A 47,790-nucleotide genomic window follows, 5' to 3' on the forward strand; every position below is an offset into this window, starting at 1 on the left:
GTCAGAACCACTGTGCAGAGCTAGCTGAATGCGCGCCACTTCGTGGTGCGTCATGCATTCTGCCGGCCGAACCACCACCACCTCACCCTGAGGAGCATCGCGAAGCGATGCGTCTCGAAGGGTGGGATACAGTCGTAATGTTGCCCCCCTTCGAGACGCGCACGGAGTTTACCCCGAGGTACTCGAGGGGGGCGCTCCTCAGGGTGAGGCTAGTGTGTTGCTCGGTCGGTCATGAGCGCCGCAGAGTGGCGCGCTCCCGGCAAAGCTCAGCGCAGGCTCGCGTTGATCTTGTCGAGCGCCGCCGGGCCCGGGCAGAGGTCGGGCGTGTTCAGCGTGTTGAGCGGCGCCTCGACCGTGTTCAGGTGGTGGTGCAGGTCCTTCGGCGTCGGATCGACATAGAGAAGGCCGGTCACGACCTCGCCGGCGGCCATGCCCTCCTGGACGCGCTTCATGGCGGCGACCTTGTCGGAGGGATCGTACTCCTCGCCGAGCTTGCGCAGGCGCAGCCACGAGCCGTCATGCTGCTGCACCGTCGTCATGGTGCCGGGGGCGTACTGGGTGGTGATCTCCTCGCGGCCCTCGATGAAGTCGATGCGGTTCAGCGCCTCGTTGTGCTCGCGCACATAGTCGTAGCTCTTGGTCGAGCCGGCGTGGTTGTTGAAGGCCACGCACGGGCTGATGACGTCGAGGAAGGCCGCGCCCTTGTGGGCCATCGCTGCCTTGATCAGCGGCACCAACTGGTGCTTGTCGCCCGAGAAGGAGCGGCCGACGAAGGTCGCGCCCATCAGGATGGCGAGCGACACCATGTCGATCGATTCGTCTGAGTTGGCGACGCCCTTCTTGCTGACCGAGCCCTTGTCGGCGGTGGCCGAGAACTGGCCCTTGGTCAGGCCGTACACGCCGTTGTTCATGACGATGTAGGTCATGTTCACGCCGCGCCGCATGATGTGGGCGAACTGGCCGAGGCCGATCGAGGCCGAGTCGCCGTCGCCCGACACGCCCATGTAGATGAGGTCGCGGTTGGCGAGGTTGGCGCCGGTCATCACCGACGGCATGCGGCCGTGCACGGTGTTGAAGCCATGGCTGGCGCCCACGAAGTAGGTCGGCGCCTTGGACGAGCAGCCGATGCCCGAGAGCTTGGCCACCTGGTGCGGCAGGATATCGAGCTCGTAGCAGGCCTGGATGATGGCGGCGCTGATCGAATCGTGGCCGCAGCCGGCACAGAGCGTGGAGACCGCGCCTTCATAGTCGCGGCGGGTGTAGCCGGCCTTGTTCTTGACCAGCGAGGGATGGTGCAGCTTGGGCTTGGCGATATACGTCATGACGCCGCCTTCTCGAACGGAACGACCTTGAACTGAGCGAGCTTCTTGGCGATGTCGGCCGCGATGAAGCGCGCGGTGATGGGGGTGCCGTCATAGTGCAGCACGGGAACGAGCTTGCGCGCGTCGAGCGTGAACTCGTTCATGATCATCGAACGCAGCTGGCCGTCACGGTTCTGCTCGACCACGAACACCTTGTCGTGCTCGTGGATGAAGTCCTCGACCGGCTGGGAGAACGGGAAGGCCCGCACGCGCAGCGCATTGACGTGGTTGCCGGCCTCCTCGAGATGATCCAGCGCCTCGGCCATGGCCGGGCTGGTCGAGCCGAAGTAGATCACGCCGAAGCGCGTCGCCTTGGGCGAGGAGTAGCGCAGCGGCTGCGGCGCGATCCTGGCGGCCGTGTGGAACTTCTTCTGCAGCCGCTCCATGTTGCGCACATAGACGGCGCCTTCCTCGGAGTAGCGCGCGAACTCGTCCTTGGTCGTGCCGCGGGTGAAGTACGAACCCTTGGTCGGATGCGTGCCGGGATAGGTGCGGAAGGGGATGCCGTCGCCGTCGACGTCGAGATAGCGGCCGAAGGTCTTGCCGGCGTCGAGGTCGGCCGCCGTCATCACCTTGCCGCGGTCGTAGACGCGCTTCTCGTCCCACACGAAGGGCTCGCACAGGCGGTGGTTCATGCCGATGTCGAGATCGGTCATGACGAACACCGGCGTCTGCAGGCGGTCGGCGAGATCGAGCGCGTCGGCCGTGAAGTCGAAGCACTCCTTGGGATCCTCGGGGAACAGCATCACGTGCTTGGTGTCGCCGTTGGAGGCGTAGGCGCAGGAGAGCAGGTCGGACTGCTGGGTGCGCGTCGGCATGCCTGTCGACGGGCCGCCGCGCTGCACGTTCACCAGCACCGCCGGCACCTCGGCGAAGGAGGCGAGGCCGATGAACTCGGTCATCAGCGAGATGCCCGGGCCCGAGGTGCTGGTGAAGGCGCGCGAGCCGTTCCAGCCGGCGCCGATCACGATGCCGATCGAGGCGAGCTCGTCCTCGGCCTGGACGATGGCGTACTTGGCCTTGCCGGTCTCCTTGTCGTGGCGCAGCCGCTTGCAGTGCGACTGGAAGGCCTCGGCCAAGGAGGAGGAGGGCGTGATGGGATACCAGGCGCACACCGTGGCGCCGCCATAGACGGCGCCGAGCGCGGCGGCATTGTTGCCTTCGACGAAGATGCGGTTGCCGACGTTGTTGGCGCGCCGGACTTTCAGCTTCACCATGCCCGGCTCGAGATGCTGGGTGGCCCAGTCGCGGCCGAGGTTCAGCGCCTTGACGTTCGAATCGAGCAGCTTCTCCTTGCCCTTGAACTGTTCGCCGAACAGCTTCTTGATCTCCTCGGGATCGATATCGAGCAGGATCGACAGCGCGCCGACATAGATGATGTTCTTGAACAGCTGGCGCTGGCGGGCGTCGGTGTAGGTGGCGTTGGTGATCGCCGTCAGCGGCACGCCGACGATGTTGATGTCTTCGCGAAACATCGAAGAGGGCATCGGCTTGGTGCTGTCGTAGAACAGGTAGCCGCCCGGCTCGATCTCCTTGACGTCCTCGGCCCAGGTCTGCGGGTTCATGGCGACCATCATGTCGACGCCGCCGCGCCGGCCGAGATAGCCCTTCTCGGTGACGCGCACCTCGTACCAAGTCGGCAGGCCCTGGATGTTCGACGGGAAGATGTTGCGCGGGCTGACCGGCACGCCCATGCGCAGGATGGAACGGGCGAAGAGCTCGTTGGCGGAGGCCGACCCGGAACCGTTGACGTTCGCGAACTTGACGACGAAGTCGTTAACGGCGGCTAGTGCTTGCGGCATGCGTGCTCCGCTTGAGTCATTTCCATGTAGTACTTGCGCATGTCCCACGCGCCGGTCGGGCAGCGCTCGGCGCACAGCCCGCAATGCAGGCAGACATCCTCGTCCTTGACCATGACGCGGCCGGTCTTGAGGTCGTTGCCGATATAGAGGTCCTGGGTCGGATTGACCGCCGGCGCCATCAGGCGGGTGCGCAGGTCCTTCTCCTCGCCGTTCTCGGTGAAGGTGATGCAGTCCATCGGGCAGATGTCGACGCAGGCGTCGCACTCGATGCAGAGCGTGCCGGTGAATACCGTCTGCACGTCGCAGTTCAGGCAGCGCTGGGCCTCTTCGAAGGCGAGCTTGGGATCGAAGCCCAGCTCGACCTCGGCCATGATGTCCTTCAGCGCCTCGGCCTTGGCGCGGTGCGGGACCTTGAAGCGGTGGTCGATGGTGGGAGCGTTGTCGTAGCTCCACTCGTGGATGCCCATCTTCTGGCTGACGATGTTGACGCCCGGCGCGGGCCGCTCGTCGGGGTCCTCGCCGATCAGCATCTTGTGGATGGAGATCGCCGCATCATGGCCGTGTGCGGCCGCCCAGATGATGTTCTTGGGCCCGAAGGCTGCGTCGCCGCCGAAGAACACCTTGGCCTGCGTGCTCTGCAGCGTGGCCTCGTTGAGCTTGGGCAGGCCCCAGCGGTCGAATTCGATGCCGGCGTCGTTCTCGATCCAGGGGAAGGCGTTCTCCTGGCCGATCGCCACCAGCACGTCGTCGCATTCGTAATGCTCGTCGGGCTCGCCCGACGGGATCAGCGAGCGGCGGCCCTTGGCGTCGTACTCGGCCTTCACCTTCTCGAACAGCACGCCAGTGATCTTGCCGTCCTTGTGCGTGACTTCCTTGGGCACGAGCATGTTGAGGATGGGGATGTCCTCGCCCATCGCGTCTTCCTTTTCCCAGGGAGACGCCTTCATCTCGTCGAAGCCGGAGCGGACGATCACCTTGACGTCCTCGCCGCCAAGACGACGCGCGGTACGGCAGCAATCCATCGCCGTGTTGCCGCCGCCCAGCACGATCACGCGCTTGCCGACCTTGCTGATGTGGCCGAACGAGACCGACGACAGCCAGTCGAGGCCGATATGGATGTTGGCGGCGGCTTCCCTGCGGCCGGGCACGTCGAGGTCGCGGCCGCGCGGCGCGCCCGAGCCGACGAACACCGCGTCGTAGCCCTCGGCCAGGATCTTCTTCATCGAGTCCACCTTCTGGTGGCGGAACTCGATGTTGCCGATGCCGGTGATGTAGCCGACTTCCTCGTCAATCACCGACTCAGGCAGGCGGAAGTGCGGGATCTGGGTGCGGATGAAACCGCCGAGCTTGGGATCCTGGTCGTAGATCACGATCTCGTAGCCCAGCACCGCGAGGTCGCGGGCCACGGTGAGCGAGGCGGGGCCGCCGCCGATGCAGGCGATGCGCTTGCCGTTCTTCGCCGGCGCCTTGGGCATCGCAGCCTTGATGCCCTCGTCGTCCTTGTAGTCGGCGGCGACGCGCTTCAGCCGGCAGATCGCGACCGGCTCCTTCTTGCCCTTTACGAGATGCTCGTCCTCGACGCGGCTGCGCCGGCATGCCGGCTCGCACGGCCTGTCGCACGTCCGTCCCAGGATTCCGGGGAAGACGTTGGACTTCCAATTGATCATGTACGCGTCGGAGTACCGCCCGTGAGCGATCAGACGAATGTACTCGGGGACCGGGGTGTGGGCGGGACAGGCCCACTGACAGTCGACGACCTTGTGAAAGTAGTCGGGATTCTTGATGTCGGTCGGCTTCAACAGAAACTCCAGGCGGCCATCACCGATGACTTGGCGGGTGCCGGGTAAATGACAGTTCAGAGCATAGCCCAAAAGGGTCGCGCATTGGGTATATTCGCAATGGTTACGTCAAGAACCTTGTGCGTTAACCGCTTGGGGCGAAACAACAAATCCACAGGCATTGCATGGCCTTTCAAGGGCGATGGCGATACGCGCTTGGGGAGGTGCCTGCTGCACGCCGGAACATCGCACTGAAAGCACTAACGCTGTCGTAGCCCAAATCGAGAGCCACCTGCGTCACTGGGGCGCCACTTCCCAGCCGTCCCATCGCTTCGAGGACGCGCGCCTGCTGGCGCCAGGCGCCGAAGGAAAGGCCGGTTTCGCTCTGGAAGTGCCGCGCCAGGGTGCGCGCGCTGGCATTGAGCGTCGCCGCCCATTCACCCAGCGTGCGTGAATCGCCCGGCGCGGCGAGCAGCGCCTGGCAGAGCGCGCGCAGCTTGGGGTCGCTCGGCATGGGCAATTGAAGGGGCAGGGATTGCAGGCCGCGCAGCTCGGCGATGATCAGCGCCACGACATGGCCGGCGGGCCCTTTCTCGTCATAGTCCAAGGGCAGTTCGGTGGCGCGCACGATCAGCTCGCGCAGCAACGCCGATACCGGCAGCACGCGGCAGACCTCAGGCATGAACGCGGCGGCGTCCTCGCGCAGATAGAGCGTCCGCATGGTGAGATCGCTCAGCATGATGATGCTGTGGCGCACACCGGCCGGCATCCACAAGGCGCGCTGCGGCGGCACCATCCACATGCCGTCATCGGTCGAGACGCGCATGGTGCCGGCGGTGGCGTAGATCAGCTGGGCGCGCTCGTGGACATGCGGCAGCACCTCGAAGCCCGAGGCGAAGTCCTTGGGCATGGCCGCAACCGCCCGCGGCACGCGCTGGTAGTCGAGCGGGTCGGTCGACCGGTTGGGGACGGATTGTCTATTTCGCGACATAAGTTGGCAGTCTAGCGCAAGACAGACAAAGCCGCCACGCCTAGTCTGGCGGTAGGAGGAAACGCGTAATGAGTCACAGCAGCCCGACGGCGATCCTGCTCAACATCGGCCACGCCATGGATCACTGGCTGATCGTGGTCTTCGCCTACACCTGGGGCGTGATCGCGGGTGTCTGGGGCGTCGAATGGACCGAGCTCACGCCGTTCAACTACGGCGCGCTGTTCATGTTCGGCATGGGCTCGATCGTGAGCGGACGCCTCGGCGACCACTGGGGCCGCTGGATCATGATGGTGATCTTCTTCGCCGGCATGGGTGTGTCCTCGCTGATCATCGCGCTGTGCAGCAACAAGTGGCAGATCGGCATCGCGCTGACCCTGATGGGCGCCTTCGCCTCGATCTACCATCCGGTCGGCATCCCGATGCTGGTGCAGAAGGCCAAGAACTACGGCTTCACCATCGGCGTGAACGGGCTGGCCGGCAACATGGGCATCGCCATCGCCGCCGGCGTCTCGGTCTACATCGCCCAGCGCTTCGGCTGGCAGATGGCCTTCGTTATCCCAGGCGTGATCTGCCTGATCTGCGCCGTGGCCTTCGTCGCCCTGGTGCCGCGCGAGCAGGAGGCGCCGGCCAAGCGGAAACAGAAGATGATCGACCTGCCGCCGGCCGTGATGGCGCGCGTGTTCGCCATCATGACCTTCACCGCGGTGACCGGCAGCATCGTCTTCAACTTCACGACCAACGGTAACGGCGAGCTCCTGCGCGAGCGCGTCAAGGGCGCGGTCCAGGACCCGGCCGAGCTCGCCATGATGCTGTTCGTGATCTTCTCGCTCGCCTCGCTGGCCCAGCTCGTGGTCGGCAAGCTGATCGACCGTTATCCGCTGAAGAACGTCTACGTGCCGATCGTGCTCCTGCAGGTGCCGCTGTTCCTGATCGCCTCGCAGGTCCAGGACTGGGCGCTGTTCATCACGGCGATCGGCTTCATGCTGCTGGTGTTCGGCGCCATCCCGTTCACCGACGCCATGATCGTGAAGTACATCGACGACCGCATGCGCAGCCGCGTCACCGGTGCCAGGCTCGCGATCGGCTTCGGTGTCAGCTCGGTCGTGGTCGCCCTGATCGGCCCGCTGGTCAAGGCCGCCGGCTTCCCGGTCGTGCTGATGGTGCTGGCGGGCTGCGCGTTCCTGGGCTTCTGCGCCATCTCGATGCTGCCCGGCGAGCGCGACATGAGCCAGGCGACGCTGAAGCCCGCGGAGTAACCGGACCACTGCGACTTCGAAGCTGCGACAAACGGAAGACCGCGCGGTCAACGATTGTGGCGTCGTGGCAGTGATTTTGCTTGCTGCTCTCAGCGGGCACTGGCGCGCGGGCTCCTGCCTGGACACGGCTGAGCGGGCGCGAGACCAGCGGTCGGCACAAAGTCGTGAAGCGTGATAGTGAATCCCAGTCTCTCGGGAGAACCGCGCTTTGCAGCTGAACACAAGGCAGATTGAAGCGTTCCGGGCCGTGATGCTGACGGGGAGCATGACAAATGCTGCAGAATTCCTGCGAGTCACTCAGCCTGCAGTCAGCCGGCTGGTAAAGGATCTCGAAACGCATCTGAAGTTCCGGCTGTTCCGGCGCGCGGGCAATCGCCTCATTCCGACGCACGAAGGCACGATTCTCTTTGCCGAAGTCGACAGGTTCTACGTTGGAATCGATCGGATCGCGAAGATCGCCAGCGATCTTCAGCACACGAAGGCGGGCTCCCTGCGAATCGCATCGATCAGCGCGCTTTCACTGAGCTGCATCACCGAGGCGATCAAGCTGTTCCACGCAGACAGGCCGGCGGTCAGTGTGATGCATGAAAGCATGAACACGCGCTCGATTTTGGAGCTCGTCGCGGGACGTCATTTCGATGTCGGCTTTGCCGACGCCAGCGGGGAGTTCCCTGGCGTGGATTTGACTCCTTTGCCGCTTGTCGAGGCTGTCTGTGTCGTCCCGCCAAATTATCCCGTCGCACGGAAGCAATCCATCGGTCCGGACGATCTCCGGGACTTGCCGTTTATCTCTCTCGGCAAGAGTAGCTCCTTTCGTCTCAAGGTCGATCAGCTGTTCGACGAGGCTCGGGTTCCACGGCATGAAATCCTCGAAACCACCCTGGCCGGGAGCGCCGTTGCGCTCGTGGCATCCGGCCTGGGGGTTTCCATCGTCGATCCCTTCTCGGTATCCACGCTCCGCAACAAGCGATTTGTCGTTCGGCCCTTCAAGCCCCGTCTGACCTTCGATTGTGTGGTCGTGACGCCAAGCCATCATCAGAACTCGAGATTGTGCAGCGAGTTCTCCAGCATCATGAAGCGTCTGTTCAAATCGATGCGAGCGACGCATGGCGTCGATGGCGTGCCACTCTAGGCGCGTGGCCGCGCCGCGACGATCAGCGGCCAGCGGTGCTTCATAATGTTTTGTTATTGAGGCAACACACCGCCTGCAGTTGAACCCTGCGGATATTTGCCGCCTATGGTGGGCTTCCTGCTTGGCGGCCGCCAGCGGTTCCCGCAAGGGGTCTCGGCCTTGTCTTACATTCTTTAGAGCTCAAACATGAAAAGTGCCTCGCCTCGCCGCATGAAGCTTGGGTTCAACATCGTTGCCAATGGCGCTCACGTCGCGGGATGGCGGATGCCGGGAGCCGAGGCGAACGCTGCGATGGATATCCGGCTCTGGAAAGAAATGGCCCGCGCCGTCGAGCGCGCCCGCATCCATTTCATGTTCTGGGCCGACGGCATCGCCGTGCGCCACTCCGCCAAGGACGACGACGAGCTGTCGTTCAATCCCCGCATCGACGTGTTCGAGCCGCTCACCGTGATCGGAGCCCTCGCCGCGGTAACCGAGCGCCTGGGCTTCGTCGCCAGCGCCTCCACGACCTACAACGAGCCCTATCACGTCGCCCGCAAGTTCGCCTCGCTGGACTACGTCAGCGAAGGTCGGGTGGGCTGGAACGTGGTGACGTCGTGGAGCGAGCAGGAGGCCTTCAACTTCGGTCTGGATGCCCATGTCGAGCACGGCAAGCGCTATCGTCGGGCGGAAGAGTTCGTCGATGTCGTCTTCGGCCTTTGGGACAGCTGGGAGGACGATGCGTTCATCCGCGACAAGCAGAACGGACGCTACTTCGACCCGGCCAAGCTGCACACGCTGAACCACAAGGGCGAGATCCTGAAGGTGAAGGGGCCATTGAACGTCGCTCGGCCTATCCAGGGCTATCCCGTGATCGCGCAAGCCGGCTCCTCGGGCCCGGGGCAGGATCTGGGCGCCCGCATTGCCGACCTGATCTACGCACAACATAAAACGAAGGACCAGGCGACCGCGTTCTATCGCAGCGTGAAGGAGCACGGCGCCAAGGCGGGCCGCGACCCGGACTCCATGCTCGTGATGCCAGGCATCCTCCCCGTGCTCGGCCGTACCAAGGCCGAAGCCGAGGACAAGTTCGCACAGATGCAGGATATGGTGCATCCCCGCGTCGGACTGCCCATGCTGGCGGAGGTGTTCGGTGACTTATCGGGTCATGACCTCGACGGGCCGCTGCCGCCGCCGCTCTCGGGCAGCAACTCGGTCAAGAGCGCCTATGACAAGCTGGTCGAGCTCGGCCGGCAGCCCGGCATGACCATCCGCAAGCTGTACCAGACCCAGGCCGGCGCCTCCGGACACTGCGTTTTCGTAGGGACCGCCAGCGAGGCCGCGAACCTGATGCAGGACTGGTTCGAGAGCCGGGGATGCGATGGCTGGAACCTGATTCCGCCCTTCATGCCGGGACCCGCGATGGAGTGCCTGGAGTGGTTGGTGCCGGAATTGCAACGGCGAGGCCTGGCCCAAACGGAGTACGAGGGCGATGGCACCTTGCGTGGCAGCCTCGGCCTGCCGCGCCCGACCTTCCACAGCCGGGGCGCCCATGCCCGGGAAAATGGCACGTTTATTGGAAAGCCTCGCTCATGAAGACCGTCACCCGCCTGCTGCTCTTCCTCGCCATGCTCGCCGGTGTCGCGCTGCCTGCCCATGCGCAGCAACCCGCGCTCCAACCCGGTGCGGATCCCGCCTTGGCCCAGCAGGCCGATCCGGCGCTGGTGAAGATGGTTCCGGCTGATGTGGCCGGCAAGCCCTTCACGGTCGCCATTGCGCTGGGCTCTCCGCCGGATGATTTCCGCAACGAGAAGGGCGAGATCGTCGGCTGGGAGATCGACATCCTGCGTGCCGCGACCCAGTCGCTCGGGCTCGGCCTCGAGCTCCGTCCCACCACCTTCGATACGCTGATCCCGGGCCTGCAGGCCAAGCGGTTCGATGCGGCGACGGGGCAGATGGGCGTCACCGTGGTGCGCCTGAAGGTGATCGACATGGTGGGCATGCTGACGAGCAATGAATTGTTCGCCGCCTACGCCGACAGTCCGATACAGGTCAAGACCCTCGACGACCTGTGCGGTATCACCGTCGCCACCACGCGAGGCTCGCGCGAGATGGTGTTCGCCGAGGAGCATCAGTCCAAATGCGCCGCCGCCGGCAAGAAGCCGATCAATGCGCTTGCCTTCAACGACGGCAACGGGGCCGCGGAAGCGATGATGAGCCGCCGGGCCGATCTCTTCTGGCTGGGCTCGACGGCCGTCAGCTACTTCATCGCGCAATCCAAGGGCCGCACCAAGATCGTTGGCAGCTACACCGACACGTCCTATATCGGCGTGGCGTTGCCCAAGGGCTCGCCGATGGCGCCCCTGCTGCAGGCGGCGATCCAGCACCTGATCGACAATGGCACCTATACCAAGATCGTCACCAAATGGGGCCTGGAGAAGGGTGCCATCAAGCACGCGCCGCTCAATCCGACGAACGTAGAGAAATGAGTTCAGGCGCGCCGGAGCCTTCCGCGCCGGAGCCTTCCGAGCCTGGGCCTGCCGAGCCTGCATCGGACGTGCCCCCATCGGACACGCCAATGCAGGTGATCCCGCTGCGTCGTCCTTGGACCTGGGCCGCCAGCGTGCTGGTCGTGCTGATCGCGGCGGGCGTGGCCTGGAGCGTCGCGACCAATCCCGCGTTCGGCTGGCCGGTCGTGGCGGAATACCTGTTCCACGAACAGATCCTGGCCGGGCTCATCCGCACGCTGGAACTGACCGTGACCGCCATGTTGCTTGGCCTGGTGCTGGGCACGGCGCTCGCGATCATGCGGCTGTCCGACAACAAGCTGCTGTCCACCTTGAGCTGGCTCTACATCTGGTTCTTCCGCAGCGTGCCCGTACTGGTGCAGCTGATCTTCTGGTACAATTTCGGCGCGCTCTACGCGCACATCACGCTCGCGATTCCGTGGGGCCCGGTGCTCTACAGCGCATCGACCAACAGCGTGATCACGCCGCTGACCGCAGCCCTCGCCGGATTGGGCCTGGCGCAGGCGGCCTATACCGCCGAGGTGATTCGCGCCGGCATCCTGTCGGTACCGTCCGGCCAGACCCGCGCCGCCAAGGCGCTGGGCATGGGCCCGGCGACGATCTTCATCCGTATCGTCTTTCCGCAGGCCATGCGGGTGATCATTCCGCCCGTCGGCAACGAGGTGATCTCGATGGTGAAGGGCACGTCGCTTGTCAGCGTCATTGCGATGGCCGACCTGCTCTATACCGCGCAGCTCATCTACGCCCGCACCTATGAGACGATCCCGCTGCTGATCGTCGCTTCGCTCTGGTACCTCGCCGTCGTCTCGATCCTCTCCATCGCGCAGCATGCGCTGGAACGGCATTACGGGCGCGGTGCATGACCGAGCCGATGGTGCGCATCCGAGGCCTGCGCAAGAGCTTCGGCACGAAAGAGGTTCTGTGCGGCATCGACATGGACGTCCAGGCCGGGTCGGTGATGTGCATCATCGGACCGTCGGGGTCCGGCAAGAGCACACTCCTATCCTGTATCAACCATCTCGAACGCATCGATGGCGGGCGCATGTGGGTCGGCGGCGAGCTGGTCGGCTATCGCGAGCGCGCCGGCAAGCTCTACGAGCTGCCCGAGCGCAAGGTGGCGAAGATGCGCGCGCGCATCGGCATGGTGTTCCAGCAATTCAACCTGTTCCCGCACATGACGGCGCTGCAGAACATCATCGAGGCGCCGATCCGGGTGAAGCGGCAGCCGCCGGCGGAGGCCCGCGCCAAGGCCATGGTGTTGCTGGAGCGCGTCGGGCTGGCGGACAGGGCGGCGGCCTTTCCGTCCCAGCTCTCCGGCGGCCAGCAGCAGCGGGTCGCCATCGCGCGGGCGCTGGCGATGGAACCGCAGCTGATGCTGTTCGACGAGCCGACGTCGGCCCTCGATCCAGAACTGGTGGGCGAGGTGCTGGCGGTGATGCGCGACCTCGCGGCGACCGGCATGACCATGATGGTGGTGACGCACGAACTTTCCTTCGCGCGCGAGGTGGGCGACGATCTCGTCTTCATGGCGGACGGGCTGATCATGGAACGAGGATCGCCCCGCACCGTGCTGGCGAACCCGCGGGAGCCGAGGACACGCGAATTCCTGTCGCGCGTGCTCTGACGGGCTTCTGAAAAAGCTCGTTCGCGCAACCATCTTGTGCGTGCTCCAATGGCGCCGGGCCTTCGCGATCCTGGCAAAGGGCGACAATGTCAGTTGAAAAGATAGACACGCTTGTCGTGGGTGGAGGCCAGGCGGGGCTGGCCATGAGCGAGCATCTGAGCCAGGCGGGCGTGCCTCATGTCGTCGTCGAGCGGCATCGGATCGCCGAACGCTGGCGCTCGGAACGATGGGACTCATTGGTTGCGAACGGCCCGGCCTGGCACGATCGCTTTCCGGCTCTCGCATTTTCCGATGTCGACCGGAATGTCGGTCCCGACGATTTCCCAGCCAAGGAAACGGTGGCGGACTATTTCGTCGCCTATGCCAGGAAGATCTCGGCCCCCATCCGTTGCGGTGTCGACGTCTTGAAGGTCGAAAGAAGGATCGGTCGTCCTGGCTTCCGTGTCGAAACCTCCACAGGCGTGATCGAGGCCAACAGCGTCGTCGCGGCAACCGGCTCCTTTCAGCGTCCCGTTGTTCCTGAGTTGGTTCCCCGGCAAGCCCGAGTGGTGCAAATGCACTCCACAGGTTACCACAATCCGGGCCAGCTAACCGAAGGAGCGATTCTCGTCGTGGGATCCGGTTCATCAGGCACCCAGATCGCGGAAGAACTGCTCGAGGCCGGGCGGCGCGTCTATCTCTCGATCGGCCCGCACGACCGTCCGCCGCGGGCCTATCGCGGTCGCGATTACTGCTGGTGGCTCGGTGTTCTTGGCAAATGGGATGCTGTCGCTCGAGAGCCGGGCAGGGAACACGTGACGATCGCCGTGAGCGGTGTACGCGGCGGCCATACGATCGACTTTCGCCGTCTTGCAGCGAGGGGAATGATTCTGGTTGGGCGGACGGAAGCCTACGCCGATGGCGCGATCAGCTTCGCGCCGGACCTCGTCGACAATCTTGACCAGGGCGACCAGAACCTTCGCTCGCTGCTCGATGAAGCCGACACCTATGTCGTCCGCAACGGTCTCGACCTCCCGGAAGAGGCGGAGGCCAGGGCCATCGGGCCAGACTCCGATTGCATAACCAATCCCATCTCAGGGCTCGATCTGGCGAAAGCGGGAATCACCACCATCATCTGGGCGACGGGATTTGTTGCGGACTACAGCTGGATAGAGCTCGATATTTTCAACGAGGATGGCAGGCCGAGACATCAGCGTGGCGTCTCGGCGGAGGCGGGCCTGTATTTCCTCGGCCTGCCCTGGCAGTCGCGACGTGGCTCCTCGTTCATCTGGGGCGTGTGGCACGACGCCAAGTATCTGGCTGATCAAATCGCCAACCAGCGCAAGTACATCGACTATGACCTCGCAAGGCGGGGAAGCCGGCCTCAGCTGCGGTAGTCCGCGTTGATCGCGAAATAGTCCTGCGTCAGGTCGCAGGTCCAGATCGTGGCGCGGCCCGGGCCGCCGACGCCGACGTCGACCCGGATGTCGATCTCGCGCGACTTCATGTAGGCGGCAATCGTCGGCTCGTCGTAGCTCGCCGCGCGTTCGCCTTTCTCGGCGACGGCACGGCTGCCGAACCAGATCGAGAGGTTGTCGCGGTCCGCGGCCTCGCCGGACTTGCCGACGGCCATCACGACGCGGCCCCAGTTCGGGTCTTCGCCGGCGATCGCGGTCTTGACCAGGGGCGAGTTCGCAACCGACAGGCCGATGCGGCGGGCGGCGGCGTCGCTTTCCGCTCCCTCGATCACGAGCGTCACGAACTTCGACAGGCCTTCGCCATCCTTGGCGACCATGATTGCCAGTTCCTTCAACAAGTCGTGCACGGCCGCCGTGAACTCGGCGAGCGCCGGGTCGCCGACCTCGTCGACCGGCTTCTGGCCGCGCTTGGCCGCGGCGCCCGTCGCAAATATCAGGCAGGTGTCGCTCGTGGAGGTGTCGCCATCGATCGTCATGCAATTGAAGCTCGTTGCCGCGCCACTGCTCATGATCTGCTGCAATGCCTGCGCCGAGACCGCCGCGTCCGTGAACAGGAAGCAGAGCATCGTCGCCATGTCGGGCGCAATCATGCCGGCGCCTTTGCAGAAGCCGTTGATCGAGACCTCGACGTTGCCGATCCGTGCTTTGCGGGTCGCGAGCTTGGGATAGGTGTCGGTCGTCATGATGGCGCGCGCGGCCCTGGGCCAGGCATCGGCCTTGGCCGATGTCACGAGGCCGTCGAGCAGGTGGCGGAACTTGCCGGCCTCCAGCGGCTCGCCGATGACCCCGGTCGATGCAAGGTAGACCTCGTCCCGGCCGCAGCCCGTGGCTTTCATCGCGAATTCGGCGGTCGCCTCGACCGCTTCGCGGCCCTTCTTGCCCGTGAAGGCGTTGGCATTGCCCGAGTTGACGACGAGAATACGCGCCTTGCCGCCTTCGAGACTCTGCCTGCACCACAGCACAGGCGCCGAGCACGTCTTCGATTGCGTCAGCACGCCGGCGACCGTCGTGCCCGGATCGACCACGGCGACCATCAGGTCGTCGCGGTTCTTGTAGCGGATTCCGGCCTCGCAGGCGGCGAAACGGACGCCCTCAATCACCGGCAGGTCGGCCAGCTCTGTCGGGGCAAAGGGGGAGATTTTGGCAACGTCGTGGGTCATGGCTCACACTCTCTCGGACACAAAAACAAAAAAGCCGCGCTCAGGGGCGCGGCTTGCGGACGGACGCAGCATGCGTCATCGCACTCGCGCTCTTCGGGCGGTGCGTCGGCGGCGTCGGATGTGCAGCCGGAGGTTCGTCATGGCGCCGACAAGTGCGCTATGTTGAGAATTGGGTCAAGCCAATAGTCCGCAGAACAAGGATGGGGTGGGAACGATGCTCAAGCGACGCAGCATGCTGGCGGGCACCGCCGGCTGGACAATCGTTGGTGCCTCGGCGGTGCGCGCGCAGGCGTGGCCGAGCGGCCAGGTCAAGATCGTGGTGCCCTACATTCCCGGCGGCGCCACCGACACGGCAGGCCGCCTGGTCGCCGAGAAGATGACGGCGCTGCTCGGCCAGCAGGTGATCGTCGAGAATCGCGGCGGCGGCAATACCATCATCGGCATGGAGCTGGTGGCCAAATCCAAGCCCGACGGCCAGACCCTGCTGCTGGGCACGACGACGCTCGCGACTAACGCCGCGCTCGGGCTGAAGCAGCCCTACGAGCCGCTGAAGGACTTCCAGCCGATCTCGACCATCGCCGACATCCCCGACCTGATCGCCTACAACAACGACGTGCCGGCCAACTCCTGGCCCGAGTTCGCCGCGTGGGTGAACAAGCAGCCGGAGAAGGTGCGCTTCGCCACGTCGGGCATCGGCAACCAGCCGCATCTCTGGATGGAGCTCTTCAAGACGCGCAACAAGCTCAACCTCGAGGTCGTGGCCTACAAGGGCTCGGCCGAGGCGATCCGCGACGTGCTGGCGGGCCATGTGCCCATGCTCTGCGACGTCGTGCTGCCGACCGGCAATCATGTGAAGGCCGGACGCATGAAGGGCCTGGTCGTGGCCTCGGCCGAGCGCTCGCCGATGTGCCCCGACGTGCCGACGGTGATCGAGCTCGGCATGCCCGACATGGTGAGCGCGGTGTTCTACGGCCTGGTCGCGCCCGCCGGCGTGCCGCGCCCGGTCGTCGATCGCCTGAACGCGCTCTGCCAGGAGATCATCAAGGATCCCGAGGTGAAGAAGAAGTTCGGCGACCTCGGCTTCTTCATGACCGGCAGCACGCCCGAGGCCTATCTCGAGAAGCTGAAGTTCGAGACCGCGCGCTGGACCAAGGTGGTCAAGGAGAACGATATCAAGGTCGAGGGCTGATACGGCCACCGCCCGACCGGGAGGCTGTAACGACCTTTGCGCCTGAGTCGTCTCTCCTTCGCGGACCGTGCCGCGGAGGTAAGACGATGCCGATGCTCCCTTTCGATCCAATAGAGCTGCGCGATTTTTGGCTGGAGGTCCGTCTCAAATATGCGCTCGACGACGAGCCGCGTGGGCCTGGTCCCAACAGGCCGTCGAACGTTGTGCATATTTCCCGCACCAACCACTCGGTCGGTCGGGTCTGCGACTTCGTTGATGGTTATCTTGTCGGGCTCTCGAGAGAACTCAAGCCGGCAGTCGAGAAGCACTTGGCGTGGATGGAAAGCGAGCCGGAGCCAGATCGCGTCATCTACATGGAGAACGGACTTACCTACGAAGGCTGGCTGGACTCGTTATATGACTGGCGTCAGGCACTTGGTTTGTGCAAGTGGCTCGGTCGAGGCGATCGCGCTTTTGCCGACCTCACGTCCGCCGCTGTCGCAGATTGGCAAGTCATCGAACTGGCGAGCCCCGCCTTGGCATTTCAAGCGCGTGCCAGTCGCCGCAATTTCATGGACATCCATCTTGCAGGGGCGCTCGCAGCCGATGCGCCGTTGATCGGCCTGAAAATCTACGAGGCTGCTGGAATGAAGGCTCCAATGGAGCCTCCGCCTTCGCCCGTCCGGTTCGGGCATTGGGCCTGTCGGCACCTCGTCGAGCGCGGGACTCGTGATGAAACCTTCGTTTCACGTGGCCGGGACATGCTGACTGCGAACCTGCTCCCCAGGTTCTACGAGGGAGGACGCATGTACCAAGTGGGACTGTGGCTGAAGGCTATCTATTTCGATAGCGGTGTGGTGCAAACGCCGGAGCAGGCTTTCGCCAAGGCGTACGATTCGATGCCCGGTGTGCCACGGCCGGATTTCATGCCCGCATAGGCGCGCTTCCGCACGCTCGTTTCGAGTCTTCCGACCTCTTTTCACTGACAAGCTGTAACAGCTTCCACGGTGAAGCCGTCTCATTCACGGAGAGCCTGCCGCCTGCCTCAATGACAAAACTTCAGTGCTTGACAAAATATAACTATAGTGGTATTTAGTCATGGCGCGTGACAGTGTTGGTCCTCAGGGGGCGTTCATGTCCAATTTCGGGTTCGATCCTATCTGGCGTTGGTTAGGTTCGGGACCGCTGCCGGAGGATGTGCCTGGTTTTAGGGTGCCCTCGGCCGACGTTGCGCCAGCCAGTGTACCTGGCTTGCACAATTGGCAACCACCCGCGACAGGCGCGGCTCCGTTTGCACCGGACGACACTCTGGCCGGTAAGGACGCCGGGCCGCCCCCGTGGTGGGAGCGTCCGACCGAGCCTGGTAACGTCCTTGAGGGCGAATCCCAGTCACCCTGGCATTGGCTTCGCGCGCCGACCGATGAGGTTCCGGGCTTCCGAGTGAAGCCAGATGGTTCGGTGCGGACGGGCGAGCAGGGCGGCAATGTCAGGCTGATGGCTGGGGCGTTCGCTCCTATCGAACCGCAAGCGCAGCCGAATGAGGTCGCAAGCAGCAATGGCATGACGTCGTCGGATGTCGGGCCAGCCCCGTCGCCACGTGCACCGCCGTCACCCTTTCCGGCCGGGTCGATTGCTCTTCCGGCGAGCGCCGGCGCCGGCGGGGCGGTCGATCTCGCGACCCTTATTGCGCGCGCTGCCCCCGCGTTGGCGGATGCAGTTCCCGCGTTGGCGGGTGCGGGGTCTGCTGCCCTTAGCTCATTGCCATTCCTGTTCATTCCAACCAACACGCAGTCAGAGACCACCGATCGCAACGATGGGCTTCGCGCCCGTGTCCGCCCTGGGCAGAGGACAGTGGAGATCGAGCGACGTGTTGAGAAGGGCTTATTCAGCACCAGCTTCGGGGAGAAGTGGGAGACCTTGCCCGTCGAAGCCTGGCAGCACGTGGGTAGAGACGGCAGTGTCAACACCGTCATCAATCACGAGCAGCTCAACCAAGCGCTGGGACGGAGTACGCCGGCGGAATCCAAGGACGGTGGCACGAGCGCGATGGCGCAATCGCCGAAGGACGGCGAGCCGCAGCAACTGCCGCCATCTGGTACCGGATCCGGCGCAGAGGAAGTCAACAAGCCCGGCATTGCCACTCCGCCGGCGACGGGATCCCTGGCGCCGACCCGGATCGACGCCAAGGTCCTCGAAGAGGCGAAGCAACGTGATCCCGAGGAGGAGCGCTTGCTGGCATGCCGCGCTGTCAGGGCAATGCCAGGACAACCGGCACCGCCGGGACACTATGACGGGCCTGGTGGCGTTGAGACTGCCGTTGGCATTCGTGTGGGGCCGGGCTTTCCGGCACCCAAAGGTGGTTACGATTACAGTCCCGACTATTTGCGCCACTTTAACGGCTACAAAGGGGAACTCGAACTCAAGAATAGAATCGAGAAAGCCGTTCCCTACGAACAGTTCGTCCACTACGGAAATCCGGCCGGAGATCAGGGGCCGGATGTCTTGACGATTGGACCCGACGGACGGTTCATGGAATGGGATTCCCGTTCGCGTATGGCGACGCGCCGACTCGGGCCGGGCATGGCCAGTTCTGCATCCCTCAATTCCAAGGCCGCACAGGACTATGTGTGGAACGCCATCATTGCCCGCAAAGTTGCGCCAGATGCCGGCGTCAAAGCGTTGCAGGAATTGGACGACGGCAACTACAACATTTGCACCGTCGGCACAGGCAATGCCTATGACGGCTACTTTGAATCTGTCCGTCGACATACTCCAACAGGGCCGCGGAGGTGAAGCCATGCTCCCATTCGACCCGATAGCCTTGCGCGACTTTTGGCTGCAAGTGCGTCTTCAATACACAATCGACAATGAACCCCGCGTGCTTGATCAAGAAGCACCAGGGCTCACGCACATCTCTCACAACGGGTACGCTGGCGGGCAAACCAGCAGCCTGGTTAGCGGCTATCTTCTCGGCCTTTCGAAAGAGCTCAGGGCGACGACGGACAAGCACATTGCATGGATGGAGAGCATGCCCGAGCCTGATCGCGCCATCTATATAGAACGAGGACTCACGAACGAAGGCTGGAGAGACTCACTATATGATTGGCGGCAGTCGCTCGGAGTGTCCCAGTGGCTGGCTCGGGGCGATCGGGCGTTTGCCGCCCTTACGGCCGCCGCAGCAGCAGATTGGCAGCTTCTGGAACTGGCGAGCCCAGCATTGGCGGCTCGGGCGCGCGCCACTCGGCGCAATTACATGAGCATCCATCTTGCGACGGCGCTCGCAGGCGACGCGCCGCTGATTGGACTCAAGATCTACGAAGCTGCTGGAGCGACGTTGCCAATGGGTCTCGCGACCTCACCTGTGCGATTCGGCCATTGGGCCTGTCGTCACCTCGTCGACGGCGGAAGTCGCGACGCTGCTTTCGTTGCGCGCGGCAAGGCGATGCTAACCGCGAACTTGCTTCCTACGTTCTATCACGGAGGAAAAATGTTCGAAGCTGCGCTGTGGCTCAAGGCCATCTATTTTGACAGCGGCGTGGTGCAAACGCCGGAGCAGACCTTTGCCAGGGCGTATGACTGCATGCCCGGGATATCGCGTCCTGATTTCATCCCCGCTTAGCGCTGCGTTGTCTCGATTGCACGTAACAACAGCTTCTTCAGATCCACCGCACTCAGCCGGTCGACCCGCGCCAGCACCATCGGGTAGCTGACATAGTGGTCAGTGATGAAGAACGTGTCGGAACCCGCCTGCAGCAGGTGATCACGCGTCTCGTTGCCGACTTTCAACACGACCGATCGGCCGTCCTGGTGCAGGCGGGCCAAAAGCTTGCCCTTATAGCGCCAGGCCGGCGTGCCGTAGGACGTGCCTTCCTCGACGCCGGGCAGTGCAGAAACCGTGCGGCGGATCGTGGCGAGGGAGAGCTTGCGCGTGGCCATGGCGGACCCGCAAAGTGCGCCGTCACGCCTATGGGGGGAAGACAGAAATGGCGACCGCTTCGGCCGTTCCAGTCCCGGCATCGCATCTCGACGTCGCCCGCGACGCCGAGCCCGCTACCCGGGCCGCCAATGCGGCGATGGCGGCCAAGCTGCCCTTTGCCGAGCAGGGTGACTTCGAAGCCGCCAAACGCGGCCTGATCGCGCCCGTACCGGATGGCATGGTGAAGTCGAAGAGCGGCACGGTCCTGTGGAACCTGGGCGAATACGCCTTCATCGACGGCGAGCTGGCGCCGGCCACGGTCAATCCCAGCCTGTGGCGCATGGCGCGCCTCAACATGGCCAACGGCCTGTTCAAGGTCACCGATCGGCTCTACCAGCTGCGCGGCTTCGACATCTCAAACATGACGGTGATCGAAGGCGACACCGGCCTGATCCTGATCGATCCGCTGACCACCGCCGAGGTTTCCCGCGCGGCGCTGGCGCACTACTTCAGCCACCGCCCGAAGAAGCCGGTGGTCGCGGTGATCTACACCCACAGCCACGTCGATCACTACGGCGGCGTGCGCGGCGTGATCGACGAGGCCGACGTGAAAGCGGGCAAGGTCGCCGTCATCGCACCTGACGGGTTCATGGAGGCGGTGTCGGGCGAAAATGTGCTGGCTGGCCTGCCGATGGGGCGGCGCGCGCAGTTCCAGTTCGGCACCATGCTGCCGCGCGGCGCCCGCGGCCAGGTCGATGCCGGGCTGGGCAAGGGTATCGCCCGCGGCTCGACGGGCCTGATCGCGCCGACCATGAGCATCGTGCAGCCGGTCGAGGAGCACACGATCGACGGCATCACGATCGTCTTCCAGCTCGCGCCCGAGACCGAGGCGCCGGCCGAGATGCACATGTTCTATCCGCAGCTCGGCGTGCTCAACATGGCGGAGAACGCCTGCCCGCTGCTGCACAACTTCATTCCGCTGCGCGGCGCCGTGGCGCGCGATCCGCGCATCTGGGCCAAGTACATCGGCGATGCCATCGCCATGTACGCGCCGGCGACCGAGGTCATGATCGGCCAGCACCATTGGCCGGTGTGGGGGCGCGAGGCCGTGCTCGACCATCTCGAATCGCAGCGCGACCTTTACAAGCACATCCACGACCAGACCTTGCGCCTGATGAACAAGGGCTGGCGGCCGGCCGAGATCGCCGAGGCGATCGACCTGCCGCCGGGCCTGGCCGAGCGCTGGACGGTGCGCGGCTACTACGGCTCGGTCAGCCACAACGTGAAGGCGGTCTACCAGCGCTATCTCTCCTGGTACGACGCCAATCCCTGCAACCTCCATCCGCTGCCGCCGGCGCGCGCGGCCGCCAAGTTCGTGGAGTACATGGGCGGCGCCGCGGCCGTCATCGCGCGGGCCAAGGCCGACTTCGCCAAGGGCGAGTACCGCTGGGTGGCGCAGGTCATGAAGGAGGTCGTTTACGCCGATCCGAAGAACATAGAGGCGCGCGCGCTCTGCGCCGATGCGCTGGAGCAGATGGGCTACCAGGCCGAATCGGCCACCTGGCGCAACGCCTTCCTCTACGGCGCGCAGGAGCTGCGCCACGGCGTCTTCCAGCTGCCGGTGCGCATCGCCATCGGCGCCGACACCCTGGCCGGGCTGTCGAGCGACATCTTCTTCGACCTGATGGCGATCCGGCTCGACCCGGCGAAGGCCGCGGGCCAGTCGATGGTGATCAACTGGCACTTCACCGATCGCGACGAGAAGCTTGTGCTCACGCTTAGGCACTCGACGCTGACGTATCGCCTGGGCGAATGGTCGGACAAGGCGACGGCCTCAGTCGTCACCACGCGCGACACGCTCGATGCCATGGTGTTGGGCAAGCTCACGCCGCCGCAGGCCATGCAGGCGGGCAAGCTCAAGATCGAGGGCGATCCCTCGCGTCTCGCCGTGCTGTTCACCGTCGTCGAGATGGAGCCCAACCCGCTGATGTTCGACATCCTGACGCCGGGCGAGGGGCGGCCTTAGAACGAGCACGCTGTCATCCCGAGCGTAGCGAGGGACCTTTCCTGTTGCCTGAAAGGCCCCTCGCTACGCTCGGGGTGACAGCGGTCGCTTGACATAAGCCTGCCCGCCCCGTGTGATGCGTTGAGGGAGAAACGCATAACAAGCGGCATAAGGGAGGACTTTGATGTCCATGGGTAAGGTCGCCCGCTTCATGGGCGGAATGGTGGCTGCCGTCGCAGCCTTGGGGGTCGCGGCTTCCGCATACGCCCAGGAGAAGAAGCTCAAGATCGGCGTCGTCTACGACCTGACCGGCCCCTTGGCCGGCGGCGGCTCGGAGCTGCAATACATCGGCGCCAAGATCGTGCTCGACCAGTTCACCAAGACCGGCGTCGAAGGCTACAAAATCGAGGCGATCTATGCCGACGCGCAGAGCAAGCCGGACGTCGCCATCAACGAGGCCGTCCGCCTGGTCGAGCAGGAAAAGGTCGACATGCTGCTGGGCTTCTACTCCTCGGCGCAGTGCGTGCCGGTGGCGGCCCGCGTCGAGCAGCTGAAGAAGTTCATGTGGATCACGACCTGCATCTCCTCGGCGGTGCTCGAGAACCGGAACCTCAAGTACGTGTTCCGCGCCCAGCCGAGCGGCCAGCAGTTCGGCCTGATGACCATGGACTTCATCAACCAGAACGCCAAGGAGAAGCTCGGCAAGGAGCCGAAGGACCTGCGCGTCGCCATCATCCACGAGGACGGCGCCTACGGCGTCGACGTCTCCAAGGGCAACGAGGCCGGCGCCAAGAAGGCGGGCTTCAACGTCGTGCTGAAGGAAGGCTATTCGGCGACCGCGCCCGATCTGTCGGCGCTGGTCACCAAGCTGAAGCGCGCCCGGCCGGACGTGGTCTTCCACACCGGCTACAACCCCGACATCACGCTGCTGCTGCGCCAGGCGCGCGAGCAGGGCCTGAAGTTCCAGGCGCTGGTCGGCCACGGCGCGGGCTACGGCGTCTACGAGAAGCTGAAGGAGGGCCTGGGCAAGGACGTCAATTACTTCTTCAACACCGACCCGATCTCGATCTGGCTGACCAACGAGAAGACGCTCGATCCCAAGCTGCCGCCCGAGATCAAGTTCGTCGGCGAGGAGTTCGACAAGGTGAAGCCGGGTGTGGCCATCCGCTCGGCCCATGTCGGCATGGCGGCGTCGAACACCTTCCTGTTCCTGACCGACGTGCTGCCGCGCGCCATCAAGAAGTATGGCGGCATCGATTCGGAGGCGCTGCGCAAGGCGGCACTCGACACCGACATCCCCGAGGGCGGCACCATGCTGGGCTTCGGCGTGAAGTTCGAGGGCGAGGGCCAGCCGATGGCCGGCCAGAACGATCGCGGCTTCCCGGTGATCATCCAGTACGTCGACGACAAGTCGTACGTCGTATGGCCCAAGAGCCAGGCCATGCGCGAAGCCGTGCTGCCGTTGCCGGCCGGCACGACCTACAGCAACAAATAAGGCCGTCCGGAAGCAACGGCCGTGCTTGTTGTCGAGGGTTTGGTCAAGCGTTTCGGCGGTTTCACGGCCGTCAGCAACGTGTCCTTCAAGGTCGATCAGGGCGAGATTCTCGGCCTGATCGGCCCGAACGGCTCTGGCAAGAGCACGATCTTCAACATGCTCTCGGGGACCTTCCCGCCGTCGGCGGGATCGATCAAGTTCGAGGGAAGTGAGATCGCGGGGCTCGCCCCGCATCGCATCATCAATCGCGGCATCGGCCGCACCTTCCAGATCCCGCGGCCGTTCCGCAGGCTCACCATCTTCGAGAACGTCGAGCTCGCGGGCTTCTACGGCCAGGGCAGCCACAGCCGCGCCAAGGCCGACGAGGCGGCCGAGAAGGCGCTGGCCATGGTCGGCCTGCCGACCGATCGCCGCGCGCCGGTCGATGGGCTGGGTGCTGCCGGGCTGAAGAAGCTCGAGCTCGCCAAGGCGCTCGCCACCAGTCCCAAGCTGCTGCTGGCCGACGAGAGCCTGGGCGGGCTGGACGAGGCGGAAATGGACCAGGCGGCCGACATGCTGCGCAAGATCCGCGACGAGCTCGGCATCACCATCATCTGGGTCGAGCACATCATGGGCGTGCTGATGCGCGTGGTCGATCGTGTCATGGTGCTCGACCATGGCGAGAAGATCAGCGAGGGGCTGCCCAGCGCCGTGTCGAGCGATCCCAAGGTGATCGAGGTCTATCTCGGCACCGACGCCGACGCGACCCAGGCGGCCGCGGCCGAGAAGCGGCGCTGACCATGCTCGAACTGAAATCCCTCGACGCCGGCTACGGCAGCTTCCAGGCGCTGTTCGGCATCAACCTCGACGTCAAGGCGGGCGAGGCGGTGGGCGTGATCGGCCCCAACGGCGCCGGCAAGACCACGCTGATGCGCGTGATCTCGGGACTGATCCGGCCGACCCGTGGCACCATCGCCATGGAAGCCGCCGACGTGGTGGCGACGCCGGCGCATCTCATCGTCGGGCTGGGCATCGCTCACGTGCCGGAGAACCGCCGGTTGTTCCCGCGGCTCACCGTCGAGGACAACCTCAAGATGGGCGCCTTCATGCCCAAGGCGCGCGCCAAGTTCGCCGAGCGCCTGGAGTTCGTGTTCGACCTCTTTCCGCGCATGAAGGAGCGGCGCAACCAGATGGCCGGCACCATGTCGGGCGGCGAGCAGCAGATGTGCGCCATCGGCCGCGCGCTGATGAGCGATCCCAAGCTGCTGCTGCTCGACGAGCCGTCGGCCGGCCTGGCGCCGGTCGTGGTCCAGCAGGTCTTCGAGCTGGTGAAGCGCATCCGGTCGGGCGGGCTCACCGTGCTGATCGTCGAGCAGAACGTGCAGCAGGTGCTGAAGGTCGTCGACCGCGCCTATCTCCTGGAGGCGGGGACCATCCGCGCTTCCGGCACGGCGGCGGAGATGCTGGCGAGCGACACGGTCAAGCAGGCGTATCTTGGTGTTTAAGTCAGTGGACCGCGGGCCTCTAGGCCCGCTCATGATCATGATGCGGGCCTGGAGGCCCGCGGTCCGATGAGGAGATCATGATGGAGTCATTCCTCGAAATCTTCGACATCTACCTCCTCGAGGCGGTGGTGAACGGCATCCTGCTGGGCGGCCTGCTCGCCCTGCTGGCGCTGGGCCTGAACCTGATCTTCGGCGTCATTGACGTCACCTGGATCTGCTACGCCGAGCTGGTGATGATCGGCATGTACGGCATGTACTTCCTTGTCCAGTACTATGGCGTGTCGTATTTCCTCGCCGCGCCCGTCGCCATCGTGCTGGTGGCGATCCTGGGAGCGGCGCTGCACTACCTGGTGATCGCACCATTGCTTTCGGGACCGCCGATCAACCAGCTTCTCGCCACCGGCGGCGTGCTGTTCGTGCTGCAGAGCTTCGCCACCGTCGCCTTCGGCATCGACTTCCGCAATCTCGGCATCCGGCTGCCGGTGCTGGCCTTTGCCGACATGCATTTCAGCTACTCGCGGCTGCTCGCCTTCGGCGCGGCGCTGATCGGCATGGTGGTGGTCTACCTCTTCATGACGCGCACCTATACCGGCACCGCCATCCGCGCGATTGCCCAGGATCGCCAGATCATGGCGCTGATGGGGGTCGACACGAAGAAGATCTACCTCATCACCTCGGCGGTGGGCGGCGCGCTGGCCGGCCTGGCGGCGTGCCTACTGGTGTTGCAGTACGACGTCCATCCCTTCGTCGGCCTGTCGTTCGGGCCGATCACCTTCCTGATCTGCGTGCTGGGCGGGCTGGGCAACTTCGTCGGCGGCTTCGTGGCGGCCTTCGTGTTCGCCGAGATCATCTCGCTCGGGGGCCTCTTCTCCGACCTCGAATGGGGCTATGTGCTGGCCTTCGGCTTCTTCATCATCATGATGTTCATCCGGCCCGGCGGGCTGCTGGCGAGGCGCTCATGAACCAGCGTTACGCCTGGCCGATCGCCGTCGCCGCACTGATCGCGCTGCCCTTCGTCTATCGCGATCCCTACCATCTGCACATTCTCATCCTCATCCTGATCTGGTCGTTCGCCTACACCTCGTGGTCGCTGATGGGGCGCTTCGGCCTGGTGTCGCTGGGGCACGGCGGCTTCATGGGCGTCGGCGCCTACGTGACGGCGCTGTTGTGGAACCATCTCGGTCTCTCGCCCTGGATCGGCATCCCGATCGCGCTTGTCTCTGCCGGCGCGCTGGCGCTGGTCGTCGCCTATCCGTGCTTCCGTTTCCGCATCACCGGCCACTACTTCGCACTGGTGACGCTCGCCTTGTCGGGCATCGTCCTGCAGGTCATCACCGCGACGCGCGACTACACCGGCGGCTCGCTGGGCTACACGCCCGAGCGCACCAAGGGCAACAACATCGTGGCGCTGCAGTTCGACGACAAGATCGTGTGGTACTTGATCGCGCTCGCGGTCTGGCTCGCAGGCCTGCTGATCTGGCACGTGGTCGATCGCAGCATGTCGCGCTACGCCATGGAGGCGATCTCGGAGGACGAGGACGCGGCGGCCGCGGCCGGCGTCAACGTCACCTTCGAGAAGCTCAGGATCACGGTGATCAGCGCCCTGATGACGGCACTCGCCGGCGCGCTCTACTGCCAGTACCAGATGTTCATCTCGCCCGACACGGTGAGCGGGATCGCGGTGTCGCTGCAGATGGTGTTCGCCGTCGTGGTCGGCGGCATCTACGTGGCGCTCGGACCTACCGTAGGCGCCATCATCACGCTGCTGCTGGCCGAGTTCCTGCGCATCTTCTTCGGCACCAAGGCGGTCGGCTGGGACAACCTGGTCTACGGCGTGCTGCTGGTGCTGTTCATCATCTTCCTGCCCAAGGGAATCCTGGGCAGCATCCTCGAGCGCGTGAAAGTCGGACCGGCGAAGGCACCGGTGGTGAAGAAGCCCGCCTGAGGCCTGCCGTCAGGCAAGAGCTAAGCGCGGCTGAGCGCGGCGATTCCCAGCGCGGCTTCGCGGCCGCGTACGCTGAGCGTCGGCAACGGTTCGGCGACGACGCCAGGCGGCAGCGTCGTCCTCGTCAGGAGATCGCCGGAGACCAGCACGTCGCGACCGACTTTCTTGGTGGCTTCGAGCAGCCGCGCCGCCACGTTCAGCGTGTCGCCGACATAGGCAAGCTCGGCGCGGACGTCGCCGATCTGGCCGGCGACGATCTCGCCGCAATGCATGCCGGCGCGGAATTCCGGCACCACGCCGAACCGCCGGAGATACCGTGTGCTGTTTGCGGCGATGTAGTCGCGCAGCACGAAGGGACAGGCGAGCACGTCGTCCTCAAGGGTGGGTTGGTCGGCAGGCCAGGTCAGAATGGCTTCGTCGCCGACGTATTTGTGGATCTCCGCGCCGCATTCCAGGGCGGCTTCCGCGATGTCACGGAAGAAGTCGTTCAACAGCTCGTGGAAGCGTACCGCGCCCAGCCGCTCGGCGACGCCCGTCGAGTTCTTCATGTCGATCAGCAGGAAGGCCCTGAGCTCGCGGCGGGGCCGGACATAGCGGCCGGTCAACAACCTGACCACCATGCGGAAGCCGAGCAGGCTGCCTATGGTGAAGATGGCGTTGGCCAGTACCGACATGACGATCGAGAAGGTGAAGCCGCCGTCGCCAACGATCTCCTCGAAACTGGCGTGCCCGGTGACCAGGGCGCGGGCAGCCAGCAGGCCGCCAACGATGACGATCATGTAGAAGACGACGCGGATGGCGAAGTAGAGCACGATCGGCAGCCGTTGCAGGCGTCGCACGACCGGGAGGCGGCGGCCCATGACCTCGAGCAGCAGGATCGGCGTGGCGATGAACAGTGAGCTTGCGATTCCCGTCGTCATGCCGCGCAGCGGGCCCTCGGTGCCGATGCTGGCACCGAACAATGCACTGACCACCGCGAATCCGACGCTGAGCCAGAGGAAGATCTTCCAGCGATTCCACGAGCGGTTCGACATGCTCATGCGGCGCGGCGCGCGAGAGCCCGCGCAAATGTGGCGTGGTCGACGTTGCCGCCCGAGCACACCACGGCGACCGCACGATCCTTAACCGGCAGCTTGCCGGTGAGGGCGGCGGCCAGCGCCACGGCGCCGCCCGGCTCGACCACCAGCTTGAACTCGCGGAAGGCCGTCTCCATGGCGTCGAGCACTTCGTCGTCGGTGACGACCAGGCCCGGCCCCAGCAGCTGCTTGGCGATCGGAAAGGTGACATCGCCCGGCGTCGGCGCCAGCAAGGCGTCGCAGATCGAGCCCGAGAGCTTGTCGTTCTTCTGCTTGGTCCCGCTGGCGAGCGAGCGGGCGAGGTCGTCGAAGCCCGCAGGTTCGCCGGCATGGACGCTGGTCGAGGGGCTGAGCCCCTTCACGGCGAGGGCGATGCCGGTCGACAGGCCGCCGCCCGAACAGGGCGCGGCGACAGCATCGAGCATGACGCCGAGCACCTTGGCCTGCTCAACGAGTTCGAGGCCCGCCGTGCCCTGGCCGGTCAGGATCCAGGGATGATCGTAGGGCGGCACGACCGTGGCGCCGGTCTTCTGGGCGATGCCCATGCCGATCTCCTCGCGGCTTTCCTTGACGCGGTCGTGCAGCACGACTTCGGCGCCCGAGGCCTTGGTGTTGGCGATTTTCAGCGCCGGCGCATCCTTCGGCATGACGATGGTGGCCTTCACGCCCATCAGGCGCGCCGCCTCGGCGAGGCCCTGCGCGTGGTTGCCCGACGACCAGCCGACGACGCCCTTCTTGCGGTCGGTCTCGCTCATCGAGGCCAGGAAGTTGTAGGCGCCGCGCAGCTTGAATGAGCCGGTGCGCTGCAGGCACTCGGCCTTGATGAACAGGCGCCCGCCCAGCCGCGCATTGACGCGCGCGTTCTCGAGCAGCGGCGTGCGGATGGCGACGCCGTCGAGGCGGCGGGCGGCGGCTAGAACATCGTCGAAAGTGGCGGACGCGGACATCAGGAAACACCAAGCAGGGAAGGGAGTTGAGAGAGGTCGTTTATCTCGGCCACGGTCTTGCCGGGCAAGCCGTCGTCGGGCGCGCGGGCGCGATTGACCCACACGGTGACGAAGCCGAAATGGGCGGCGCCGTGCGCATCCCAGCAGTTGGAGGACAGGAAGCACACCTTGTCCGGCTTCACGCCGCAGCGCTGCTCGACCAGACGATAGACGCGCGCATCGGGCTTGAAGATCAGGGCGTCGTCGACGCTCAGCACAGCCTCGAAGCGGTCGGCCAGCCCTGACGCCTTGACCATGGGGTCGAGCATCCCGGGATCGCCGTTGGACAGGATGGCGAGCCGCTTGCCGGCGCGCTTCAGCCTATCGAGCATCGCCGGCACTTCGGGGAAAGGATCGAGCGCTAGGTAGGCGCGCATGAGCTTCTCGCGCACGCCGGCATCGCTGATGCCATGGGCGGCCAGGCAATGGTCGAGCGCCTCGCCGGTCACCTGCCAGAACGGGTCGTAGGCACCCATGCTGTTGCGCAGCCAGGTGTACTGGATCTGCTTGGCGCGCCACAGGTCGGCCAGGGCGTCGGCCTTGGGCCCGATCGCGGCGCGATGGCGGGCAACGGCCGAGTTGAAGTCGAACAGCGTGCCGTAGGCGTCGAAAACGCAGAGCGCGGTAGCGGCGAGGGCCGCGGTCATGAATTGCTCCTGTCGGTCGATGACCGTAGGCTACCACGCATGTTCATCGCCATCGTTCAAATTCCCATGGCCAAGCGGCCGCGCGACGCGGCGGTCGAGGCGGCCGCCAAGTCGGCGCCAACCTACACCGCGCTCGGCGCCAAGGGACTGTTGAAGAAGTACTATCTCAACGGCGAGGCCGGCGGCGGCGGAGTCTATCTCTGGGATTCGGAGGCCGCGGCCCGCGCCTGGTACACGCCCGATTGGGAGAAGCGCATGGAGGCCGCGTTCGGCGCCAGGCCGACCGTGACCTATTATGACAACCACGTTGTGGTCGATAACGAGACGGGCAAAGTCCACGTCGACGGCCAGAATACCTAGCAAGAGGGAACGCACATGCAGAAGCGCAGGCTGGGCCGCACGGGCCTGGAGGTATCGGTATTGGGCTACGGCGCGGGCGCCGTCGGCGGGCTGTTCACCAAGGGCGCGGCGGCCGACCAGGAACGCGCCATTGCGCGCGCCATCGAGGCTGGCATCAACTACTTCGACACGGCCGCGCTCTACGGCAACGGCGAATCCGAGAGGAATCTCGGCCGCGTGTTGAAGGCGCTGAAGGCCGACGTCGTCGTCGGCACAAAGGTGCGGTTGTCGACCGAGCATCGCGCCAATGTCGGCAAGGCGATCGAGCAGGGTATGAACGACAGCCTCTCGCGCATGGGCCGCGACCATGTCGATCTCTTCCAGCTGCACAATCCGCTGGTCGCCAAGGATGGCGGCGACAAGCTCGCGATCGACATTGCGCTGAACGAGGTCGCCCCGGCGCTGGAGAAGCTCAGGAAGGCGGGCAAGACGCGCTTCATCGGCTTCAGCGGCGTCGGCGAGACGGCGGCGCTGCACCAGGCCATCGAGTCGAAGCTCTTCGACACCGTGCAGGTCGTCTACAACGCGCTGAACCCCAGCGCCGGCGGTGCCATGCCCAAGGGCACGCCGGGCCAGGACTATGGCCGCATGCTGGAGAAGGCCAAGGCCGCCGACATGGGCACCATCATCATCCGCGCCCTGGCGGGCGGTGCGCTCTCCGGCACCGAGCAGCGCCATCCCTTGGCCATGCAGTCGGTCGATCCCATCGGCTCGGCGCCCAACTTTGCGGGCGACGTGGCGCGCGCCAAGGCGCTGAAGCCGCTGGTGCGCGACAGCGGCTCGTCGAGCCTGACCGAACTCGCCGAGCGCTTCGTGATCGCCCATCCCGCGGTGTCGACCATGCTGGTCGGCTACTCGACGCTCGATCATCTCGAAGCGGCCATTGACGCGGTAAACAAGGGACCGCTTGCCGAGGCGGTGCTGGCGCAGGTCGCCCGATAGATGGAAGAACCAGCGTACATGCGGTGAACAGACGGAAGAAAGGCAGTTGCCGGGCCGACTGTGGTTTTCGAAGCGGCGCCGCTTTCAAAAGTATCCTCGGTTTGGTGTCAAGGCCGCGAGGCGCTTCGCGATGTCGACGTAGCGCTGGTTCGCGGAGATCAGCGAGGCTTGGTCTTTCGCGTTCGCGATCGGCCCTCCGCTTGCTCGCGTTGCCGCCATGAGCTTGCGAAGGATTTCGGGCAGAGTGCAATAGGCACCCCCCGAGTCGATCGCTTGCAATGTTTGAGACGCGAGAGACGCATGATCTCCTTCCCGGCGTGCGGCCGTCGACTGGGTTCCGTTCACGCGCCCCACGGTCCACTTGGCAACGGTCCCCGATGGCGTTAGGGCGGCCTTCAGGTCCGCCACGATCGTCTCGAGGCCCCTTGCCCCGCCGTAGTAGGACGCGAGCATGCGATCCCACCGCTTGCGTCCGCTGCTGAAGTCGCTGAGCGGCGGGGGGATGAGGCCGGCATGTCTCGCCGGCACCGGGAGACCATAGCCGTACTGTTGAGCCATCGGTGCGAGGTGGCCTGCCACAACATTGAAGCTCATGCCGCTTTGGGCAGCAGAGAGGAAGTCCTTGGGCGAGAAGTAGAGAGCCTCCGCCTCGGTGTTGGTCCCAGGGTCGCTGTTGCTGACGTGAAGGGATACGAAAGCATCGTGCTTGAAGAGCAGATTTGAATGAAGGAACCGTACAGCCGTCTGGAGCTGCCGATAGCCCGGCTGGTAGTGTCCGCTGCGATTGTCGATGGCGATGACGCGACCCTCCTCCGCGACCAGCATGCCGGCGGCGGACGTCAGTTCGCTGTCGAACAAGGCGCTGTGGAACCTCACGGAGGGATAGCAGCGCATGACCGTTGGCCCCCGCATCGCGTAGAGCGTTCCCCGGGTGAAATCGTTGGTAATGCCGTGTCTGCTGGAAGGACCGTTCGTCGTGTGGACGACGCGCAACATGGGAAGACTGACCGCGTTGTCGGCCCAGACGTTGCATGTCCATTCCCAACTTCCTGCAAACTCTTTCGCCTTCTGCCCCTCCCGCTGCCTGCCGGGAACCTTCACCTGGTATGTCCACATGCGTCGAGAGTCGCGAGGGCTCGAAAATTTCTCATCGCCCGGGACGTGGGTCCGAATTTCGACATTCAACCAGTCTCCGGCGGCTTGCGTGGGATGCAAACGTGCTTGCTTGGCGTCGACGAGTCCCCATAGGAGGTCTTCTATCAATCTATCTGAGACGTCTATTAGGCCGATCAGGAACTCAACGATGTGTTCGATTGGATCGGCATTCTTCTCGAGTTGCTGCCTGGCCCATGGCAGGTACACCCGCATCGAATCCCACGAACGCACGCTGGCCAACGGGTCCAGCCGCTCGTCGAAGTGATGATCGCGGACGGCAACGTCTCCTTCCCGATCCAGGTCCATGGTCGTCGAGACAACGCCCTTCAGAAATTTCTTGCCGGCGTCCGTCTTGTAGTATGAGAGCCGATCATAGTAGCGATGGGCCAGCTCGATAGATCCCCGAATCCGGCTGAAGGGGACGGAGCTTGCCTTGCCGGGGGCAAGTTTAATCGAGTTGAATTTGTACCTCGAATCCAGTGCGAGCACGATCGTCTGGCATTCCTTCATGCTTTCGGCGAGCCGCCCGACAGTATCGACGCGCTCGGGAATGGAGGCGGCAGTGTCCAGTTCGTCAATGAGCTCTTCCAGGCGATCCAGCATGGCGTCGGCAGGCGTCGCAGACACCCACCCGCCTGGCTTTGGCGGCGGAGCAGGCAATGGCTTCGCGGGCGACGGAGAGGCGGCCAATTGATCGCGGATGGCGATCAGCAACGGGTTCAAGGCCTCTTTCACCTGGACATTGATGGACTTGGCCATGCCGTTCCCTCTCTCAAAATTACATCGCCTGGATGACCGCAGGGGACCGAGATGGCAGCCGATCGATTCTGTGCCCTCGCCTGGCATGTCGGTTGCGAAACTATCGGGCCTCCCAATCTGCCGGCAAGGTCGTTGAACGACCGGCTGCAGAAACATCGGGTCATGCTCTCGCGTGACTTGGTGGAGATTGCCCGGGACTCGACGATCAGCTCGCCGTTCTCATCGTCCTGATAGGTGGTCGCGGTCCTTCCCTTACGACCGCCCCACCGCCGGCGGCACCGTCGTGAACGGCCCGTTCAGCCGGTCGCGATAGACGACGACGCCTTCCATGATGCTCTGCACGTAGTTGCGCGTCTCGCGGAAGGGGATCAGCTCGATCCAGTCGACCATGTCGATCTTGCCGTTGCGCGGATCGCCCATCGTCTCCAGCCAGCGTGCCACGCGGTTGGGGCCGGCATTGTAGGCGGCGAGCGCGAGCTCGTAGGAGCCGCCGAAGCGCCCCAGCATTTCGGCCAGGTACTGGCTGCCGAGCTGCACGTTGTAGGCTGGATCGCGCGTGAGCTTGTCCTGGATGAAGGGCACGTTGAGGCGCCCCGCGACATCGCGCGCCGTGCCGGGCAGGAGCTGCATCAGGCCGAGCGCGCCGGAGGAGGAGACCGCGGCGGCGTTGAACGAGCTTTCCTGGCGCGTCACCGCGAGCGCCAGCGCGCGCTCGACCGCACCGGTCGCGCCGAGCTCGACCACGGGGAAGGCGGCGTCGAACAGCACCACGCCGCTTTGGGCGCCGCGGCGCGCCACGGTGAGCGCCACGTCCGGCCGCTTCAGCTCGACGGCGAGCTGGCCCAGCAGCGCCGTCTCGCCGGGCGCGGTGACCATGCGCGCCAGCCTGAGCAGGAAGGGCCGCGTGCGCTCATAGTCGCCGGCCTGGCCGAGATAGCGCGCCATGGTCACCAGCTCGCGGCCGCCCAGCGACTGGCGGTCGCTGTCGGAGGCGACGGGATCGCTCGGCAGGCGCGCCGCCGTGCGCGGCAGCTTGCGGGCGGCGAGCTGGCCATAGAAGGTCTGGCCGAACGCCGAGGCGCGGCTGTACCAGTCGGTGGCTTCCTTGGCGCGACCGGCGGTCTCGTGGGTGCGGCCCAGCCAGTAGGCGGCGCGGCTCTTGGAGCCGTCGGTCGTCACGCCGTCATGCAGCGTCTGGAAATGCTTTTGCGCTTCTGCCGTCTTCTTGAGATGGCGCAGCGCGATCCAGCCGGCCAGGAACTCCGCCTCGGCGAAGGAGACGCCGCGGGTGAGGCCGTGCGGCACCACGATGGCATAGGCATCGGCTGCCCGGCCGGCGGCCAGAAGATCGCGCGCGACCTGGTTGCGCTCGGTCCACCACGCATCGTTCTGGTTGGCGACCGGCGCGGCGAGCAATGCTCGCGCGTCGTCGAGGCTGCCGGTGCGGCGCATCCATTGCGCGCGCTCGAGCTTGATCGCGGGCGCGTCGAGCTTGGCCGGCGCCACGCCGCGCAGCACGGTCACCGCATCGGCCGCTTTCGTCGCCATCGCCAGACGCGCATTGGCGAGCGGCTGATAGTCGGGCGGCAGCTTGGCCAAAAGCTCGCGGGCGACCTGCGGCTTGCCCTCGAGCATCAGGCGGTCGAAGCGGGCGATGTGGTCCTCGCCGCTCAGCAGATGGCCGTAGCGGTTCAAGAACTCGTTCTCGTCGGCGTTGCGGAAGGTGGCGCCGCGCCAGCTGTCGCTCGCGAACTTTTTCAGGTCATTGGGGCTCGCTACCTGGGCCGCCTCCATGCGGCGCATGTGGCCGGTGCTGGTGAGCGGCGGGAAGGCTGTGAAGTAGCGGAAGACCTCCTGTGGCGAGGTCTCGGGGCCGATGCGGTCCTCGGCCTGGCGGCGCAGCACCTCGGGCTCAGGCCAGTCGGGGCTCTCGCGCAGGAAGCGCCAGGTGGCGGAGAAGCCCGCGTCGGTCCTGGGGGCCACCCGCAGGATGCTCCACTCGACATAGCGGTCGAGCAGGGTGTTGCGGAAGTTGGCGACGGCGGCGCGGGCGTCGGCCCAGCGGCTTTCATCGACGGCTTTGATGGCGGCGGCGAGCGAGGCGGCCTCGGCCGGGCTCAGCGGCTTGGCCGCGCCACCCAGCACCTGGGCGGTCTCGCTGGGCGTCGGCGGTGGGATGATGCCCGTGCCTTCGTTGATCGGCTGCGCAGCGGCAGCGGGCGGGACTGCAGGCTTCGGCGCCGGCGTCGGTGCCGCCGTCGATCCGCCGTTGGGCACGCGGCGGACGCCGGTATCGGGCGTGCCGTTGGCCGGCTGATCGTTGCTCGTCCCGCGCAGAATGGTGACGCCACCCTGTTGGGCATGGACGGATTGCGCCGCAGTCAACGCAGCGAGCACGAGGAGGGGGTAGAGAGGGCTTTTCACGCTAGGAATCGTAGGCAGGCAGATGCGGCATCACAATGGCAAGTTGCTCACCTTGCCGGGACAAGGTGTGAAGCCTAAACTGGTCGATCCAAGAAGAATCGGAGGGGAAAGCCATGTTCACCGGGTCGCTCGTCGCGCTGATCACCCCGTTCAAGAACGGATCGGTCGATGAGAAAGGCTTCGAGAAGTTCGTGGCCTGGCAGATCGAGGAGGGCACCGACGGGCTGGTCCCGTGCGGCACCACCGGCGAATCGCCCACGCTCTCCATGGAAGAGCACAAGCGGGTCATCGACATCTGCATCGCCGCCGCCAAGGGCACCGGCGTGCCGGTGATCGCCGGCACCGGCTCGAACTCGACCGAAGAGGCGATCGAGCTCACCAAGCATGCCAAGAAGGCCGGCGCCGACGCCGCCATGCTGGTCGTGCCCTATTACAACAAGCCGACCCAGGAAGGCCTGTTCCAGCATTTCAAGACAGTGGCCGAGGCCGTCGACATCCCGATCCTGCTCTACAACGTGCCACCGCGCACCGGCGGCGACATGCAGGTCGACACAGTCGTGCGTCTGTCGCAGGTCAAGAACATCATCGGCATCAAGGACGCGAGCTACGACATGGCGCGCCCGACCTTGACCAAGCTCAGGGCCAAGAAGGGCTTCCTGCAGCTCTCGGGCGAGGATGCGAGCGCCATGGGCTTCATGGCGCAGGGCGGCGACGGCTGTATCTCGGTAACGGCCAACATCGCGCCGCGGCTCTGCGGCGACATGCACGACGCCTGGAAAAAGCGCGACCTCGACAAGGTGTTCGAGATCCAGGACCGACTGATGCCGCTGCACAAGGCGCTGTTCGTCGAGACCAGCCCCGCGCCGGTGAAGTACGGCGCCGAGCTTATCGGTCAGTGCAGCGCCAAGCTGCGCCTGCCGCTGGTCGAATGCACCGACGCCACCAAGAAGCAGGTGCGCGACGCCATGGTGCACGCCGGGCTGATCAACTAGCTTCCTGTCGTCCTGAGCGCAGCGAAGGACCTCATCGCCGCTTGCATCGGCATGAGATCCTTCGCTTCGCTCAGGATGACAGATTGAGGACACTACATTGGCAAAGAAACCGGAGCTGGACCGCACGGTAGTGGCCCAGAACCGCAAGGCGCGGCACAACTACTTCATCGAGGAGGTCTTCGAGGCCGGCCTTGCACTGACGGGCACCGAGGTGAAGTCGCTGCGCGGCGGACGCAGCACGATCGCCGAATCCTACGTCACGGAGGAGGGCGGCGAGGCCTGGCTGGTCAACGCCAACATCCCGATCTACGCCTCGGGCAACCGCTTCAATCACGAGCCGCGCCGGCCGCGCAAGCTGCTGCTGCATCGCGCCCAGATCAACAAGCTGGTCGGCGCCATCCAGCGCGAGGGCCGCACCGTCGTGCCGCTGCAGGTCTATTTCAATCCGCGCGGCCGCGCCAAGATCGAGATCGCGCTGGTCACCGGCAAGCAGGCGCACGACAAACGCCAGGCCATCAAGGACCGCGACTGGCAGCGCCAGCGTTCAAGGTTGTTGAGCCACAGACGTTAAGGGAGCGCGGGCCTCTGGCCCGCATCATGAGCGGGCCAGAGGCCCGCGCTCCCATGAGGAACCCGCCATGCTCCTGACCGAAGAACAGACCCTGATCCGCGACACCGCGCGCGCCTTTGCGCAGGAGAAGGTGGCGCCGCATGTCCGCGCCTGGGAAGCGGCGGGAGAGATCCCGCGCGCGCTTCTGCGCGAGATGGGCGAACTCGGCTTCATGGGCATGTGCGTGCCGGCCGAATGGGGTGGCGCCGAAGCCGGCATGGTGTCCTACGTGCTGGCGCTGGAGGAGATCGCGGCCGCCGACGGCGGTCTCTCCACCGTGATGAGCGTCAACAACTCGCCCGACTGCGCGGCGCTGCTCGCCTACGGCTCGCCTGAGCAGAAGGAGCGCTGGCTGAAGCCGCTGGCCCGCGGTGAGGTGCTGGGCGCCTTCTGCCTCACCGAGCCGCAGGCGGGTTCCGATGCCTCCAACCTGAAAACACGCGCGGAGCGGCGCGGCAATGGCTGGGTGTTGAACGGCGTAAAACAGTTCATCACGTCGGGCCGCACGGCAGACATGGCGCTGGTCTTTGCCGTCACCGATCCGACCGCACCCAAGCGCGGCATCTCGTGCTTCATCGTCCCGACAAAGTCACAGGGCTACCGCGTCGCCTCGATCGAGAAGAAATTGGGGCAGAAATCGTCCGACACCTGCCAGATCGCTTTCGAGGACTGCGCCGTCGGCGCCGATGCCATGCTCGGCCAGGAAGGCGAGGGCTACCGCATCGCACTCGCCAATCTCGAAGCCGGACGCATCGGCATTGCAGCGCAGGCCACCGGCATGGCCCGTGCCGCCTTCGAGGCCGCGCGGGCCTACGCCAACGAACGCGAATCCTTCGGTACCAAGATTGTCAATCACCAGGCGGTGCAGTTCCGGCTGGCCGACATGGCGACCAAAGTCACGGTGGCGCGCCAGATGGTGCTGCATGCGGCAACGTTGCGCGACGCCGGCCGTCCATGCCTCACCGAAGCCGCAATGGCCAAGCTATATGCATCGGAGATGGCCGAGGAGGTGTGCTCGGCCGCAATTCAGATCCACGGCGGGTACGGATACGTATCGGACTACCTGGTGGAGAAGATCTGGCGCGATGTTCGCGTTTGCCAGATCTATGAAGGCACCAGCGACGTGCAGCGCATCCTGATCGGCCGGGGATTGTCAGCTTTGTAGGGGCCCCGCGATCCCTTGTTCCCGGGCCTTCCCCGTGCGATTATCAGCCGGTGTGAGGGCAAGAAGGCCGCAAAAAGCGGCTTTGGGGAGCACAGGGGGAGCCGGGCGACGGATGGTCGGTCGTGCGCCGTAAAACTGTAGTCGCAGTTGCAATCGCCGCAGCGCTGCTGTCGGCGACGAGCCTTGTTGTTGCCCAGGACAAGGACAAGTTGGCTGAAAAGCCCAAGGATTTCGGGGCTATCCCGACCCGCGTCATTCACATGCAGACCGCCTTCAATCCGGCCCTTCCGGGTTCGGGCGAGGGCGTGCGGATTTTCACACGTACTGTAAAGCACATGTCGGGCGGGACGCTCGCCATCAAGATCGTCGAGCCCGGCCGCATCGCGCCGACCGCCGACATGCTGGACGCCATCATCAACGGCGACCTGGAAGCGGCCTTCACTTGGTCGGGCTATGCCGCGGCCAAGGCGCCTGTGTTCGGCGTCTTCGCCACCGTGCCGTTCGGGCCGGGGCCCGAGGACATGACCTCGTGGATGCTCGAGGGCGACGGCAGCCGCATCCATCGCGAGGCCTACGAGAAGCTGGGCGTCGTCGGCATCCCCTGCGGCATCCAGGGCGCCAAGGGCGGCGGCTGGTTCCGCACCGAGCTCAACACGGTGGCCGACTTCAAGGGCCAGCGCCTGCGCTTTGGCCGCTTTTCAGGCGAGGTCATGACCAAGCTCGGTGCGACCAACGTGCCGCTGCCGCCGGGCGAGTTCTTCTACAAGCTGCAGCAGGGCACGGTGGATGGCGGCGAGATGTCGACGCCTGCGATCGACGCCGCGCTCGGTTTCGACAAGCTCGGCCTGCCTTACTACATGCCGGGCTGGCAGCAGCCCTCGGCTGTGCTCGACTTTCTGATGCGCAAGGACAAGTGGGAAACGCTCTCGCCCATGCTGCGCATCCAGGTCGAGACCGCCTGCCGCGCCAACATCGCCTGGATGCTGAGCCGCTCGCCGCACCTGCAGGGCCAGGCGATGGAGAAGCTCAAGGCCTCCGGCGTCGTCATCAAGGAATGGTCGCCGGAGCTCCTGAAGGTGTTCCGCACCAAGTCCGAGATTGTCCTAAAGGAAACGGCCGAGCGCGATCCCGACTTTGCCGCCGCACTGGCCAACCAGCGCGCCTTCATTGGCCAGAGCATCGACTGGCGGAAGATGTCGCGGCTGCCCTGACTCACTTCTCCTCCCCCGTCTTCGGGGGAGGATACAGGAGGGGGCGAGCCGCACAGATTACCTCTCCGATTCCATGATCTGAAATAGGTTAGAGCCCGATTGAGGCTTTTCCCCTCCTCAATCCTCCCCCGTATGACGGGGGAGGAGGTCATGAGGTCAGCGCCCTTGCACCCTGCTCACCGTCCGGGCAGTTTGACCCGGCATGACGATCCTTTCCTCCCAGGTCGACACCCGCTCCGACACCTTCAAGCGCAACGCCGAGGCGATGCGCGCCCTGGTCGCCGATCTCAAGGCCCGCACCGACAAAGTGCGCCTGGGCGGCGGCGAGGAGTCCCGTAAGCGCCACGTCGCGCGCGGCAAGCTTTTGCCGCGCGAGCGCGTGCGGGCACTGCTCGATCCCGGCTCGCCCTTCCTCGAGCTGTCGCCCCTGGCGGCGATGGACATGTACGACAACGAGGCGCCGGGCTCGGGCGTCATCACCGGCGTCGGCCGTGTGAGCGGGGTCGAGTGCGTGATCGTCTGCAATGATGCCACGGTGAAAGGCGGCACCTACTATCCGATGACGGTGAAGAAGCATCTCCGCGCCCAGGAAGTGGCGATGGAGAACCGTCTGCCCTGCATCTACCTGGTCGATTCCGGCGGCGCCAACCTGCCGCAATGGCCGGAAGTCTTCCCCGACAAGACCCATTTCGGCCGCATCTTCTACAACCAGGCCAACATGTCGGCGCAGGGCATCCCGCAGATCGCTTCGGTGATGGGCTCGTGCACGGCGGGCGGCGCTTATGTGCCGGCGATGAGCGACGAGACCGTCATCGTGCGCAAGCAGGGCACGATCTTCCTGGCCGGCCCGCCGCTGGTGAAGGCCGCGATCGGCGAGATCGTCAGCGCCGAGGACCTGGGTGGCGCCGATGTCCATGCCCGCACGTCCGGTGTCGCCGACCACTATGCCCACAACGACAGCCACGCGCTCGGCATCGTTCGGCGCATCGTGGCCAACCTCAATTGGAAGAAGAACCCGTCGGCCGCACTGATCGCGCCGCGCGAGCCGAAATACGCTGCCGAGGAACTCTACGGCGTCGTGCCGCCCGACAGCCGCACGCCCTACGACATGCGCGAGGTCATCGCCCGCCTGGTCGACGGCAGCGAGCTCGACGAGTTCAAGCACCTCTACGGCACCACCATCGTCACCGGCTTCGCCCGCATCTGGGGCCATCCGGTGGGCGTGGTCGCCAACAACGGCATCCTGTTCAACGAATCAGCGCTGAAGGCCGCGCACTTCATCGAACTGTGCGGCCAGCGCGGCATCCCGCTGCTCTTCCTGCAGAACATCACGGGCTTCATGGTCGGCCGCAAGTACGAGGCGGGCGGCATCGCCCGTGACGGCGCCAAGATGGTGACGGCGGTGTCGACCGTGGCCGTGCCGAAGTTCACCGTGATCGTCGGCGGCAGCTATGGCGCCGGCAACTACGGCATGTGCGGCCGCGCCTACAGCCCGCGCTTCCTGTGGATGTGGCCGAGCTCGCGCATCTCGGTGATGGGCGGTGAGCAGGCGGCGAGCGTGCTCGCCACCGTGCGGCGCGACAATATCGAGGCGCGTGGCGGCACCTGGCCCAAGGAAGAGGAAGAAGCGTTCAAGCAGCCGATCCGCGAGCAGTACGACCGCGAGGGGCATCCATACTACGCCACGGCGCGGATATGGGACGACGGTATCCTCGATCCGGTCGACACGCGCATGGCGCTGGGGCTCGGCCTGTCGGCGGCGATGAACCAACCGATCGGTCCGACGAAGTTCGGCGTCTTCCGGATGTGACGATGAGCGCAACGGTAAAGACGGCGGTGGCGGACGGCGTGGCGAGGCTCACGCTGAACCGGCCCGACGAGATGAACTCGTTCGACGGCGACACCGCGCGCGCCATCATCGACGCCGTCGAAACCTTCGCCTCGGACGACAAGGTCCGCGTGCTGGTCCTGGGCAGCGAAGGCAACGCCTTCTCGGCCGGCGGCGACTTCAACTGGGTGCTGACCTGGCCCAAGCTCGACGCCATCACCCGCCGCGTCGGCGCCGACGCCATGATGGGCGCGGTGCAGGCGGTCTACGACTTTCCCAAGCCTTCGATCGCGCGCGTCCATGCCGCCGCGGTGGGTGGCGGCGTGGGCCTGATGCTGGCCTGCGACTTCGCCGTCGCGGCTTCGTCGGCGCGCTTTGGATTGACGTCCGTACGCAACGGCCTTTTGGCCGGCATCGCCATCCCCGTACTGATCGAGGCGGTGGGACCGCGGCTGGCGCGTCAGCTCCTGATGCATGGCGGGTTGTTCGACGCCGAGACGGCGCTGCGCATCGGCTTGGTCGACCAGGTCGTCGCCGCCGAAGCGCTCGACCATACAGTGGCCACGCTGGCGCGCGAGCTGACGCTGGGCGCGCCCTCGGCACAAAGGCTGATCAAGGAGCTGGTGCCCGAGCTCGATGCGCGGCGGCACGACGATGAGGCGGCAGACCTGATCGGCGAGCATGTCGCCGCGCAATGCACGACCGAAGAGGCGCTCGAAGGCATGCGGGCGTTTTTGGCCAAGCGCAAGCCAGGGTGGGCCACATAGTTTCCTCCCCCGTCATACGGGGGAGGGTAGGGAGGGGGAGAGCCCCACAAGAGATGCAGACAATTATTGATCTGAAATTTGCGCGGATGTCGCTTGAGGCTTACCCCTTCCCTACCCTCCCCCGTATGACGGGGGAGGAGATCTTCTTGCGAGATAGGCTCTAGATGTTCTCCAAGATCCTGATCGCCAATCGCGGCGAGATCGCCTGCCGGGTCATCAAGACCGCGCGGCGTCTCGGCATCAAGACGGTGGCCGTCTATTCCGACGCCGATCGCAACGCCCGGCACGTCGCACTGGCCGACGAGGCCGTCCATATCGGCCCGTCGCCGGCGCGCGACAGCTATCTGGTGGCCGACAAGATCATCGCCGCGGCCAGGCATACCGGCGCTGAGGCAATCCATCCGGGCTACGGCTTTTTGTCGGAGAATGCCGGGTTCGCCGAAGCCTGCGCCAAGGCCGGCATCGTCTTCATCGGCCCGCCGCCTTCGGCGATCCACGCCATGGGCTCCAAGAGCGAAGCCAAGAAGATCATGGAAAAGGCCAAGGTGCCGCTGGTGCCGGGCTATCATGGCGATGACCAGTCGCCCGAGCTGCTGGCGAAGGAAGCCGGGCGCATCGGCTTCCCTGTCCTGATCAAGGCCTCGGCCGGCGGCGGCGGCAAAGGCATGCGCGTGGTGGAAGAGGCGGGCAAGTTCGCCGACGCGCTGACCGGCGCCAAGCGCGAGGCCAAGGCCTCGTTCGCCGACGATCACGTGCTGGTCGAGAAGTACCTGACGCGGCCGCGCCACATAGAAATCCAGGTCTTCGCCGACGGCCACGGCAACTGCCTGTACCTCTTCGAGCGCGACTGCTCGATCCAGCGCCGCCACCAGAAGGTGATCGAGGAGGCGCCGGCGCCCAACATGGATCCGGCGTGGCGCAAGGCGATGGGCGAGGCAGCTGTCGCCGCCGCCAAGGCGATCGGCTACCAGGGCGCGGGCACCGTCGAGTTCATCGCCAACCAGGACGGCACCTTCTACTTCATGGAGATGAACACCCGCCTGCAGGTCGAGCATCCGGTGACCGAAGCGATCACCGGCCAGGACCTGGTCGAATGGCAGCTCGTGGTCGCGGCGGGCGGCCGGCTCCCGCTCACGCAGGATCAACTGCGCATCGATGGTCACGCCGTCGAGGTCCGGCTCTATGCCGAGGATCCCAATCGCAACTTCCTGCCGTCGACCGGCACGCTGGTGCATCTCCGGCTGCCGGAAGAGGGCCCGCATGTGCGGGTCGATACCGGCGTGCGCCAGGGCGATACGGTCACGCCGTTCTACGATCCCATGATCGCCAAGGTGATCGTGCATGACCGTGACCGCACCTCGGCGATGCGCCGCATGGCGGCGCTGATGGGTGAGACCGAGGTGGTCGGCGTCACGACCAATGCCGCGCTCTTGAAGGCGCTGTGCTCGCATCCAGCGTTCGTCGGCGGCGAGGTCGATACCGGCTTCATCGAGCGTCACCACGACACCCTTTTCGCGAAGCTGAAGCCCGTCGACGATCGCATGCTGGCCGTGGCGACCCTGGCGCGATTGATGGAGTTCGCGCCCTCCGGCCCCTTGAACGACCCGTGGGACCACAAGAACGGCTTCCGACTGCTCGACGAGGGCCATGACGAGGTGCGCTGGAAGGAGGGCGAGCGGGAAGTGACCGCGATCGCCCGCCGTCGGCGCGATGGCAGCCTGGGCCTCGAGATGCCGGGCGGCACGCTCGAGGCGAGCGTGCGGCGTGTCGAGGAAGGGCGGCTGGCGATCTGGCTGGGCGGCGACACCTTCACGGCGACCGTGGTGCGGCGGCCGGCGGCGGACGGCATCGACTATGCCGTGTTCGCCGACGGCGCCAGCCGGACGTTGCGGCTGGTCGATCCGCTCGACGTCACGCAGTACGAGGCGACGGCCTCGGATGAGGGCGCGGTGAAGGCGCCATTGCCGGGCAAGATCATCGACCTGCGGGTGAAGGTCGGCGACAAGGTGAGCAAGGGCCAGCCCTTGCTGGTGCTCGAAGCCATGAAGATGGAGCACACGCTTGCCGCGCCAGCGGATGGTACGGTCAAGACCGTACGCTATGCGGTCGGCGAGCAGGTGGTCGAGGGGGCAGAACTGGTGGAGTTCGAAGCCGGCTGATAGAACGCGCGCGAAGGACAACGGGCCGTACGAGAGGAACGCCATGGGCAAGTTCATCGTCGAACCGCACTTTCGTCTGCAGGAGTGGGTGGCCGAGGAGAAGGGCTACTTCCGCGCCGAGGGGCTCGACTACGAGTTCCGCGAGTTGATCCGCTCGACCGCCGGCCAGCATCACAACAAGGGCGCTTCGGGCGCCTTCCAGAGCATCGAGAAGGGCCGCGAAGCCGACGTGAGCTGCGCCTGTCACTGGACGGTGGCGGTGGCGGCGTCCAACGGCCATGCCCGGCTCTATGCCGACGCCTATTCGGTGGCGCCCGCCGGCATTTTCGTGCCGGCCGATTCGCCCATCCGCACGCCCGAGGACCTTGCCGGTGTGCCGATCTCAGTCGGCTTCCAGTCGGGCAGTCACTATTCGACGATCCAGGCGCTGGAACAGTACCTGCCGCGCGACAAGATCAATCTCACCTTCGAGGACGGGATGCTGTTCCGCCGCCTCGAACTGCTGATCGAAGGAAAGAGCCGCGCGGCGGCGCTGTTCAGCGGGCCGTACTACCTCGTGGAGCAGCTCGGCTTCCGCAAGGTGATCGACACGACCTTCATGATCGCCGCCATGATCAACGGCGAACCCGATCCCGAGGACATCCGCCGCTACTTCCGTGCGCTCAAGCGGGCGCAGCGCGACATCGACCTCAGGCCCGAGCTCTACACGCACTACTACAAGAACGAGTTCCCCGAGCGCTGGCACGCCATGATGGATACGCGGCGCTGGGGACCGGGCGAGCGCATCGTCTTCGAGCCGTACTCGCGGCAGGCCTACGAGCAGTCGTTCGATTGGATCGCCCGGCACGAGATCTTCGCCGAAGGCCGCATGGGCTCGGGCGACTACGACAAGGCGACGGTGTCGTTCTCATAGTCTTCCGGACCGCCGGCCTCTGGCCGGCATCAACACCGCGTTCAGGATCAGCGCGCCGAACGTCGCCGTGCCGATGCCGCCTAGGGCGAACTCGCCGAAGCTCAGCGTGAAGTCGCCGGTACCCACACAAGCGTGATGGCAGCCACGATCATGTTGCGGCTGTCGGTGAAGTCGACCTTGTTGTCGACCCAGATGCGCGCGCCGGCGATGGCGATCAGGCCGAAGATCACGATGCTGACGCCGCCCATCGCCGGCAACGGGATGGTGTGGATCAGCGCCCCGAACTTGGGCGAAAAGCCCAGCAGGATGGCGACCAGGGCGGCCACCACGAACAGCGCCGTCGAGTAGATGCGCGTCGCCGCCATGACGCCGATATTCTCGGCGTAGGTGGTGACGCCGCTGCCGCCGACGCTGCCCGACACCATGGTGGCGATGCCGTCGCCCACGAAGGCACGGCCGAGCCAGGGGGCCATGTCGCGGCCGGTCATGGCGCCGACCGCCTTCAGGTGTCCGAGATTCTCAGCCACCAGGATCAGCGCTACCGGCACGATCAGCGCGATCGCCCGCGTCTCGAACACCGGCGCCTCGAACCTCGGCAGGCCGAGCCAGGCCGCCTGCTCGATCAGCTTGAAGTCGATCGGCTTGCCCCAGCCCAGGCCGTTGGTCAGCACGCCATAGATCGCCGTCGACAGGACAAGGCCAACCAGGATCAGCAGCCGTCGCATCAGGCCGCGGCTGTAGACCGCGACCAGGGCGATGGCGAAGAAGGAGACGGCCTGGATCCAGGCGTGGAAGTTCGTCGGGCCCATGGTCTTGATGGGCAGCGCGGCGAGGTTCAAGCCGATCACCGCCACCACCGAGCCGGTGACGACAGGCGGCATCAGCCGCTCGATCCAGCCCGCGCCGGTTGCCGTCACGACCAGTCCGATCGCGGCATAGACCGCGCCGCAGACGACAATGCCGCCCAGCGCCACGCCGATGTTGGGGTTCGGGCCACCCTGGCCGGCATAGCCGGTGGCGGTGATGACAACGGCGATGAAGGCGAAGGAGGAGCTGAGATAGCTCGGCACGCGGCCGCCGACGGCGACAAAGAAGATCAGCGTGCCGACGCCGCCCATCAGAACCGCGACGTTGGCGTCGAAGCCCATCAGCAAGGGGCCGAGCACCGTGCCGCCGAACATCGCCACGACATGCTGGATGCCCAGCGCCACGGTCTGCGGCCACGGCAGCCGTTCTTCCGGCGCGACGACAACGCCGTCGACCGGCTGCTTCACCTTCCAGGAAAACAAGAGAACTCGCCCCCGCGTCAGTCCCGTGCCTTCATTCTCCTCTCCCCCGATAGGGGGAGAGGCTGGGTGAGGGGGCTACGCACGTCGATTCCCCCTCACCTAACCTCTCCCCCTAGCGCAGGGCTATCGCATGTGGCCCATTTTGCGGGGCTTGGCGAAAGGTTGGAATCCGCCGAGCTGTGCCAGCGCAATTTCGGAATCCGCCGGCCGCCCTTGGTGCACGATCGGAATCCGAAAACGCCACATGCGATTGCCCTGCCCCCTAGCGGGGGAGAGGAATATGAGGGAGAGAGCTTACACCGACGTCAGTTCACGACCACCTTGCGATAGAGGTGCCAGGTGGCGTGCCCGAGGATGGGCAGGACGATAGCGAGGCCCACCAGCAGCGGGATCGCGCCGATCACCAGGCCGGCCGCGATGATCAGGCCCCACGCCGCCATCGGGCCGGGGTTCTCGCGCACGGCGCGGAACGAGGTCGTCACCGCCTGGCGCACGCCGACATTGCGGTCGAGCAGCAGTGGGAAGGACACCACGCTGATCGCCAGCACCAGCAGGGCGAACAGGAACCCCACGCCGACGCCCGCGATCACCATCGTCCAGCCCTGCGGCGTGGTCACGGCGTCGCGCGCGAAGGCGATGGCCGAGACCGGCTGGTCGGGTCCGAGGGTCAAGGTGTAGATGACGTTGGCGGCGGCCAGCCACAGCGCGAACAGGCCGATCAGCACCAGGCCGAGCGCCATCACCGAGCCGATGGCAGGCGAGCGCACGACGGCGAAGGCATCGGCCCAGCCGGTGGCCGTGCCGAGCTCGCGCCGGCGGCTCATCTCGTAGAGACCGACGCCGAACAAGGGCGCGATCAGGGCGAAGCCCGAGACCAACGGGAAGATCAAAGGAAGCATCCCGTAGTCGAAGGCGAAGCGCGAGATGATCAGGCCGGCGATGGGATAGATCATGCACAGGAAGACCACGTCGGTGCGGCAGGCGCCGAAGTCGCGCGCGCCTTCGCGCAAGGACTGGCGCAGGTCGGCGATCCCGATCTTGCGCACGACCGGTGGCGCCATCTCGCGCGCTTCCCAGGCGCCGTCCATGGTGCCGGCGGCCGAGCCGATGGCCTGTCCGGTTTCCTTTAGGCGATCCCAACCCCATTCAATGGGGTTCCTGACATGGTGCTGCACGGCCATGGTTATCTCCTTCCTGACAATGGAAGGTCGCGGCCCAGGCGTGGCGTCCAGTCGTGGCACTGACATCAGTCCAAGTCGTCGGCCACAAGAGCCGCGATCCGCCACAAGGGAAGTCTACGCCTATTGGCGGCGGAAGTAAGGCCTCATCCTCATGTCATATCCTCCCCCGTCATGTTCCTCTCCCCCGCTAGGGGGAGAGGCTAGGA

39 protein-coding genes and 1 pseudogene are annotated in these 47,790 nt (G+C 65.4%); 27 read left to right on the top strand and 13 right to left on the bottom strand.

All coding sequences use genetic code 11. The features are described 5' to 3' along the window. Positions 1 to 266: 266 nt before the first annotated feature. The 4 genes from RSO01_RS29225 to RSO01_RS29240 form a co-directional block, all read right to left on the bottom strand. A complete protein-coding gene (locus RSO01_RS29225) occupies positions 267 to 1,322 on the bottom strand; it encodes a 2-oxoacid:ferredoxin oxidoreductase subunit beta (protein ID WP_147154095.1) in 1,056 nt (351 codons plus the stop codon). Next, a complete protein-coding gene (locus RSO01_RS29230; RefSeq protein ID WP_147154096.1) occupies positions 1,319 to 3,163 on the bottom strand; it encodes a 2-oxoacid:acceptor oxidoreductase subunit alpha in 1,845 nt (614 codons plus the stop codon). Before RSO01_RS29230 ends, RSO01_RS29225 begins: the two co-directional genes overlap by 4 nt. Next, complete coding sequence (locus RSO01_RS29235) at positions 3,148 to 4,962, bottom strand: FAD-dependent oxidoreductase (RefSeq protein ID WP_147154097.1); 1,815 nt, start codon at positions 4,960 to 4,962, stop codon at positions 3,148 to 3,150. The genes RSO01_RS29230 and RSO01_RS29235 overlap by 16 nt, the downstream gene beginning before the upstream one ends. 172 nt (positions 4,963 to 5,134) lie before the next feature. After that, positions 5,135 to 5,932, bottom strand: coding sequence for an AraC family transcriptional regulator (locus RSO01_RS29240; RefSeq protein WP_147154098.1), 798 nt, complete (start codon positions 5,930 to 5,932; stop codon positions 5,135 to 5,137). Positions 5,933 to 6,000: 68 nt separating this feature from the next. Here RSO01_RS29240 and RSO01_RS29245 point away from each other — a divergent pair, with 68 nt between their 5' ends. From RSO01_RS29245 to RSO01_RS29275, 7 genes are all read left to right on the top strand, one after another. Next, positions 6,001 to 7,188: an MFS transporter gene (locus RSO01_RS29245; protein WP_147154099.1), complete on the top strand. Its 1,188-nt coding sequence runs from the start codon at positions 6,001 to 6,003 to the stop codon at positions 7,186 to 7,188. 208 nt (positions 7,189 to 7,396) lie between these two features. After that, positions 7,397 to 8,320, top strand: coding sequence for a LysR substrate-binding domain-containing protein (locus RSO01_RS29250; protein ID WP_147154100.1), 924 nt, complete (start codon positions 7,397 to 7,399; stop codon positions 8,318 to 8,320). A 210-nt stretch (positions 8,321 to 8,530) separates the two neighbouring features. Next, positions 8,531 to 9,895 (top strand): LLM class flavin-dependent oxidoreductase, encoded by a 1,365-nt coding sequence (locus RSO01_RS29255; protein ID WP_147154101.1) that lies wholly within the window; start codon positions 8,531 to 8,533, stop codon positions 9,893 to 9,895. After that, on the top strand, positions 9,892 to 10,788 hold the full coding sequence (locus RSO01_RS29260; protein ID WP_147154102.1) for an ABC transporter substrate-binding protein: 897 nt from the start codon (positions 9,892 to 9,894) through the stop codon (positions 10,786 to 10,788). Before RSO01_RS29255 ends, RSO01_RS29260 begins: the two co-directional genes overlap by 4 nt. 89 nt (positions 10,789 to 10,877) lie before the next feature. Then, complete coding sequence (locus RSO01_RS29265; RefSeq protein ID WP_218037492.1) at positions 10,878 to 11,690, top strand: amino acid ABC transporter permease; 813 nt, start codon at positions 10,878 to 10,880, stop codon at positions 11,688 to 11,690. Further along, complete coding sequence (locus tag RSO01_RS29270; protein WP_147154104.1) at positions 11,687 to 12,451, top strand: amino acid ABC transporter ATP-binding protein; 765 nt, start codon at positions 11,687 to 11,689, stop codon at positions 12,449 to 12,451. Before RSO01_RS29265 ends, RSO01_RS29270 begins: the two co-directional genes overlap by 4 nt. An 86-nt stretch (positions 12,452 to 12,537) precedes the next feature. Next, on the top strand, positions 12,538 to 13,827 hold the full coding sequence (locus tag RSO01_RS29275) for a flavin-containing monooxygenase (RefSeq protein ID WP_147154105.1): 1,290 nt from the start codon (positions 12,538 to 12,540) through the stop codon (positions 13,825 to 13,827). Here the strand turns inward: RSO01_RS29275 and argJ are convergent. Beyond that, the gene (gene argJ / locus RSO01_RS29280) at positions 13,815 to 15,068 is read right to left on the bottom strand and encodes a bifunctional glutamate N-acetyltransferase/amino-acid acetyltransferase ArgJ (protein ID WP_147154106.1); all 1,254 of its coding nucleotides are present in this window, start codon (positions 15,066 to 15,068) and stop codon (positions 13,815 to 13,817) included. The two genes, RSO01_RS29275 and argJ, sit on opposite strands and share 13 nt — an antisense overlap. A 214-nt stretch (positions 15,069 to 15,282) precedes the next feature. Here argJ and RSO01_RS29285 point away from each other — a divergent pair, with 214 nt between their 5' ends. The 4 genes from RSO01_RS29285 (at position 15,283) to RSO01_RS29300 (ending at position 19,855) form a co-directional block, all read left to right on the top strand. Continuing rightward, on the top strand, positions 15,283 to 16,257 hold the full coding sequence (locus RSO01_RS29285) for a Bug family tripartite tricarboxylate transporter substrate binding protein (protein ID WP_147154107.1): 975 nt from the start codon (positions 15,283 to 15,285) through the stop codon (positions 16,255 to 16,257). A gap of 86 nt (positions 16,258 to 16,343) precedes the next feature. Then, complete coding sequence (locus RSO01_RS29290; protein ID WP_147154108.1) at positions 16,344 to 17,174, top strand: hypothetical protein; 831 nt, start codon at positions 16,344 to 16,346, stop codon at positions 17,172 to 17,174. Between the two features lie 502 nt (positions 17,175 to 17,676). Continuing rightward, complete coding sequence (locus RSO01_RS29295; protein WP_147154109.1) at positions 17,677 to 19,029, top strand: hypothetical protein; 1,353 nt, start codon at positions 17,677 to 17,679, stop codon at positions 19,027 to 19,029. Positions 19,030 to 19,033: 4 nt separating this feature from the next. Beyond that, entirely contained in the window at positions 19,034 to 19,855 is an 822-nt protein-coding gene (locus RSO01_RS29300) for a hypothetical protein (protein WP_147154110.1), read from the top strand. On the opposite strand, the gene RSO01_RS29305 is transcribed toward RSO01_RS29300, so the two are convergent. Continuing rightward, positions 19,852 to 20,172: an MmcQ/YjbR family DNA-binding protein gene (locus RSO01_RS29305; RefSeq protein ID WP_174825965.1), complete on the bottom strand. Its 321-nt coding sequence runs from the start codon at positions 20,170 to 20,172 to the stop codon at positions 19,852 to 19,854. The genes RSO01_RS29300 and RSO01_RS29305 overlap by 4 nt on opposite strands. Positions 20,173 to 20,219: 47 nt before the next feature. Here RSO01_RS29305 and RSO01_RS29310 point away from each other — a divergent pair, with 47 nt between their 5' ends. The 6 genes from RSO01_RS29310 to RSO01_RS29335 all read left to right on the top strand — a co-directional run bounded on the left by RSO01_RS29310 (position 20,220) and on the right by RSO01_RS29335 (position 27,081). Further along, a complete protein-coding gene (locus RSO01_RS29310; protein WP_147154112.1) occupies positions 20,220 to 22,178 on the top strand; it encodes an alkyl/aryl-sulfatase in 1,959 nt (652 codons plus the stop codon). 163 nt (positions 22,179 to 22,341) lie between these two features. Further along, positions 22,342 to 23,652 (top strand): ABC transporter substrate-binding protein, encoded by a 1,311-nt coding sequence (locus RSO01_RS29315; protein ID WP_147154113.1) that lies wholly within the window; start codon positions 22,342 to 22,344, stop codon positions 23,650 to 23,652. Positions 23,653 to 23,673: 21 nt separating this feature from the next. After that, positions 23,674 to 24,429, top strand: a complete 756-nt coding sequence (locus RSO01_RS29320; protein ID WP_147154114.1) for an ABC transporter ATP-binding protein — start codon at positions 23,674 to 23,676, stop codon at positions 24,427 to 24,429. 2 nt (positions 24,430 to 24,431) lie between these two features. Next, positions 24,432 to 25,136, top strand: coding sequence for an ABC transporter ATP-binding protein (locus tag RSO01_RS29325; protein WP_147154115.1), 705 nt, complete (start codon positions 24,432 to 24,434; stop codon positions 25,134 to 25,136). A gap of 80 nt (positions 25,137 to 25,216) precedes the next feature. After that, positions 25,217 to 26,098 carry a branched-chain amino acid ABC transporter permease gene (locus tag RSO01_RS29330; RefSeq protein WP_147154133.1) on the top strand — a complete coding sequence of 294 codons (882 nt, stop codon included), beginning with the start codon at positions 25,217 to 25,219 and terminating at the stop codon, positions 26,096 to 26,098. Continuing rightward, positions 26,095 to 27,081 (top strand): branched-chain amino acid ABC transporter permease, encoded by a 987-nt coding sequence (locus tag RSO01_RS29335; protein WP_147154116.1) that lies wholly within the window; start codon positions 26,095 to 26,097, stop codon positions 27,079 to 27,081. The genes RSO01_RS29330 and RSO01_RS29335 overlap by 4 nt, the downstream gene beginning before the upstream one ends. Before the next feature lie 20 nt (positions 27,082 to 27,101). Here RSO01_RS29335 and RSO01_RS29340 read toward each other — a convergent pair whose 3' ends face one another. Genes RSO01_RS29340 through RSO01_RS29350 form a run of 3 tightly spaced genes read right to left on the bottom strand, consistent with a single transcriptional unit; the run spans position 27,102 to position 29,790 of the window. Next, the gene (locus RSO01_RS29340; protein ID WP_147154117.1) at positions 27,102 to 28,121 is read right to left on the bottom strand and encodes an adenylate/guanylate cyclase domain-containing protein; all 1,020 of its coding nucleotides are present in this window, start codon (positions 28,119 to 28,121) and stop codon (positions 27,102 to 27,104) included. Beyond that, positions 28,118 to 29,104, bottom strand: coding sequence for a threonine ammonia-lyase (locus RSO01_RS29345; protein ID WP_147154118.1), 987 nt, complete (start codon positions 29,102 to 29,104; stop codon positions 28,118 to 28,120). The genes RSO01_RS29340 and RSO01_RS29345 overlap by 4 nt, the downstream gene beginning before the upstream one ends. Further along, positions 29,104 to 29,790 carry a haloacid dehalogenase type II gene (locus RSO01_RS29350; RefSeq protein ID WP_147154119.1) on the bottom strand — a complete coding sequence of 229 codons (687 nt, stop codon included), beginning with the start codon at positions 29,788 to 29,790 and terminating at the stop codon, positions 29,104 to 29,106. Before RSO01_RS29350 ends, RSO01_RS29345 begins: the two co-directional genes overlap by 1 nt. A 39-nt stretch (positions 29,791 to 29,829) precedes the next feature. Between RSO01_RS29350 and RSO01_RS29355 the strand changes: the two genes are divergently transcribed. After that, positions 29,830 to 30,150 carry a monooxygenase gene (locus RSO01_RS29355; protein ID WP_147154120.1) on the top strand — a complete coding sequence of 107 codons (321 nt, stop codon included), beginning with the start codon at positions 29,830 to 29,832 and terminating at the stop codon, positions 30,148 to 30,150. Positions 30,151 to 30,165: 15 nt separating this feature from the next. Beyond that, positions 30,166 to 31,131 (top strand): aldo/keto reductase, encoded by a 966-nt coding sequence (locus tag RSO01_RS29360; RefSeq protein WP_147154121.1) that lies wholly within the window; start codon positions 30,166 to 30,168, stop codon positions 31,129 to 31,131. 84 nt (positions 31,132 to 31,215) lie between these two features. On the opposite strand, the gene RSO01_RS29365 is transcribed toward RSO01_RS29360, so the two are convergent. Together RSO01_RS29365 and RSO01_RS29370 are read right to left on the bottom strand one after the other, a co-directional pair. Further along, positions 31,216 to 33,045: a hypothetical protein gene (locus RSO01_RS29365; RefSeq protein WP_147154122.1), complete on the bottom strand. Its 1,830-nt coding sequence runs from the start codon at positions 33,043 to 33,045 to the stop codon at positions 31,216 to 31,218. Positions 33,046 to 33,297: 252 nt separating this feature from the next. Then, complete coding sequence (locus RSO01_RS29370) at positions 33,298 to 35,469, bottom strand: lytic transglycosylase domain-containing protein (protein WP_147154123.1); 2,172 nt, start codon at positions 35,467 to 35,469, stop codon at positions 33,298 to 33,300. 113 nt (positions 35,470 to 35,582) lie between these two features. Here RSO01_RS29370 and dapA point away from each other — a divergent pair, with 113 nt between their 5' ends. The 8 genes from dapA to RSO01_RS29410 all read left to right on the top strand — a co-directional run bounded on the left by dapA (position 35,583) and on the right by RSO01_RS29410 (position 45,114). Continuing rightward, complete coding sequence (dapA, locus tag RSO01_RS29375) at positions 35,583 to 36,461, top strand: 4-hydroxy-tetrahydrodipicolinate synthase (protein WP_147154124.1); 879 nt, start codon at positions 35,583 to 35,585, stop codon at positions 36,459 to 36,461. Positions 36,462 to 36,558: 97 nt separating this feature from the next. Continuing rightward, positions 36,559 to 37,032, top strand: coding sequence for an SsrA-binding protein SmpB (smpB, locus tag RSO01_RS29380; RefSeq protein ID WP_147154125.1), 474 nt, complete (start codon positions 36,559 to 36,561; stop codon positions 37,030 to 37,032). A 67-nt stretch (positions 37,033 to 37,099) separates the two neighbouring features. After that, positions 37,100 to 38,236, top strand: coding sequence for an acyl-CoA dehydrogenase family protein (locus RSO01_RS29385; RefSeq protein WP_147154126.1), 1,137 nt, complete (start codon positions 37,100 to 37,102; stop codon positions 38,234 to 38,236). Positions 38,237 to 38,358: 122 nt separating this feature from the next. Continuing rightward, positions 38,359 to 39,447, top strand: a complete 1,089-nt coding sequence (locus RSO01_RS29390; protein WP_147154127.1) for a TRAP transporter substrate-binding protein — start codon at positions 38,359 to 38,361, stop codon at positions 39,445 to 39,447. Positions 39,448 to 39,649: 202 nt separating this feature from the next. After that, positions 39,650 to 41,257 (top strand): carboxyl transferase domain-containing protein, encoded by a 1,608-nt coding sequence (locus RSO01_RS29395; protein ID WP_147154128.1) that lies wholly within the window; start codon positions 39,650 to 39,652, stop codon positions 41,255 to 41,257. 2 nt (positions 41,258 to 41,259) lie between these two features. Continuing rightward, the gene (locus tag RSO01_RS29400; protein WP_170303442.1) at positions 41,260 to 42,042 is read left to right on the top strand and encodes an enoyl-CoA hydratase/isomerase family protein; all 783 of its coding nucleotides are present in this window, start codon (positions 41,260 to 41,262) and stop codon (positions 42,040 to 42,042) included. A 164-nt stretch (positions 42,043 to 42,206) separates the two neighbouring features. Next, positions 42,207 to 44,201: an acetyl-CoA carboxylase biotin carboxylase subunit gene (locus RSO01_RS29405; protein ID WP_147154130.1), complete on the top strand. Its 1,995-nt coding sequence runs from the start codon at positions 42,207 to 42,209 to the stop codon at positions 44,199 to 44,201. Between the two features lie 43 nt (positions 44,202 to 44,244). Beyond that, positions 44,245 to 45,114, top strand: a complete 870-nt coding sequence (locus RSO01_RS29410; RefSeq protein WP_147154131.1) for an ABC transporter substrate-binding protein — start codon at positions 44,245 to 44,247, stop codon at positions 45,112 to 45,114. On the opposite strand, the pseudogene RSO01_RS29415 reads toward RSO01_RS29410, so the two are convergent. After that, a pseudogene (locus tag RSO01_RS29415) lies at positions 45,109 to 46,403 on the bottom strand (solute carrier family 23 protein). The gene RSO01_RS29410 and the pseudogene RSO01_RS29415 sit on opposite strands and share 6 nt — an antisense overlap. Positions 46,404 to 46,708: 305 nt before the next feature. Then, a complete protein-coding gene (locus RSO01_RS29420; RefSeq protein WP_147154132.1) occupies positions 46,709 to 47,584 on the bottom strand; it encodes a DUF2189 domain-containing protein in 876 nt (291 codons plus the stop codon). Positions 47,585 to 47,790: the final 206 nt, after the last annotated feature.

The organism is Reyranella soli, from assembly GCF_007992495.1.
GTDB lineage: Bacteria > Pseudomonadota > Alphaproteobacteria > Reyranellales > Reyranellaceae > Reyranella > Reyranella soli.

Bases quoted from the DNA above. Each gene is read 5' to 3' on its own strand.
- RSO01_RS29225 (WP_147154095.1), bottom strand. From the start codon at position 1,322: ATGACGTATATCGCCAAGCCCAAGCTGCACCATCCCTCGCTGGTCAAG.
- RSO01_RS29230 (WP_147154096.1), bottom strand. From the start codon at position 3,163: ATGCCGCAAGCACTAGCCGCCGTTAACGACTTCGTCGTCAAGTTCGCG.
- RSO01_RS29240 (WP_147154098.1), bottom strand. From the start codon at position 5,932: ATGTCGCGAAATAGACAATCCGTCCCCAACCGGTCGACCGACCCGCTC.
- RSO01_RS29245 (WP_147154099.1), top strand. From the start codon at position 6,001: ATGAGTCACAGCAGCCCGACGGCGATCCTGCTCAACATCGGCCACGCC.
- RSO01_RS29255 (WP_147154101.1), top strand. From the start codon at position 8,531: ATGAAGCTTGGGTTCAACATCGTTGCCAATGGCGCTCACGTCGCGGGA.
- RSO01_RS29260 (WP_147154102.1), top strand. From the start codon at position 9,892: ATGAAGACCGTCACCCGCCTGCTGCTCTTCCTCGCCATGCTCGCCGGT.
- RSO01_RS29265 (WP_218037492.1), top strand. From the start codon at position 10,878: ATGCAGGTGATCCCGCTGCGTCGTCCTTGGACCTGGGCCGCCAGCGTG.
- RSO01_RS29270 (WP_147154104.1), top strand. From the start codon at position 11,687: ATGACCGAGCCGATGGTGCGCATCCGAGGCCTGCGCAAGAGCTTCGGC.
- RSO01_RS29275 (WP_147154105.1), top strand. From the start codon at position 12,538: ATGTCAGTTGAAAAGATAGACACGCTTGTCGTGGGTGGAGGCCAGGCG.
- argJ (WP_147154106.1), bottom strand. From the start codon at position 15,068: ATGACCCACGACGTTGCCAAAATCTCCCCCTTTGCCCCGACAGAGCTG.
- RSO01_RS29285 (WP_147154107.1), top strand. From the start codon at position 15,283: ATGCTCAAGCGACGCAGCATGCTGGCGGGCACCGCCGGCTGGACAATC.
- RSO01_RS29290 (WP_147154108.1), top strand. From the start codon at position 16,344: ATGCCGATGCTCCCTTTCGATCCAATAGAGCTGCGCGATTTTTGGCTG.
- RSO01_RS29300 (WP_147154110.1), top strand. From the start codon at position 19,034: ATGCTCCCATTCGACCCGATAGCCTTGCGCGACTTTTGGCTGCAAGTG.
- RSO01_RS29305 (WP_174825965.1), bottom strand. From the start codon at position 20,172: ATGGCCACGCGCAAGCTCTCCCTCGCCACGATCCGCCGCACGGTTTCT.
- RSO01_RS29310 (WP_147154112.1), top strand. From the start codon at position 20,220: ATGGCGACCGCTTCGGCCGTTCCAGTCCCGGCATCGCATCTCGACGTC.
- RSO01_RS29315 (WP_147154113.1), top strand. From the start codon at position 22,342: ATGTCCATGGGTAAGGTCGCCCGCTTCATGGGCGGAATGGTGGCTGCC.
- RSO01_RS29325 (WP_147154115.1), top strand. From the start codon at position 24,432: ATGCTCGAACTGAAATCCCTCGACGCCGGCTACGGCAGCTTCCAGGCG.
- RSO01_RS29330 (WP_147154133.1), top strand. From the start codon at position 25,217: ATGGAGTCATTCCTCGAAATCTTCGACATCTACCTCCTCGAGGCGGTG.
- RSO01_RS29335 (WP_147154116.1), top strand. From the start codon at position 26,095: ATGAACCAGCGTTACGCCTGGCCGATCGCCGTCGCCGCACTGATCGCG.
- RSO01_RS29340 (WP_147154117.1), bottom strand. From the start codon at position 28,121: ATGAGCATGTCGAACCGCTCGTGGAATCGCTGGAAGATCTTCCTCTGG.
- RSO01_RS29345 (WP_147154118.1), bottom strand. From the start codon at position 29,104: ATGTCCGCGTCCGCCACTTTCGACGATGTTCTAGCCGCCGCCCGCCGC.
- RSO01_RS29350 (WP_147154119.1), bottom strand. From the start codon at position 29,790: ATGACCGCGGCCCTCGCCGCTACCGCGCTCTGCGTTTTCGACGCCTAC.
- RSO01_RS29355 (WP_147154120.1), top strand. From the start codon at position 29,830: ATGTTCATCGCCATCGTTCAAATTCCCATGGCCAAGCGGCCGCGCGAC.
- RSO01_RS29360 (WP_147154121.1), top strand. From the start codon at position 30,166: ATGCAGAAGCGCAGGCTGGGCCGCACGGGCCTGGAGGTATCGGTATTG.
- RSO01_RS29365 (WP_147154122.1), bottom strand. From the start codon at position 33,045: ATGGCCAAGTCCATCAATGTCCAGGTGAAAGAGGCCTTGAACCCGTTG.
- dapA (WP_147154124.1), top strand. From the start codon at position 35,583: ATGTTCACCGGGTCGCTCGTCGCGCTGATCACCCCGTTCAAGAACGGA.
- RSO01_RS29385 (WP_147154126.1), top strand. From the start codon at position 37,100: ATGCTCCTGACCGAAGAACAGACCCTGATCCGCGACACCGCGCGCGCC.
- RSO01_RS29395 (WP_147154128.1), top strand. From the start codon at position 39,650: ATGACGATCCTTTCCTCCCAGGTCGACACCCGCTCCGACACCTTCAAG.
- RSO01_RS29400 (WP_170303442.1), top strand. From the start codon at position 41,260: ATGAGCGCAACGGTAAAGACGGCGGTGGCGGACGGCGTGGCGAGGCTC.
- RSO01_RS29405 (WP_147154130.1), top strand. From the start codon at position 42,207: ATGTTCTCCAAGATCCTGATCGCCAATCGCGGCGAGATCGCCTGCCGG.
- RSO01_RS29410 (WP_147154131.1), top strand. From the start codon at position 44,245: ATGGGCAAGTTCATCGTCGAACCGCACTTTCGTCTGCAGGAGTGGGTG.
- RSO01_RS29420 (WP_147154132.1), bottom strand. From the start codon at position 47,584: ATGGCCGTGCAGCACCATGTCAGGAACCCCATTGAATGGGGTTGGGAT.